This window comes from Streptomyces vastus (genome assembly GCF_039532825.1).
GTDB lineage: Bacteria > Actinomycetota > Actinomycetes > Streptomycetales > Streptomycetaceae > Streptomyces > Streptomyces vastus.
This window is the reverse complement of the sequence record NZ_BAAASJ010000020.1, coordinates 1-55,987: the sequence shown is the minus strand read 5'-3', so window position 1 is coordinate 55,987 and position 55,987 is coordinate 1. Positions and strand designations below refer to the sequence as shown.

53 protein-coding genes and 2 pseudogenes (2 of these 55 running past the window's edge) are annotated in these 55,987 nt (G+C 69.2%); 30 read left to right on the top strand and 25 right to left on the bottom strand.

The features are described 5' to 3' along the window. Nucleotides 1-24, top strand: partial view of a hypothetical protein gene (locus ABD357_RS08445; protein WP_344388697.1) — the 3' portion only. 618 nt of this gene lie to the left of the window's left edge; only the last 24 of its 642 coding nucleotides appear in the window; its start codon lies off the left edge, out of view; the stop codon is at nt 22-24. Here ABD357_RS08445 and ABD357_RS08440 read toward each other — a convergent pair. The 3 genes in view from ABD357_RS08440 to ABD357_RS08430 are tightly spaced (at most 20 nt apart) and all read right to left on the bottom strand, a layout consistent with a single transcriptional unit that may run on beyond the window. Further along, a protein-coding gene (locus ABD357_RS08440; protein WP_344388695.1) for a cob(I)yrinic acid a,c-diamide adenosyltransferase crosses the window boundary here: on the bottom strand, nt 1-522 show its 5' portion. Its footprint begins 51 nt before the window's first position; 522 of the gene's 573 nt are visible here — the first part of the coding sequence; it begins with the start codon at nt 520-522; its stop codon lies off the left edge, out of view. The genes ABD357_RS08445 and ABD357_RS08440 overlap by 75 nt on opposite strands. A gap of 13 nt (nt 523-535) precedes the next feature. Beyond that, nucleotides 536-1,285, bottom strand: a complete 750-nt coding sequence (locus tag ABD357_RS08435) for an ABC transporter permease (protein ID WP_344388694.1) — start codon at nt 1,283-1,285, stop codon at nt 536-538. 20 nt (nt 1,286-1,305) lie between these two features. Then, complete coding sequence (locus tag ABD357_RS08430) at nt 1,306-2,088, bottom strand: ABC transporter ATP-binding protein (protein ID WP_344388693.1); 783 nt, start codon at nt 2,086-2,088, stop codon at nt 1,306-1,308. A 96-nt stretch (nt 2,089-2,184) separates the two neighbouring features. On the opposite strand from ABD357_RS08430, the gene ABD357_RS08425 reads away from it, so the two are divergent. From ABD357_RS08425 to ABD357_RS08410, 4 genes are all read left to right on the top strand, one after another. After that, complete coding sequence (locus ABD357_RS08425; RefSeq protein ID WP_344388692.1) at nt 2,185-2,826, top strand: TetR/AcrR family transcriptional regulator; 642 nt, start codon at nt 2,185-2,187, stop codon at nt 2,824-2,826. A gap of 135 nt (nt 2,827-2,961) precedes the next feature. Further along, nucleotides 2,962-3,810, top strand: coding sequence for a 3-hydroxyacyl-CoA dehydrogenase family protein (locus ABD357_RS08420; protein ID WP_344388691.1), 849 nt, complete (start codon nt 2,962-2,964; stop codon nt 3,808-3,810). A 166-nt stretch (nt 3,811-3,976) separates the two neighbouring features. Next, nucleotides 3,977-4,300 carry an STAS domain-containing protein gene (locus ABD357_RS08415; protein ID WP_165340644.1) on the top strand — a complete coding sequence of 108 codons (324 nt, stop codon included), beginning with the start codon at nt 3,977-3,979 and terminating at the stop codon, nt 4,298-4,300. Between the two features lie 295 nt (nt 4,301-4,595). Next, complete coding sequence (locus ABD357_RS08410) at nt 4,596-7,175, top strand: ATP-binding protein (protein WP_344388690.1); 2,580 nt, start codon at nt 4,596-4,598, stop codon at nt 7,173-7,175. Between the two features lie 107 nt (nt 7,176-7,282). Here the strand turns inward: ABD357_RS08410 and nucS are convergent, their stop codons facing one another. Then, nucleotides 7,283-7,954, bottom strand: coding sequence for an endonuclease NucS (gene nucS, locus ABD357_RS08405; RefSeq protein ID WP_344388689.1), 672 nt, complete (start codon nt 7,952-7,954; stop codon nt 7,283-7,285). Nucleotides 7,955-8,234: 280 nt separating this feature from the next. Here nucS and ABD357_RS08400 point away from each other — a divergent pair, with 280 nt between their 5' ends. Continuing rightward, nucleotides 8,235-8,627 carry an SCO5389 family protein gene (locus tag ABD357_RS08400; protein ID WP_165340641.1) on the top strand — a complete coding sequence of 131 codons (393 nt, stop codon included), beginning with the start codon at nt 8,235-8,237 and terminating at the stop codon, nt 8,625-8,627. A 139-nt stretch (nt 8,628-8,766) separates the two neighbouring features. Here ABD357_RS08400 and ABD357_RS08395 read toward each other — a convergent pair whose 3' ends face one another. After that, the gene (locus ABD357_RS08395) at nt 8,767-9,795 is read right to left on the bottom strand and encodes an LLM class flavin-dependent oxidoreductase (protein ID WP_344388687.1); all 1,029 of its coding nucleotides are present in this window, start codon (nt 9,793-9,795) and stop codon (nt 8,767-8,769) included. Nucleotides 9,796-10,033: 238 nt separating this feature from the next. Between ABD357_RS08395 and ABD357_RS08390 the strand changes: the two genes are divergently transcribed. After that, a complete protein-coding gene (locus tag ABD357_RS08390; protein WP_344388818.1) occupies nt 10,034-10,363 on the top strand; it encodes an ATP/GTP-binding protein in 330 nt (109 codons plus the stop codon). Between the two features lie 46 nt (nt 10,364-10,409). On the opposite strand, the gene ABD357_RS08385 is transcribed toward ABD357_RS08390, so the two are convergent. The 5 genes from ABD357_RS08385 to mce all read right to left on the bottom strand — a co-directional run bounded on the left by ABD357_RS08385 (nt 10,410) and on the right by mce (nt 18,339). Next, complete coding sequence (locus ABD357_RS08385) at nt 10,410-11,273, bottom strand: ABC transporter permease subunit (protein WP_344388686.1); 864 nt, start codon at nt 11,271-11,273, stop codon at nt 10,410-10,412. Further along, complete coding sequence (locus ABD357_RS08380) at nt 11,270-12,460, bottom strand: ABC transporter ATP-binding protein (RefSeq protein ID WP_344388684.1); 1,191 nt, start codon at nt 12,458-12,460, stop codon at nt 11,270-11,272. The genes ABD357_RS08385 and ABD357_RS08380 overlap by 4 nt, the downstream gene beginning before the upstream one ends. 235 nt (nt 12,461-12,695) lie before the next feature. Then, a complete protein-coding gene (locus ABD357_RS08375) occupies nt 12,696-13,631 on the bottom strand; it encodes a coiled-coil domain-containing protein (RefSeq protein ID WP_344388683.1) in 936 nt (311 codons plus the stop codon). 184 nt (nt 13,632-13,815) lie between these two features. Then, the gene (gene scy, locus ABD357_RS08370) at nt 13,816-17,577 is read right to left on the bottom strand and encodes a polarized growth protein Scy (protein WP_344388681.1); all 3,762 of its coding nucleotides are present in this window, start codon (nt 17,575-17,577) and stop codon (nt 13,816-13,818) included. Between the two features lie 297 nt (nt 17,578-17,874). Continuing rightward, nucleotides 17,875-18,339 (bottom strand): methylmalonyl-CoA epimerase, encoded by a 465-nt coding sequence (mce, locus tag ABD357_RS08365; protein ID WP_344388678.1) that lies wholly within the window; start codon nt 18,337-18,339, stop codon nt 17,875-17,877. A gap of 146 nt (nt 18,340-18,485) precedes the next feature. Between mce and ABD357_RS08360 the strand changes: the two genes are divergently transcribed. From ABD357_RS08360 to ABD357_RS08350, 3 genes are all read left to right on the top strand, one after another. After that, complete coding sequence (locus ABD357_RS08360) at nt 18,486-19,688, top strand: acetyl-CoA C-acetyltransferase (protein WP_344388677.1); 1,203 nt, start codon at nt 18,486-18,488, stop codon at nt 19,686-19,688. Nucleotides 19,689-19,733: 45 nt separating this feature from the next. Continuing rightward, on the top strand, nt 19,734-20,690 hold the full coding sequence (gene meaB, locus ABD357_RS08355; protein ID WP_344388675.1) for a methylmalonyl Co-A mutase-associated GTPase MeaB: 957 nt from the start codon (nt 19,734-19,736) through the stop codon (nt 20,688-20,690). 139 nt (nt 20,691-20,829) lie between these two features. Next, nucleotides 20,830-21,510, top strand: coding sequence for a DUF4389 domain-containing protein (locus tag ABD357_RS08350; RefSeq protein WP_344388674.1), 681 nt, complete (start codon nt 20,830-20,832; stop codon nt 21,508-21,510). 41 nt (nt 21,511-21,551) lie between these two features. Here ABD357_RS08350 and ABD357_RS08345 read toward each other — a convergent pair whose 3' ends face one another. Both ABD357_RS08345 and ABD357_RS08340 read right to left on the bottom strand, forming a co-directional pair. After that, on the bottom strand, nt 21,552-21,845 hold the full coding sequence (locus ABD357_RS08345; RefSeq protein WP_344388673.1) for an MTH1187 family thiamine-binding protein: 294 nt from the start codon (nt 21,843-21,845) through the stop codon (nt 21,552-21,554). Beyond that, nucleotides 21,842-22,186 (bottom strand): DUF3817 domain-containing protein, encoded by a 345-nt coding sequence (locus tag ABD357_RS08340; RefSeq protein ID WP_344388672.1) that lies wholly within the window; start codon nt 22,184-22,186, stop codon nt 21,842-21,844. The genes ABD357_RS08345 and ABD357_RS08340 overlap by 4 nt, the downstream gene beginning before the upstream one ends. Nucleotides 22,187-22,430: 244 nt before the next feature. Here ABD357_RS08340 and ABD357_RS08335 point away from each other — a divergent pair, with 244 nt between their 5' ends. From ABD357_RS08335 to ABD357_RS08320, 4 genes are all read left to right on the top strand, one after another. Further along, on the top strand, nt 22,431-23,063 hold the full coding sequence (locus tag ABD357_RS08335; protein ID WP_344388817.1) for an AIM24 family protein: 633 nt from the start codon (nt 22,431-22,433) through the stop codon (nt 23,061-23,063). Then, complete coding sequence (locus ABD357_RS08330; protein ID WP_344388670.1) at nt 23,063-23,713, top strand: AIM24 family protein; 651 nt, start codon at nt 23,063-23,065, stop codon at nt 23,711-23,713. Before ABD357_RS08335 ends, ABD357_RS08330 begins: the two co-directional genes overlap by 1 nt. Next, nucleotides 23,710-24,501 (top strand): AIM24 family protein, encoded by a 792-nt coding sequence (locus tag ABD357_RS08325; RefSeq protein WP_344388669.1) that lies wholly within the window; start codon nt 23,710-23,712, stop codon nt 24,499-24,501. The genes ABD357_RS08330 and ABD357_RS08325 overlap by 4 nt, the downstream gene beginning before the upstream one ends. A gap of 99 nt (nt 24,502-24,600) precedes the next feature. Continuing rightward, nucleotides 24,601-25,083, top strand: coding sequence for a MarR family winged helix-turn-helix transcriptional regulator (locus ABD357_RS08320; protein ID WP_344388668.1), 483 nt, complete (start codon nt 24,601-24,603; stop codon nt 25,081-25,083). Nucleotides 25,084-25,186: 103 nt separating this feature from the next. Here the strand turns inward: ABD357_RS08320 and ABD357_RS08315 are convergent, their stop codons facing one another. Together ABD357_RS08315 and ABD357_RS08310 are read right to left on the bottom strand one after the other, a co-directional pair. Further along, entirely contained in the window at nt 25,187-26,650 is a 1,464-nt protein-coding gene (locus ABD357_RS08315; protein WP_344388667.1) for a sensor histidine kinase, read from the bottom strand. Further along, on the bottom strand, nt 26,647-27,312 hold the full coding sequence (locus ABD357_RS08310) for a response regulator transcription factor (protein WP_344388665.1): 666 nt from the start codon (nt 27,310-27,312) through the stop codon (nt 26,647-26,649). Before ABD357_RS08310 ends, ABD357_RS08315 begins: the two co-directional genes overlap by 4 nt. A gap of 126 nt (nt 27,313-27,438) precedes the next feature. Between ABD357_RS08310 and ABD357_RS08305 the strand changes: the two genes are divergently transcribed. Beyond that, the gene (locus ABD357_RS08305) at nt 27,439-28,182 is read left to right on the top strand and encodes a PepSY domain-containing protein (protein ID WP_344388663.1); all 744 of its coding nucleotides are present in this window, start codon (nt 27,439-27,441) and stop codon (nt 28,180-28,182) included. 32 nt (nt 28,183-28,214) lie between these two features. Here ABD357_RS08305 and ABD357_RS08300 read toward each other — a convergent pair whose 3' ends face one another. Together ABD357_RS08300 and ABD357_RS08295 are read right to left on the bottom strand one after the other, a co-directional pair. After that, nucleotides 28,215-29,441 carry an MFS transporter gene (locus ABD357_RS08300; protein ID WP_344388662.1) on the bottom strand — a complete coding sequence of 409 codons (1,227 nt, stop codon included), beginning with the start codon at nt 29,439-29,441 and terminating at the stop codon, nt 28,215-28,217. A gap of 279 nt (nt 29,442-29,720) precedes the next feature. After that, a pseudogene (locus ABD357_RS08295) lies at nt 29,721-29,861 on the bottom strand (ArsR/SmtB family transcription factor); the annotation flags it as partial. A 9-nt stretch (nt 29,862-29,870) separates the two neighbouring features. On the opposite strand from ABD357_RS08295, the gene ABD357_RS08290 reads away from it, so the two are divergent. From ABD357_RS08290 to ABD357_RS08260, 7 genes and pseudogenes are all read left to right on the top strand, one after another. Beyond that, a complete protein-coding gene (locus ABD357_RS08290; protein WP_344388824.1) occupies nt 29,871-30,188 on the top strand; it encodes a hypothetical protein in 318 nt (105 codons plus the stop codon). Nucleotides 30,189-30,277: 89 nt separating this feature from the next. Next, on the top strand, nt 30,278-30,787 hold the full coding sequence (locus tag ABD357_RS08285; protein WP_344388660.1) for a MarR family winged helix-turn-helix transcriptional regulator: 510 nt from the start codon (nt 30,278-30,280) through the stop codon (nt 30,785-30,787). Between the two features lie 65 nt (nt 30,788-30,852). Next, nucleotides 30,853-31,191, top strand: a complete 339-nt coding sequence (locus ABD357_RS08280; RefSeq protein ID WP_344388658.1) for a DUF3817 domain-containing protein — start codon at nt 30,853-30,855, stop codon at nt 31,189-31,191. Nucleotides 31,192-31,286: 95 nt separating this feature from the next. Continuing rightward, complete coding sequence (gene icmA, locus ABD357_RS08275) at nt 31,287-32,987, top strand: coenzyme B12-dependent isobutyryl-CoA mutase large subunit (protein ID WP_344388656.1); 1,701 nt, start codon at nt 31,287-31,289, stop codon at nt 32,985-32,987. Nucleotides 32,988-33,756: 769 nt separating this feature from the next. Next, entirely contained in the window at nt 33,757-38,451 is a 4,695-nt protein-coding gene (locus ABD357_RS08270) for a ricin-type beta-trefoil lectin domain protein (protein ID WP_425584774.1), read from the top strand. A gap of 10 nt (nt 38,452-38,461) precedes the next feature. Next, a complete protein-coding gene (locus ABD357_RS08265) occupies nt 38,462-39,142 on the top strand; it encodes a hypothetical protein (protein ID WP_344388654.1) in 681 nt (226 codons plus the stop codon). Between the two features lie 185 nt (nt 39,143-39,327). Beyond that, a pseudogene (locus ABD357_RS08260) lies at nt 39,328-39,447 on the top strand (type I pantothenate kinase); the annotation flags it as partial. Here the strand turns inward: ABD357_RS08260 and ABD357_RS08255 are convergent. Both ABD357_RS08255 and ABD357_RS08250 read right to left on the bottom strand, forming a co-directional pair. Beyond that, nucleotides 39,443-39,652 carry a DUF397 domain-containing protein gene (locus tag ABD357_RS08255; protein WP_344388653.1) on the bottom strand — a complete coding sequence of 70 codons (210 nt, stop codon included), beginning with the start codon at nt 39,650-39,652 and terminating at the stop codon, nt 39,443-39,445. The pseudogene ABD357_RS08260 and the gene ABD357_RS08255 overlap by 5 nt on opposite strands. Nucleotides 39,653-39,663: 11 nt before the next feature. Continuing rightward, on the bottom strand, nt 39,664-40,545 hold the full coding sequence (locus tag ABD357_RS08250; protein ID WP_344388651.1) for a helix-turn-helix domain-containing protein: 882 nt from the start codon (nt 40,543-40,545) through the stop codon (nt 39,664-39,666). Nucleotides 40,546-40,688: 143 nt separating this feature from the next. Between ABD357_RS08250 and ABD357_RS08245 the strand changes: the two genes are divergently transcribed. Then, on the top strand, nt 40,689-41,090 hold the full coding sequence (locus tag ABD357_RS08245; protein ID WP_344388650.1) for an ATP-binding protein: 402 nt from the start codon (nt 40,689-40,691) through the stop codon (nt 41,088-41,090). A 19-nt stretch (nt 41,091-41,109) separates the two neighbouring features. On the opposite strand, the gene ABD357_RS08240 is transcribed toward ABD357_RS08245, so the two are convergent. Further along, on the bottom strand, nt 41,110-41,739 hold the full coding sequence (locus ABD357_RS08240) for a TetR/AcrR family transcriptional regulator (RefSeq protein ID WP_344388648.1): 630 nt from the start codon (nt 41,737-41,739) through the stop codon (nt 41,110-41,112). A gap of 250 nt (nt 41,740-41,989) precedes the next feature. Between ABD357_RS08240 and ABD357_RS08235 the strand changes: the two genes are divergently transcribed. The 4 genes from ABD357_RS08235 (at nt 41,990) to ABD357_RS08220 (ending at nt 46,323) form a co-directional block, all read left to right on the top strand. Beyond that, a complete protein-coding gene (locus tag ABD357_RS08235) occupies nt 41,990-42,973 on the top strand; it encodes a tetratricopeptide repeat protein (RefSeq protein WP_344388647.1) in 984 nt (327 codons plus the stop codon). A 631-nt stretch (nt 42,974-43,604) separates the two neighbouring features. After that, on the top strand, nt 43,605-44,237 hold the full coding sequence (locus ABD357_RS08230) for a DUF6230 family protein (RefSeq protein ID WP_344388645.1): 633 nt from the start codon (nt 43,605-43,607) through the stop codon (nt 44,235-44,237). A 204-nt stretch (nt 44,238-44,441) separates the two neighbouring features. Next, a complete protein-coding gene (locus ABD357_RS08225) occupies nt 44,442-44,978 on the top strand; it encodes a DUF6114 domain-containing protein (protein WP_344388644.1) in 537 nt (178 codons plus the stop codon). 91 nt (nt 44,979-45,069) lie between these two features. Further along, on the top strand, nt 45,070-46,323 hold the full coding sequence (locus tag ABD357_RS08220; RefSeq protein ID WP_344388815.1) for a hypothetical protein: 1,254 nt from the start codon (nt 45,070-45,072) through the stop codon (nt 46,321-46,323). Between the two features lie 305 nt (nt 46,324-46,628). On the opposite strand, the gene pyk is transcribed toward ABD357_RS08220, so the two are convergent. The 3 genes from pyk to pta all read right to left on the bottom strand — a co-directional run bounded on the left by pyk (nt 46,629) and on the right by pta (nt 51,483). After that, nucleotides 46,629-48,047 carry a pyruvate kinase gene (pyk, locus tag ABD357_RS08215; RefSeq protein WP_344388643.1) on the bottom strand — a complete coding sequence of 473 codons (1,419 nt, stop codon included), beginning with the start codon at nt 48,045-48,047 and terminating at the stop codon, nt 46,629-46,631. A gap of 107 nt (nt 48,048-48,154) precedes the next feature. Then, entirely contained in the window at nt 48,155-49,363 is a 1,209-nt protein-coding gene (locus ABD357_RS08210; protein WP_344388642.1) for an acetate kinase, read from the bottom strand. Next, the gene (gene pta / locus ABD357_RS08205) at nt 49,360-51,483 is read right to left on the bottom strand and encodes a phosphate acetyltransferase (RefSeq protein ID WP_344388641.1); all 2,124 of its coding nucleotides are present in this window, start codon (nt 51,481-51,483) and stop codon (nt 49,360-49,362) included. Before pta ends, ABD357_RS08210 begins: the two co-directional genes overlap by 4 nt. 257 nt (nt 51,484-51,740) lie before the next feature. Between pta and ABD357_RS08200 the strand changes: the two genes are divergently transcribed. Continuing rightward, complete coding sequence (locus tag ABD357_RS08200) at nt 51,741-52,766, top strand: ATP-dependent 6-phosphofructokinase (protein WP_344388639.1); 1,026 nt, start codon at nt 51,741-51,743, stop codon at nt 52,764-52,766. A gap of 67 nt (nt 52,767-52,833) precedes the next feature. Here ABD357_RS08200 and ABD357_RS08195 read toward each other — a convergent pair whose 3' ends face one another. Then, nucleotides 52,834-53,460 (bottom strand): helix-turn-helix domain-containing protein, encoded by a 627-nt coding sequence (locus ABD357_RS08195; RefSeq protein WP_344388637.1) that lies wholly within the window; start codon nt 53,458-53,460, stop codon nt 52,834-52,836. A gap of 296 nt (nt 53,461-53,756) precedes the next feature. Between ABD357_RS08195 and ABD357_RS08190 the strand changes: the two genes are divergently transcribed. Continuing rightward, nucleotides 53,757-54,191, top strand: a complete 435-nt coding sequence (locus ABD357_RS08190; RefSeq protein WP_344388635.1) for a PPOX class F420-dependent oxidoreductase — start codon at nt 53,757-53,759, stop codon at nt 54,189-54,191. Between the two features lie 22 nt (nt 54,192-54,213). On the opposite strand, the gene ABD357_RS08185 is transcribed toward ABD357_RS08190, so the two are convergent. Further along, nucleotides 54,214-54,405 (bottom strand): hypothetical protein, encoded by a 192-nt coding sequence (locus tag ABD357_RS08185; protein ID WP_344388634.1) that lies wholly within the window; start codon nt 54,403-54,405, stop codon nt 54,214-54,216. An 8-nt stretch (nt 54,406-54,413) separates the two neighbouring features. Continuing rightward, nucleotides 54,414-55,265, bottom strand: coding sequence for a helix-turn-helix domain-containing protein (locus ABD357_RS08180; RefSeq protein WP_344388632.1), 852 nt, complete (start codon nt 55,263-55,265; stop codon nt 54,414-54,416). Between the two features lie 277 nt (nt 55,266-55,542). Here ABD357_RS08180 and ABD357_RS08175 point away from each other — a divergent pair. Then, nucleotides 55,543-55,987, top strand: a 445-nt coding sequence (locus tag ABD357_RS08175) for an ATP-binding protein (RefSeq protein ID WP_344388630.1), incomplete at its 3' end; no start/stop codon positions are given.

The following is a 55,987-nucleotide window of genomic DNA, read 5'->3' as shown; positions in this document are numbered from 1 at the left end:
CGTTCGCGCAAGGATGAACAGTAGGTCCGACAGCCGGTTCAGATAGGTCGCCGTGAGCGGATTCATCACCTCACCGTGGACCTCCAGCGCCGCCCACGTCGACCGTTCCGCCCGCCGCACGACCGTGCACGCCTGGTGCAGCAGTGCCGCGCCGGGCGTGCCGCCGGGGAGGATGAAGGATCGGAGCTTCTCCAACCGCTCGTTGAACCGGTCGCAGTCCGCCTCCAGCTTGTCGATGTAGAACTGCTCGACGCGCAGGGGCGGGAACTCCGGCTTCTCGACGACCGGTGTCGACAGATCGGCGCCCACGTCGAAGAGATCGTTCTGCACACGCGTGAGGACCTTGACGATCTCCTCGTCCAGCCCTCCGAGAGCGATCGCCGTACCGATCACCGCGTTCGCCTCGTTGGTGTCGGCGTACGCCGCGATCCGTGGATCGGTCTTGGCGACCCGGCTCATGTCGCCGAGGGCGGTGGTGCCCTGGTCGCCGGTCCTGGTGTAGATGCGCGTCAGATTGACCATGTGACCAGCGTAGTTACGCTCCGGCCTTCCGGAACACTCGTGTGCCCACTGTCACGGCGATCCCCGCGAGGCCGAGGGCCACGATCACGCCGTACAGCATCGTGGAGGTCGCGTACGAGCCGACGTATGCCTCCCGCATCGCGTCGACCAGATAGCGCACCGGCATGAAGCGCGAGAGCACGTCCAGCCAGCCGGGCGCCAGGGCCATCGGCAGCATCAGACCGGACAGCAGCATGGACGGCATCGCGATCGCGTTGACGGCAGGACCGAACTCCTGCGGGGTCCGCACCGTCATCGCGAACGCGCACGAGAGCGCGGCGAGCGACACGGAGAGCAGCGCCACGAAGCCGAAGCCGATGAGGACGCCGACGAGCGGTGCGCGCAGGCCCGTCGCCAGCGCCGTGACCACCAGCAGCACGGACTGGAAGACGAAGAGCAGGGCGTCGCGCAGTACCCGTCCGAGCAGCAGGGCCAGTCGGCTGACCGGGGTCACCCGCATCCGCTCGATCACTCCGGTCTGCTTCTCGATGATGATCGAGAATCCGCTGAAGGAAGCGCCGAACAGGCCGAGTTGAAGCAACAGCCCGGGGACCAGCACCTGCCATGACGAGCCTTGCGAGCCCAGGGGCAGGTCGGTGAGCAGCGGTCCGAAGAAGAGCAGGTAGAGCAGCGGCATGAGGATGCCGAAAAGCATCTGGAACCTGGAGCGCAGGGTCTGGCGGGCATAGCGGCCGAAGACCAGCGCGGTGTCGTGGGCGAGCAAGGATGACTCCTGTAGGGCGACTAGACGGCGACGGGGGTGGTGTCCTGGGGCGGGGCGCTGCGGCCGGTGATGGCGAGGAACGTGTCCTGGAGCGTCGCGTCGATCGAGCCGCCGTACTTGAGCTTCAGCTCGCTCGGCGTGCCCTCGGCCGCCACCGTTCCCTTGTCGACGATCACCAGGCGGTCGGCGAGCGCGTCCGCCTCGTCGAGGTAGTGCGTGGTCAGGAAGACCGTCGTGCCGTACTCGTCGCGCAGCCGCCGCACCAGGTCCCACAGATCGGCGCGGCTGCCGGGATCGAGGCCGGTCGTCGGTTCGTCGAGGAAGAGCACCTCGGGCCGGTGCATCAGGCCCATCGCGATGTCAAGCCGACGCCGCTGGCCGCCGGAGAGCGCCGCGCACTTGCGGTCCAGGAACTCGGTCAGGTCCAAATCCCGGGCCAACTCCTCGGCGCGAGTGATCGCCTGAGCCTTCGTCAGGCGGTACAGGCGTCCCTGGGTGACCAGTTCCTCGTGTACGGAGACGGTCGGGTCGACACCTCCGGACTGGGCGACATAGCCGATCTTCTCGCGTACGCGGCCGGGTTCGCGGAGCAGGTCGCAACCGGCGACCGTGGCTGCGCCCCCGGTGGGCGCGAGCAGCGTGGTGAGCATCCGGAGCGTGGTGGTCTTGCCCGCGCCGTTGGGTCCGAGAAGGCCGACGATCTCGCCCGGCTGGACGGTGACGTCAATGCCCCGCACCGCCTCTACCGGGCCCTGTTTCGTGTGGAAGGTCCGGGCCAGCCCGGCCGTACTGATGATTGCCATGCGCCAAGAAAAACAGAGCCACTGAATTTTTGCAACGTCACCAAAATTATTGTGACCCCAAGTTTGCGCCAACCGCAGCAAAGCTACGATGGGGCCATGACGGAGGGGCTCAGGGAGCGGAAGAAGCGGCAGACCCGGCAGCACATCTCGGACATCGCCACCAGGCTGTTCGTCGAGCGGGGCTTCGTGACGGTGACCATCGCCGAAGTCGCCGACGCCGCCGACGTCTCCGTCAACACCGTGTACAACTACTTCCCGGCCAAGGAGGACCTCTTCCTCGACCGCAGCAAGGGCATCGTCGGCCGGCTCTCGCGGTACGTACGGGCCCGGGACGAGGGCGAGTCGGCCGCCGCCGCCGTACTGCGCGAACTGCGCGAGGAGGTCGAGGCCGTCTCGCCCAAGGTGGGTCTCATGGAGGGCTACGGCGACTTCCTTCGCGTCATCCATGAGGCGGACGCGCTCAAGGCCCGGCTGTGGCTCGTTCAGCAAGAGGCGTTGGAGCACCTCGGACAGGCCCTCAGGGAGGAGACGGACGCGCCCCCCGGCGACCCGCTGCCCACTCTGGTGGCCGGGCAGATCAGCTGGGTCCAGTCCACACTCATGGCCATGATCGGCCGTGAGATGGTCGCGGGCCGGGCGCCCGCCGACGTGTCCCGCGAAGCCCTCGCCCTCCTGGACGACATGGAGGACCTTTTGAGCGAGAAGGTCCTCAACTACGCCGTACGAGCACCTGAATGACCCCTGCCGGTGTGATGTCCGTCCTATGAGACGTGACGCGCATTACTAACCAGTCACACGGCCCTTCACGAGCGCTAAGGTCCGCCGGAGAGGCAGATATAAGCAGCGTGTTAAGCGGGTTAGGGGAGTCGGACTGTGGCACGGAAGCTTGCCGTCATCGGAGCCGGACTCATGGGTTCCGGTATTGCCCAGGTGTCCGCACAGGCCGGCTGGGACGTCGTCCTACGGGATGTCACCGATGAGGCGCTGACCCGTGGCACGGACGGCATCAAGGCCTCGTACGAGAAGTTCGTGAGCAAGGGGAAGCTGGACGCCGGCGCGGCCGAAGAGGCCTTGGGGCGCATCACCACCACCACCGACCTCGACGCGGTCGCGGACGCCGACATCGTCGTCGAGGCCGTGTTCGAGAAGCTGGACGTCAAGCACGAGATCTTCCGTTCGCTCGACAAGCTGGTGAGGGACGAGGCCGTCCTCGCGTCCAACACCTCCGCCATCCCGATCACCAAGATCGCGGCGGCCACCGAGCGCCCGGAGCGGGTCGTCGGCGTCCACTTCTTCTCGCCGGTCCCGATGATGCAGCTGTGCGAGCTGGTGCGGGGTTACAAGACGAGTGACGAAACGCTCGCCGCCGCACGGGAGTTCGCGGAGTCGGTCGGCAAGACCTGCATCGTCGTCAACCGCGACGTGGCCGGCTTTGTCACTACGCGGCTCATCTCGGCGCTCGTAGTCGAGGCGGCGAAGCTGTACGAGTCGGGCGTGGCCAGCGCCGAGGACATCGACGTCGCCTGCAAGCTGGGCTTCGGTCATGCGATGGGGCCTCTGGCCACCGCCGACCTGACGGGCGTGGACATCCTGCTGCACGCCACGAGCAACATCTACACGGAGACGCAGGACGAGAAGTTCGCGCCTCCGGAACTGATGCGCCGGATGGTCGACGCCGGTGACATCGGGCGCAAGAGCGGGCAGGGCTTTTACACCTACTGACCTTCTGTCGTTCCGGTACAGCGATCACCCTTCGGGGTGGTTTCGGTATCGGTTCGCTTACAGACGGCAACTTCTGCCCCGGTACGGCAGTCAGTCCTGGCACAAACACAGGACACGGAAGAGCACGAAAGACGCTGAACACGAAACGCACTCTCGGGGAGCGCATATGCACATCAGGGGCGACCACGCCGAGCTGGCCGTCGGGGGCCGCCTCGACGTCGTCAGCGCGGCGGACGCCCGTACGGTCCTGCACTCGGCCGTCGACGACGGAGCCGGCGACCTGGTGCTCGACCTGTCAGAGCTGGACTCCTGGGACGCCACCGGACTCGGTGTCATCATGGGGGCCCACCGGCGGGCGGGGAGGTGTGGCCGGAGGCTTGTGCTGCGCGGCGTTCCGCCGCAGATGCAACGCCTGTTGGTGGCGACCCGGCTGCACCGGATCCTGGCGATCGAGGGCGGCATCGGAGTCGAGTCGCTGCCCCGGGTGTGAGAGCCGGACCGTCGCCTCCCGAAGGAACGTACCGCCGCTCACTCAAGAACCGGCTTTCTCAAGGAACCGGACCGCCGTCTCCTGCATGAAAAGCACAGCAAACACAATCCTCATGAAGCTGTGACGTCGAGGACGGCGTTGTACCCCGTCTGTTCGTAGATACTGTGCGGAGGTTTAGGGTTCGGCTGCCCGCTAACCTCACAAACCCGTGAGCGGGCACCGGACCAGAAGCGACAGCGCAGTGTGCAACAGGCCGGGGGGCTCGGCACACAACGCTTTTGGGGGGCTTGGACCTATGGACACGACGAACAACCGAGGACCCGACGAGTACGGCCGTGACGACGACGCCAGGACGCCTCGACAGCGCCCGCCGCGCGATCCGCTCACCCAGGCCCTGGGCCCGGGCAACGGCCAGCCACCGGCACTGGCGCGCACCGTACAGCTGGTGTCCGGCGACTTCCTGCTCACCGTCAATCCCGTCGACGGCAGCGAGATAGAGCTCTGCCCGCCTGGCGAGCGGCCGGACAGACCGGTGAAGTTCACACCCGCCGAGCGCGCCGAGCTGGCGCGTGCCGCGCGGCCGCCCGTACCACCGGGGCCGTCGCTGCCCAGGATGCCGCTCCTGGAACGCGAGGAGGAGCGTGAGCGGCTCGTACGCCTGCTGGCGCGCGGGCGCTCCGTACGGCTCACCGGCCCGTCGGGAGCGGGCCGTACGGCGCTCCTGGACGCCGTCGCCGACGACTGCGCGGACCTCGCGCCCGACGGCGTCGTACGCCTCAGCGGCTACCGCCGCACGGTGGCCGATCTGCTGCACGACCTCTTCGCGGCCGTCTACAGCGCATCGCTGTACCGGCCGAAACCGGACGAACTCCTCGCGCTCGTCCGGGAGATCGGCGCGGTCGTCGTCCTCGACGACATCGAGTTCGGCGGCGGTTCGCTCGACGAGCTGCTCGACGCGACGCCCGAGTGCGCCTTCCTGATCTCCGCGACGCCCGAGGTCGCCGCACCGTCCGCCGACTCACTCCTCGAAGAGGTGTTCCTCGGCGGCCTCGGCCGGGCCGGCGGGCTCGAACTGATCGAGCGTGCCGTGGGCCGCGTACTGACCGAGGACGAGGCGAACTGGGCGGGCGACCTCTGGTTCGAGTCCGAGGGACTGCCGCTGCGCTTCGTGCAGGCCGGAGCCCTGCTGCGGCAGCGCGACCAGCTTCGCGCCGACCCGAACGCCTTCGACGAGTTCGGCTACTACGAGGACGCGCCCGTGGACGCGCCCTTCGACGCCGAGGACCTCCAGGACGTACCGCTGCCCTCGCTCGCCGACGGCGCCGCGCCCGCCGCGTTGCTCGCCTCCCGGCTCAGCGACTCGGCGCGGGCCACGCTGCGGATCGCCGTCGCGCTGGGCGGCGAGGTGCCGCACCAGGCGCATCTGCCCGCGCTGGTCGGGAACACGCACGCGGACGCCGCGCTCGCCGAGCTGGTCGGCTGCGCGCTCGTCACGCCGGTCGGCTCGCACTACCGGCTCGCGGCGGGCGTCCACACCCAGCTGGTGACCGTCGGGTACGCCTCCGACGCGGAGGACCGGGCGCATACCGCCGCCCAGCACTACGCCTGGTGGGCCGGACATCCTTCGGTCACCCCGGAGCGCGTCGCCGCCGAGGCGGACGCCGTGCTCGCGGCGCTCACCGCCCTCGTGTCGATCGCCGAGCCGCCGGTGGAGGGCGAGGAGGAGAGCGTCGCCGTACAGCTGGCCCGCGCGGTCGCGCCCGCGTTCGCCGGGGGCCTGGACTGGGGTTCCTGGGAGCGCACGCTGCGGGCCGGCGCCGAGGTGGCCAGGGTCGTCGGTGATGTCTCCGAACAGGCCTACTTCCACCATGAGTTGGGGATACTCGCGCTCTGTGGCGGACAGTACGACCGGGCGCGTGCCGAGCTGGAGACCTCCATCGGGCTGCGCGGCGCCGTCGCGGACAAGCGCGGTACCGTCGCCGGCCGCCGCGCCCTCGCGCTCGTCGACGACCGCACCGGTGGCACGCCGGCGGCAGGGTTCGGAGCGACCGCCGGCGAAGAGGTGTCCGACGCGCAGTACGAGGAGTCGGCGTCGCCCCCCGGTGGCGTACCGGCCACGTTCGCGTCGGTGGCGCCGCCCACCCCGCCTCAGCTCGCGACGGTGGTCACGCGCCGGACCGGACCTCCGGCGTCGCACAGGCCCAGCGGCGTCAAGCGGCTGGTGCACGGCACCCGGCGCAATCTGGTGGCCGCGAGCGCGGGCGCGCTCCTCGTCGCCGTGCTGGGCACGGTGGTGACGCTCGGCGCGACCTCGAACCCCGACGACAATGCCCCCTCGGAGAGGGTCGGCGTCAACCCGTCGGCCATTCCGGGCGAGAACGGCGGCGGGCTCGGCGCGGACCAGCCCGTGAAGGACGACTCGGACGCCTCCGACTCCACGAGCCGTCCGACGGAGCCGGACCCGGGTGAGGACGGGATCGTGGGGACCGCGGACGATCCGACGCCGACACCGAGCAAGGAGCCGTCGGACGACGACCCGACCGGGACGAAGGATCCGACCGACCCGACCAAGTCCCCGACGAAGCCGCCCACGAGCAAGCCGCCGGCCGACGACCCGACTCGTCCGCCCACCGATGATCCGACTCGTCCGCCGACCGACGATCCGACCCGTCCGCCGACCGACGATCCGACGGATCCGCCGACCGACGACCCGACCGATCCGCCCACCGTCGACCCGCCGGACGACCCCACGCCGCCGGCCAACTCCAGCTCGGCCAGCGGCCCGGCGCCGGAAGTGCCCAGCACACCGGCGTCCACCCCGGCCGAGACCACCGCGAGCACTCCGGCGGACGGCGACGAGCCGACGGTGATCTGACGACGGTGATCTGACAGCCGCGTACGCCACGGCAGTTGTACGTCACGGCAGAGGGCCGGGCCCGCTTCGAGCGGACCCGGCCCTCTGCCGTCGTAACCCTGCTCCTGTCAGAACAGCCGCAGCTTGTCGTCCTCGATGCCCCGCAGCGCGTCGTAGTCGAGGACCGTGCAGCCGATGCCGCGGTCGGTCGCGAGGACGCGGGCCTGCGGCTTGATCTCCTGGGCCGCGAAGATGCCGCGTACCGGTGCGAGATGCGGGTCGCGGTTCAACAGCTCCAGATAGCGCGTGAGTTGCTCCACGCCGTCGATTTCGCCGCGTCGCTTGATTTCCACGGCGACGGTCTGTCCCTCGGCGTCCCGGCACAGGATGTCGACCGGGCCGATGGCCGTCATGTACTCGCGGCGGATCAGCGAATAGCCCTCGCCGAGGGTCTCGATGCGGTCGGCGAGCAGTTCCTGGAGGTGCGCTTCCACGCCATCCTTGATCAGGCCTGGGTCCACGCCCAGTTCGTGCGAGGAGTCGTGGAGGACCTCCTCCATCGTGATGATGAGCTTCTCACCCGCCTTGTTGGTGACGGTCCAGACGCCCTTGTCGTCCCCGGACCCCTCTTTCAACGTGCAAGGCGGAGACATCCAGTTGAGGGGCTTGTAGGCCCGGTCGTCCGCATGGATCGAGACGCTGCCGTCCGCCTTCACCAGGACCAGGCGGGGTGCCGACGGGAGATGAGCGGTGAGCCGGCCGGCGTAGTCGACGGAGCAGCGGGCAATGACGAGACGCATGGTCCGCAACGCTACTCGACGGGTGGTGCTGGACGCGATTCGCCCATCGTCAACGCCTCTTGCCTGTGGCACATGCTGTTCGAAAGTGGCCGGTTGTGTGCGCATTGGTGCCGTGCTGTGTTCCACATGTCCTGGTGCGATCAAGAACAGTTGCCTACCGTATGAACGGGAGGTCGCGGTGCGCGTACGCAGCGTGTCCGTTGTCGGCGTGTCCGTTCTCGTGGTCTCCCTCCCTGTCCGTCAACCCCCTCTGTCGGGAGGGGGTGCGAGAGGAGAACCCATGTCGCTGGACGTCTCACCGGCCCTACTCGAACAGGCCGAGCGAGGCGAGGTCGACGAAGCGGAATTCGTCGACTGCGTCCGGACTTCCCTGCCTTACGCATGGGAGATGATCAGCTCCCTGGTGGCCCAACTGAAGGTGGACGGCGGAAACTTCGCCGACAACCAGACGCCGCCGCCGGACGAGCAGGCACGGGGCCAGTTGCTGCGAGCGCTCGCGAGTGACGCGATACGCGGCGCTCTGCAGCGGCACTTCGGAGTGCGGCTGGCCTTCCAGAACTGCCATCGGGTGGCGGTGTTCCCGCTGGACGCGTCGGTTGATGACACGCTGGCCCGCTTCACCTCGGTGCGCAGTCAACTGCTGAACCAGTCACCGGAGTTCCGGGACTGCTGAGGCAGCGATGCCGCAGGCTTTGCCGCCCCGTACGCGGGAGGTGCAATTGCACGGGGCGGCAAGCTCCCCGCGAGGCGGGCGCGTTGAGAGCGGCCGCCGACGCCGATGCCGGCGACCGGGGCACACCAGCAGCCGCCGCTCACCGCAGCCGTGGCAGCACCTCCGCCCCCAGCCGCCGTACGTTCTCCTCCGTCGCCGCCAGGTCACCCGAGCCCTCCACCAGGAGCGCGAAGCGGGTGATGCCCGTACGCTCCGAGGTCGCCGCCAGCCGGTCGGCGCACAGCCGGGGTGTGCCCACCGGGTGCAGACCGCAGAGCAGTTCGGTGTACGCCAGCGGGTCCCGCATCGCGCGGGCGCGGCCGTCCACCGTCACATGGGCCTCAAGACCCTGCTTCAGCCAGCCCGGCATCGCCTTGACGAGCGTCTCGACCGCGTCGGCTCGGCGGTCCGCGATCTGCGCGATGCCGGCCGAGACATGGGCCGCGCCCGCGATCTCCTCGGGGGAGCGGCCCGCAGCCCTGGCGTGCGTACGCCACAGCGCGACCATCTCCGCCTTCTCCTCGTCGCCGACATGCATCCCCAGCAGCATCGACAGACCACGCTCAGCGGCCAGCCGGACGCTCGCCGGGGATGTGCAGGCGACGACGACCTCCGGACCCTCGGCGCCCGTCAGGTCCTCCGACGGCCTTGGTACGACCGGGACTTCACGGAAGCTGAAGCGCTCGCCCGCACTCGAGACGGAGGGTTCGCGCAGCCAGCGCACCAGCAGATCGAGTGATTCCGGGAACCCCTTCTCATACGCCTCGAGACCCGATCCGAAGACCTCCAGATCGACCCATGGGCCACCGCGCCCCACGCCGAGCATGAAGCGTCCGCCGGACGTCACATGCAGCAGCGCGGCCTGCTCGCCGAGCGCCACGGGGTGCGCGTTGGGCAGCACGCTGACCGCCGTGCCGACGCGGATACGGCGGGTGCGGCCGAGCAGCAGCGCGGCGAGCGTGACGGCCGACGGACACGTCCCGTACGGCACGAAGTGGTGCTCGGCCAGCCAGACCGCGTCCAGCCCCGCCTCATCGGCGACCTCCGCCGACCGCACCGCGCGGTGCAGTGCCTCCCCCTGGCCCTGTCCCGGGAACTGGGCCGCCAGTACAAAACTTCCTATGCGCATCGCACTCCTGTCCTCCTTGGCGCCGAGGCGGCTCCCCCACTCGCATAACCGTCTGACACGTGCCAAAGACACGGCTTGGCGGGGAGATTGGCGGATTGTCTGCAGAATGGGCCGGTCGCGCCGGAGGAAAGAGCCGGTCACGCCGGAGTCTGTGGGGGCCTTGTGGTACGTCTACCCATGGCTGCGCCGCGTAGGCTGGATGCGGCCCGTGCTCCCTGTATAGCCCGTGAGGTGTCCTGTGTCCCCGCGCCGCAATCGTCCCAAGGGCGCGCCCAGCGCGCCCGCGGACCAGAGCGACCGGTCCAGCCGCTACGGCGGCTGGCAGACCTCGGAGAGCTGGCAGGGTGAGGCGTGGAGCGTACGCCACGTGGCGGGCGCGAGTGCCGAGGGCAAGACCTACCGCTGCCCGGGCTGCGCGCAGTTGATCCCTTCGGCGGTCCCGCACGTGGTGGCCTGGCCGGAGCACGCGGGCGTGGACGACCGCCGCCACTGGCACAAGGCCTGCTGGAACGCGAAGGACCGCCGCACCACTCGGGTGCAGCGGTCCCGTAACGCGCCACGTTTCTAAGGCACCTTGGGCACGTTGGGCCCCTCGGGCCATTTGCCGATACGACTCACACGTCGCGCTTCTCCAGCAGGAGGTAGGTACCGGCGAACGCGACGGCCGTCAGGCCCAGCATGATCCACAGCGGGTCCCAGCCGGACGGGCCGGCAGAGCCGAGCTCCGCGCTGTAGAAGACACCGAGCTGGCTCGGGATCGAGTAGTTCAGGAGGAACTCCTGCACGTCCCTCAGCGCCTCCGCGAACATGAAGATCGCGATGACCAGCGGTGCGAGGAACACGCCGAGCATGATGGTGATCCCGCCCGCCGAGTGCCGGATCAGCGAACCCATCAGCAGGGACAGCAGCCCGAACAGCGCGAGGAAGAGGCTGACGCCGACCGTCGCTTTGAACCACTCCCCACCGGTCGGGTCCGCGGCGTTGTTGTCACTGAGGATCGCCACCTGAAGGAAGGCGACGAGCGCGGTGGCCACGAGGGTGACCGTGAAGGCGAGCACGAAGAACACGATCGCCTTCGCGGCCAGCACCCGGCCGCGGCTCGGGCACGCGGTCATCGTGGTCCGGATCATCCCCGTGCCGTACTCGGAGGCGGTGGTCAGCACGCCGAGCGTGATGATGCAGACGCTGCCGAGCATCACCCCGAACAGGCCGAGGTTCAGCGGGGACTCGCCCTCCAGGTTCATGTCCGCGGAGGCGGCGATGATGGCGAAGAGCAGGCCGAGACCTATCACCAGGAGGACGAAGACGCCCAGGGTCCATATCGTCGAGCGGACAGACTTGATCTTCGTCCACTCCGAGGCGATCGCGTGCCCCAGGTGCGTACGTGTGATGGGAATCGGCGAGGTGTACGAAGGGCCGGGCGCCGGCTGCCAGTCGGGCGCGGCCTGCTGCTGCATCTGCGGCTGGGGCGTACTCATCGGGCGTCCTCGGGCTTGGTCATGTCAGGAGCGGCGGGCTGCGCGGGAGCGGCCTGGGCGTACGGATTGGGCTCGCCGGGGCCGCCGGGCGCGGCCGGCGCCCCGTACGGGCCCGCGGGCTGTCCCTGCGGCATCGCGAACGGCTGGCCGCCCTGCTGGGGCGGCGGCGGGGCGTACCAGCCCGGCTGGCCCTGACCGGGCACCGGCATCTGCACTGGCGGCGGCATGGCGCCCGGCGGCAGCTGCTGCTGGAGGCCCGCGCGCTCGTCAGTGGTCGAGCGGTAGTCGACGGCGCCCTGCGTCATCCGCATGTACGCCTCCTCCAGCGAGGCCTGGTGCGGCGAGAGCTCCCACAGGCGTACGTCGGCGTCGTGCGCGAGGTCGCTGATGCGGGGCAGCGGCAGGCCGGTCACCCGCAGCGCACCGTCCTGCTCGGGCATCACCTGGCCGCCCGCCTCGGTCAGCGCCGCCGTCAGCTTCTCGCGCTGCTGCGGCTCGGCATGGGGCGTCCGTACGCGTGCGAAGTCCGCGGAGTTGGCGGAGATGAACTCCTTGATGCTCATGTCGGCGAGCAACTGGCCTCGGCCGATCACGATGAGCTGGTCGGCGGTCAGCGCCATCTCGCTCATCAGGTGCGAGGACACGAAGACCGTACGGCCTTCTGCCGCAAGGGATTTCATGAGGTTGCGCACCCACAGGATGCCTTCGGGGTCGAGGCCGTTGACCGGCTCGTCGAAGAGCAGCACCTGAGGGTCGCCGAGCAGGGCGGCGGCGATCCCGAGGCGCTGGCCCATGCCGAGCGAGAAGCCCTTGGAGCGCTTCTTCGCCACGTCCTGGAGGCCCACGACACCGAGCACCTCGTCCACGCGGCGGGCCGGGATACCGGACAGCTGCGCCAGGCACAGCAGGTGGTTACGCGCGTGCCGGCCGCCGTGCACGGCCTTGGCGTCGAGCAGCGCGCCGACTTGGCGGGGGGCGTTGGGCAGCCTCCGGTAGGGATAGCCGCCGATCGTCACCTGCCCCGCGGTGGGGTTGTCCAGGCCGAGGATCATCCGCATCGTGGTCGACTTGCCCGAGCCGTTGGGCCCGAGAAAGCCGGTGACGGCACCTGGCCTCACCTGGAAGGAAAGGTTGTACACGGCCGTCTTCGCGCCATAGCGCTTAGTCAGGCCGACTGCCTCGATCATTCTCCGCACCCATCGACAGGTCAGTGACGTCGGGACGCATGCCCCCGTAAGGGTTAGGAGGATAACGGCCGGCTGACGGTTCCCACCAAGTCTGGGTAAAACACAAGCCCCCTGCACGTGAATGCAGGGGGCGAGTGAAGCGCCCCTTCAGGGGCGCGGGCCTGTGTCAATCTGCGGCTCCGCCGCGCGGGCGCGACCAGCGACGGCGGACCCGCAGACCACCCACAAACCGAACTTACCGAGACTGCTGGGCCGGAACCCCGCGAGAGATCGGCTCGTCCTGCTCCGGCGCGCCCGCGGCAGCGACAGCCGCACCGGTGAGCGTCGCGAGCATCTCGCGAACGTTCGTCAGCTGAGCGTTGATCGAGTCGCGGCGGTTCGTGAGAGCCGCCAGCTCGCGCTCGGATTCCGACCGGATCCGGTCCGCCTTGGCGTTCGCGTCGGCCACGATGTCCTCGGCCTGCCGCTGAGCCGTCTCGACCGTCTGACGGGCCCGGCGCTCCGCGTCCGTACGCAGCTTCTCCGCCTCCAGGCGCAGCTGCTCCGCGCGGTGCTCGATCTCCGCGAGGCGCTTCTCGGCCTTGGCCTGACGCGAGGCCAGGTCGCGCTCGGACTGCTCGCGGCGCTTGGCGAGGTTCGTCTCGAAGTCGGCGGCGGCCTGGGCGGCCTTGGCGCGGGTCTCCTCGAAGAGGGCGTCCGCCTCCTCGCGCTTGGACGCCGCGTCCTTCTGCGCCTCGGCGCGCAGCTGCGAGGCGTCGCTCTTGGCCTTCTCTACGATCCGGACGCCTTCGTCCTCTGCCTTGGCCTTGCGGTCGGCAGAGAACGCCTCGGCGTCGTTGCGCACCTGCTGGGCGGCGGACTCGGCGAGCTCGCGGTGCTGCTCGGCCGCGCGACGGGCCTCCTCGCGCAGATCCTTCGCCTCCTCCTCGGCGAGGCGGAGGATCTTCTCGACGCGCGCGCCGAGACCCGCGTACGACGGCTCGGCGTCGTTCACCTGGGCCTGGGCGTTCTGCGTCTCGAGGTGGAGTTCCTCGATGCGCTTTTCCAGGGCGGTGATACGGGCCAGAGCGCTGTCACGGTCGGAGACGAGCTTCGAGATGCGTTCGTCCACCTGAGCGCGGTCGTACCCACGCCGCACAAGCTCGAAGCCGTAGGGGGAAGTGTCGCTCATGGGGTTCCTGTCGAATGAGACCGGTGAGGTGATAGGTGGAATCCTAGGGGTCAAGGCGGCGCGTCATCGAGCAGAAGCCAGACTTGGTATGGAGAATGACGCCCTTTTTGATGGCTAACGGCCGGACCGCTTCCAGGACACGGGGCCGAGGCCCCTCGAGCGAGTATGAAATCGGCCGTTTTGGCTAGCTTTCCGAGGACTTGCCACCCGAACGGGTCGCACCGGCCGCCGCGCCCGCCTTGACGCCCGAGTCCTTGCCGCTCGCCGGGGCCTCGAAGGACTCCAACGCCTCAAGGACGTCTTGGACACGGGAGATCTCCGCGTTGATGTCCTCGCGGCGGCGGACCAGCACCTCGAGCTCGCGCTTGCCCTCCTCGACCATGCGCTTCGCATCGCGCTCGGCGTCGGAACGGATCTGCTCGGCCTCGGCGATGAGCGCGGACTTCTTCTGCTCGGCCTCCTTGAGAAGGCCCTCGGCCTTGCGCACGGCGGCGATACGGACCTTGCCCGCCTCGGAGTTGGCCTCCGAGACCATGTCCTTGGCCTTCGCCTCCGCCTCCTTCAGCTGGTCCTCGGCGGCCTTCACCAGCGCGTCGCACCGCTCGCCGGCCGACCGCATCGCCTCGGCGGACTCACGGCGGGCCCGCTCGTGCAGCTCCTCGATCTCGCCGGTGATCCGGTCGCGCAGCTCCTCCGCGCGCTCCCGGATCGCGGTGGCGTCCCGGCGCGCGCCGACCAGCAACTCGTCCGCGTCCGTACGGGCCCGCTCCACATACGAATTGCCCTCGACGGTCGCCTCGGAGACCAGCCGCTCCGCTTCGTTGCGCGCCGCGCCCACCATCGTGTCGGCTTGCGTCTCGGCGTCCGCCGTCGTCTTCTGCGCGGACCGCCGGGCCTCCGACGTCAGCTTCTCCGCCTCGGCCGACGACTCCCGGATGAGCTTGTCGACCTGCTCGGCCGCTTCGGAACGCCGCTTGTTGGCCTCCTTGCGGGCCTCGTCCAGGGTGCGGTCGGCCTCCTCGCGCGCCTGGGCCCTGACCCGCTCGGCCTCCGCCTCCGTCTCGGCCTTGAGTCGCTGCGCCTCGGAACGCACCCGCTCGGCGTGCTGCTGCGCGGAGCCGACCGTCTCGGAGGCCTCTGCGCGCAGCCGCTCGGCGTCGCTCGTCGCGTCCGAGATCAGCTTCTCGGCCTTCGCCACGGACTGGGCGCGAACGCGCTCGGCCTCCGTGTTCGTCTCCGAGCTGAGCCGCTCCGCCTCGGAGCGCGCCTCGCTGATGAGGTTGTCCGCCTGCGTCGCCGCGTCCGAGCGGAGCCGGTTGGCGTCCTCCCGGGCCTCCGAGCGGAGCCGGTCGGACTCGGCGATCGCCTCCGAAACCGTGCGCTCCGCAAGGGACTTGGCGGCCTCCGCCTCCTCCCGAGCCTCCCGCTTGAGACGGTTGCCGTCCTCGGCGGCCCGCTCCCGCTCCGCGTAGGCGTCGGCGCGGACCCGGTCTGCCTCCTCCTGTGCCTCCGTGCGCGTACGCTCCGCCGCGTGCTCGGCGGCGCTGCGCAGGCCCGCGATCTCGTCCTGCGCCTGCTCGTGCAGCCCGGCCACGGCGTCCCGTACCTGCTGCGCGGTCTGCTCGGCGGCCGACACCATCTCCGTGGCGCGCCGGTCGGCCTCCTCGACCAGGCGCATGGCCTCGGCCTGGGCCTCCTCCACGCGGTTGCGCGCCGAGGCCAGCAGCTCCTCGCTCTGCTCGCGGGCCCGCTCCCGCTCCTGGTCGGCCTCCTCGCGCGCGGTCCCGAGGATCTGCTCGGCCTCGCGGCGGCGCCGGGTGGCCTCCTCCTGGGCGACGGCCAGCGTCTCGGCGCCCTCGGCCGCCAGTCGCTCGGCGGCGGCCTGCGCCTCCGCCCGGACCCGGTTGGCCGATTCCTGGGCCTCCGACTTCATCCGCTCGGCCTCGGCGGAGGCCTCCGAACGCAGTCGTACGGCGATGGCCTCGCCCTCGGCCCGCGAGGCGGAGGCATCGGAGGCGGCCTCATTGCGCAGCCGCTCGGCCTCCGCCTCGGCCTGCGCCTGGATCGTACGAAGCCGCTCGGCGGACTCCGCGCGCAGCCGGTCCGACTCCTCGACGGCCTCGCGGCGGATCCGCTCCGCCTCGGCGCGGGCGTCGGTCAGGGCCTCCTCGGCGGCGGCCAGACGCGCCTCCACCTCCGTGTGGAGCCGGGTCAGCTCCTCGGCGGCCTCGGCCTGCCGGGCGGCGACGGCGCGCTCGGTCTCCTCGCGCAGTTCCAGCGCGGCCCGCTCCGCCTCCTCCTTGATGGTCTCGGAGAGCTCGACGGCCTCCGCGCGATTGCGCTCGGCCTCGTCGCGGGTGCGCTGCAGGGTTTCCTCGGCCTGGCGGCGCAGCGTCGTGGCGCGCTCGATGGCCTCCGTGCGCAGCCGCTGGCTCTCCGTCGTCGCGTTCGAGCGCAACTCGTCGGCGTCGGCCCTCGCCTTGGCGAGCAGTTCCTCGGCGGTCTTGGCCGCCTCCTCGATCTGCTGGACGGCCTCACGCCGGGCCTCGGCGCGGATCCGCTCGCCCTCGCCGACCGCGTCGGCCCGCAGGCTCTCGGCCTCGCCGCGCAGCCGGCGCGCCTCCTCCTGCAGCTCGACCGTCTTGGCGCGGTACTCCTTGGTGTCGTCCTTCGCCGCGCCCTTGAGCTCCTCGGCGATGTCGTGCGCCTCGGCCCGCAGCCGGTCCGCCTCGGCCTCCGCCTCGCGGCGGATCCGCTCGGCCTCCTCGGTCGCCGCCTTGGTCGTCTGCTTGGCTTCCTCCGACGCCTTGTTCAGGACGTCCTCGGCCGTACGGGCGGCAGAGGACAGCTGCGAGGCGGTCTCCTCCGCGGTCGCGCTACGGGCCGTCTCGGCGGCCTCCGCGAGGATCTTCTCCGCCTCCAGGCGGGCGTCGGCGATGACCTGCTCGGCGTCCGCCTTGGTGGTCTCCGCCTCTTTGGTGGCCTCGCTGACCAGCCGGGCGACCTGCTCCTTCGCCGTACGCGTGCGCTGCTCGTTGGCGGACTCGGCACTGGACAGGGCCTTGGCCGCGGCCTCTTTCGCCTCCGCGAGGACCTTGTCGGCCTCGGCCTGCGCCTCGCGAAGTTTGGACTCGGCCTCCGCCATGCGCTGCTCGGCGGCCCGGCTCAGCTCGGTGGCCTGACGGCGGGCCGACTCCGACTCGTTCGTCGTGGAGCTGCGCAGCTGCTCGGCGTGGTCGGTTGCCTCCTGCGCCTGCGTGGACGCGGCGTTCAGCAGCCGCTCGGCGTCCGTACGGGCCCGGCGCAGCAGCGCCTCGGCCTCCGCGCGGGCGGCCTCGGCATCGGCTTCCAGGCGCTGCCGTGCCTCCGCGGAGATACGTTCGGCCTCGGCGCGGGCGGCGGCCAGGGCCTGCTCGGCCTCGGCACGGGACTCGTCCAGGAGCCGGCGGGCCTGCTGCTCACTGCGGGCGCGCAGCTGCTCGGCCCAGGCGACGTTGTCGTTGACGTGTGACTCGACGGTCTGCCGGCGCTCGGCCAGTTCCTGGTCGAGCTTCTGGCGCCGGGCCACCGCCTCGGCGTGCAGCTCGGACTGGAGGCGGGCGGCCTGCTCGGCGTGCTCCTGGAGGATCCGCTGCGTCTGCGCGCGGGCCTGGCTCAGCTCCCGCTCCGCGTCCATGCGCAGCTGGTCGGCCTGGATCTGCGCGTTGCGCAGCATCTGCTCGGCCTGGTAGCCGATGTCGGCGCTGTCGAAGGCAGGACGGGACGCGAGATTGCGGCGCGCCTCGTGCAACTTGGCGCGCAGCACCTCGACCTGATAGCCGAGGTCCTCGGCGTGCTGGACGGCCTTCTCCCGCTCGGTCTTCAGCCGTTCCATCTCGGCCTCGAACCGAGAGAGGTGGTCGACGTCAGCCGCCGGCTCTCGCTCCTGGCGTTCGTAGCCCCGCACTGCGCGGTCCCATCCGTCCCCTGGTCGCAAGTCTCTCCAAACGAGCTCCGTCCATCCGCCGAACGGGGCCCCCGGGGAATGGTGTCAGATCAACGGCGGAGCATGGGCTGCTGCCCCGACGCTCGTCCCCCGAAACCCGGACCCCGGCCCGCGGCCGCCCTCACGGAGCGACGACCGCACCCAACCCTACCGGGCCCGATCGGCCCAGGTGCCTGGCCAACCGGCTTTTCCGGCCGGGGGTCCGGGGTCCGAGGCACAGCGGCCGACGGAAAGTCCCCAGACCATGCAGTACGGACTTCAGTGCCCGGTCGACTCAACGGCCGCCTCACCAGTGGACTCGGCGGGCGCGGAGGTCACCAGTTCCGTCAGTACGCCGTGGCAGTCCTTGGGGTGCAGGAAAGTGATGCGCGACCCCATCGACCCCCTGCGCGGCTCCTCATAGAGCACGCGTACTCCCTTGTCCTTGATGTCGGCCGCCTCCGCGTCGACGTCCGCCGTGCCGAAAGCGATGTGATGCACGCCCTCGCCGTTCTTGGCCAGCCATTTCGCGACGGTGGAGTCCTCGCGGGTCGGCTCCAGGAGCTGGAGGTAGGAGGCGCCGCCGTCGGACGTCTCGTTGATCTTGAGCATGGCCTCGCGTACGCCCTGCTCTTCGTTGACCTCGGAGTGGAAGACCTCGAAGCCGTACGTGGCACGGTAGAACTCGACGGTCTTGTCCAGGTCGAAACAGGCGATCCCGATGTGGTCGATTCGCGTCAGCATGGTGTTAGTGCAGCGCGCCCCACGCGGTTACGCAACGTGCGCGCGATCACACGCCCCGCCGGATGACGGTTCGGCTACCGCTCAGTACATTTTAGTAAACCCTCGTTCACTCCTCAGCTGTGCAAGCTGGAAGGGGATCGCTCCTCATGACTGGAACGAACAGCACCACCTCCGTGATCGTCGCGGGCGCCCGCACCCCGATGGGACGGCTGCTCGGCTCCCTGAAGTCCTTCTCGGGAGCCGACCTCGGTGGATTCGCGATCAAGGCCGCCCTGGACCGTGCGGGGATCAGCGGCGACCAGGTGCAATACGTGATCATGGGCCAGGTTCTGCAGGCCGGGGCGGGGCAGATCCCGGCGCGCCAGGCCGCGGTCAAGGCCGGCATCCCGATGAACGTCCCGGCGCTCACCGTGAACAAGGTCTGCCTCTCGGGCCTGGACGCGATCGCGCTCGCGGACCAGCTGATCCGGGCCGGTGAGTTCGACGTGATCGTGGCCGGCGGCCAGGAGTCCATGACGAACGCGCCGCATCTGCTGCCGAAGTCCCGCGAGGGCTTCAAGTACGGCGCGATCGAGATGCTCGACGCGATGGCGTACGACGGTCTGACGGACGCCTTCGAGAACATCGCCATGGGCGAGTCGACCGAAAAGCACAACACCCGCCTGGGCATCGCCCGTCCGGAGCAGGACGAGATCGCCGCCCTGTCGCACCAGCGGGCCGCCGCCGCCCAGAAGAACGGCGTCTTCGACGCCGAGATCACCCCCGTCGAGATTCCGCAGCGCAAGGGCGACCCCGTCGTCTTCAGCAAGGACGAGGGCATCCGCGGCGAGACGACCGCCGAGTCGCTCGGCAAGCTGCGCCCGGCGTTCACCAAGGACGGGACGATCACGGCCGGTTCGGCCTCGCAGATCTCCGACGGCGCGGCGGCCGTGGTCGTCATGAGCAAGGCCAAGGCGCAGGAGCTGGGCCTCGAGTGGCTCGCGGAGATCGGCGCCCACGGGAACGTGGCCGGTCCCGACAACTCCCTCCAGTCCCAGCCCTCGAACGCCATCCAGCACGCCCTCAAGAAGGACGGCCTGGAGGTCTCGGACCTCGACCTCATCGAGATCAACGAGGCCTTCGCGGCGGTAGCGGTCCAGTCAATGAAGGACCTGGGGGTGTCCACGGAAAAGGTGAATGTCAACGGCGGCGCGATCGCCCTCGGCCACCCGATCGGCATGTCCGGCGCCCGTCTCGTACTCCACCTCGCCCTGGAACTGAAGCGGCGGGGCGGCGGCGTGGGCGCGGCGGCGCTGTGCGGCGGTGGGGGTCAGGGTGACGCGCTGATCGTGCGGGTACCCAAGGGCTGAACGGCCTTTTAGTCCTTACTCGGTATGGATCGGATCGGAGCTGTGATGCAGGACGTCCCCACGCTGGTGGCCCAGGCCAGGGAAGGCCGGCCGCGGGCCGTGGCCCGGCTGATTTCCCTGGTGGAGGGGGCGTCCGAGCAGCTCCGCGAGGTCATGGCGGCCCTGGCACCGCTCGCCGGGAACGCGTATGTCGTCGGGCTCACGGGGTCGCCGGGCGTGGGCAAGTCCACGTCCACGTCCGCGCTCGTGACCGCGTACCGGCGGCAGGGCAAGCGGGTCGGCGTCCTCGCCGTCGACCCGTCCTCCCCGTTCTCCGGCGGCGCGCTGCTCGGCGACCGCGTACGGATGTCGGAGCACGCCTCCGACTCCGGCGTCTACATCCGCTCCATGGCCACCCGCGGCCACCTCGGCGGACTCGCCTGGGCGGCGCCCCAGGCGATCCGGGTACTGGACGCGGCGGGCTGCGACGTGATCCTGGTCGAGACGGTGGGCGTGGGCCAGTCGGAGGTCGAGATAGCGTCCGAGGCCGATACGTCGGTGGTGCTTCTGGCCCCCGGGATGGGCGACGGAATCCAGGCGGCGAAGGCCGGGATCCTGGAGATCGGTGACGTATACGTCGTGAACAAGGCCGACCGCGACGGCGCGGACGCCACGGCGCGCGAACTGAACCACATGCTCGGCCTGGGCGAGTCCCGTGCCCCCGGCGACTGGCGCCCTCCGATCGTCAAGACGGTCGCCGCGCGGGGGGAGGGCATCGACGAGGTCGTCGAGGCCCTGGAGAAGCACCGCGCGTGGATGGAGGAGCGCGGCGTCCTCGCCGAACGCCGCCTGGCCCGCGCGGCACACGAGGTCGAGGCGATCGCGGTCACGGCACTGCGGGAGCGGATCGGGGATCTGCACGGCGACCGCCGCCTGGGCGCTCTCGCCGAGCGGATCGTGGCGGGGCAGCTCGACCCGTACCGGGCGGCGGACGAGCTGGTGGCGGGGATTACGGAGGGCTGAGGGGCAGGGGGAGGGATTTCGCCCCCGGCTGCTCATGCCCCGGGCGGCGTCCACGAGTCGCGGCCCTCCGCGCTGCGTGCGAGCCTGAGTTCCTGATGGTGATCATCTCGGCCGGGGGGACCGGAAGGAGCTGCGCCACGTGATCCCTGCCCCCGTGTCGCCTGTCCGTCTCGAAGCGTCTCTCGATCCCCGGCTGTCCAGATGGCTGTGGCTGGTGAAGTGGCTCCTCGCCATCCCGCACTACATCGTGCTGGTCTTCCTGTGGCTGGCGTTCCTGCTGGTGACCATCGTCGCGTTCTTCGCCATCCTGTTCACCGCCCGGTACCCGCGAGCCCTCTTCGACTTCAACGTCGGCGTACTGCGCTGGAACTGGCGTGTGACCTATTACGCCCACACGGCACTCGGCACCGACCGGTACCCGCCGTTCACTCTCGCGGACGTACCCGACTATCCGGCCCATTTCGACGTCGTCTACCCCGAGCGGCTCTCCCGCGGTCTGGTCCTGGTGAAGTGGTGGCTGCTGGTGATCCCGCAGTACATCGTCGTCGGGTTCTTCGCCGGGGGCTGGGGCTCGGGAGAGGACGGCTGGCGGGGCGGTGGCCTGATGCCGTTCCTCTCCCTGGTCGCGGTGGTCATCCTTGCGTTCACCGCCCGCTACCCGGGGCACCTCTTCGACTTCCTGATCGGCATGGCCCGCTGGGTTGCCCGGGTGACGGCCTATGCCGCGTTGATGACCGACGAGTACCCGCCGTTCCGGCTCGACATGGGCGGGCAGTACCCGGCCGCGGCCAAGATCCCGGCGGCCGGCTCGGAGAAGTGACCGCCTGGCACGGATCTGTCTGTGGGCCGGACAGGAGTCCCTCAGGCGGACAGGTGCCGCTCCACCGTCTCCACCTTCGACGTGAGGCCGTCCGTCACGCCGGGGCGAATGTCCGCCTTGAGGACGAGGGAGACGCGCGGTGCACGTTCCTCGACCACCGCGACGGCGCGCCTGACGACGTCCATCACCTCGTCCCACTCGCCCTCGACGGACGTGAACATCGCGTCGGTGCGGTTCGGCAGCCCCGACTCGCGTACGACCCGCACGGCGTCGGCGACGTACTCCCCGACGTCCTCGCCGACGCCCAGCGGCGTCACGGAGAAGGCGACGATCATGCGTTGACGATCCCTTCCTTGCGGGCGCGCGACGCGATGACCGCGTTCTCGGCCTCGCGCCTGAGCTTGCGCTCGGCGAAGAAGCCGCCGGCCGGGAGGACGGAGAGGACGAAGTACAGGGCCGCCGTCTTCACGGACCACTTCGTGCGGTTCCACGCGTCGGCCCAGAAGAGCACGTACAGGATGAAGAGGACGCCGTGGATCATGCCCATCACGGGCACCGCGTTGAAGTCCGTGGTCCGCTTCAGCACCGAGCAGACGAGCAGCAGCAGGAACGAGATCGCCTCGGGGGCGGAGACCAGACGGAGGCGGCGGAGGGCGGAGGCGGTCTTGATGTCCACGAGTCACCTTCGAGGGCAGATGTGGGGTCAGAGGGGCAGAGCTTTGTGAACGTACGCACAAGCGGCCCCCATTGTGGCATCCGACCCTGACGCCGACCGGCGTGGGGTGCCGAACCGCGTTCAGGTTTTCGACCACGGGATCCGCACACGTCCCCCAGCGGTGCGATCAGGGTGCGCTCAGGGTCGGATCATCCCGGAGGATCTGTCACCGGCCGCGCCCGGCGGCTACCTTCACACCGTGGCAATGTTCCGACTCCAGGGCAGCAAGGTGCTGGCCGTCGACATGACCGGCGACGCCGTGAAGGCGAAGAACGGCTCGATGGTGGCGTACGACGGACAGATGGACTTCAAGAAGCTGAGTGGCGGCGGGGAGGGGGTACGCGGGATGGTGACCCGGCGCCTCACCGGCGAGCAGATGACGCTGATGGAGGTGAAGGGGCACGGGACCTGCTGGTTCGCGGACCGGGCCAGTGAGATCAACCTCGTCGGCCTCCAGGGCGACAAGCTCTTCGTCGAGTCGAGCAATCTGCTCGCGACGGACTCCGGGCTGCGCACGGGCACGTCTTTCACGGGCATGCGCGGCGCTTCGCAGGGCAACGGCCTGTTCACGACGACCATCGAGGGCCACGGCCAGGCCGCGATCATGTCCGACGGGCCTGCGGTGGTGCTGCGGGTGAGCTCGCAGTACCCGCTCACGGTCGACCCGGGGGCGTACATCGCGCACCAGGGCAATCTGCGGCAGTCGTTCCAGTCGGGTGTGACGTTCCGCACGTTCATGGGCGAGGGCGGCGGCGAGGCCTTCCAGATCCGCTTCGAGGGCGACGGGCTCGTGTACGTACAGCCCAGCGAGCGCAACACGATCGGAGGGGAAGTCTGATGCCCTTCCGCGAGGTCAACTCGAAGATGATCGAGGCCACGGTCGCGCCGGGGCAGCGGCTGTTCAGCCAGCGCGGCGCGATGCTCGCCTACAAGGGCGAGGTCTCCTTCACCCCGAACATCCAGGGCGGCCAGGGCGGGGTCATGTCGATGATCGGCCGCCGGGTCGCGAACGAGGCGACGCCGCTGATGACCGTGGAGGGCTCCGGCACGGTCCTGTTCGGGCACGGCGGCCACCACATCGAGGTGATCAACCTCACGGGCGACACCTTGTTCGTGGAGGCGGACCGGCTGCTGGCCTTCGACGGGACGCTGGAGCAGGGCACGATGTTCATGGGCTCGCAGGGCGGGGTCATGGGCATGGTGCGCGGGCAGGTCACCGGGCAGGGGCTGTTCACGACGACCCTGAAGGGGCACGGCGCGGTGGCCGTCATGGCGCACGGCGGGATCATCGAGGTGCCGATCACTCCGCAGCGCCCCGTCCACGTCGACCCGCAGGCGTATGTGGCGCATCACGGCGACGTACGCAACAAGCTGTCGACCGCGCTCGGCTGGCGCGACATGGTCGGCCGCGGCTCGGGCGAGGCGTTCCAACTGGAGCTGAGCGGCAACGGCGCGGTGTTCGTCCAGGCCTCGGAGGAGAAGCTGTGACCGCCTACCCGGGGACGGGCCCCGTGATCCACGACCCGATGACGCTGCCGTCCGACGACAACATCAACAACTACACCTTCTGCGTGGAGCTCAAGGGGAGCGAGTGGTTCCTGCAGAAGGGCAAGATGATCGCCTACTACGGCTCGATGGAGTTCAACGGCATAGGGCACGGCCGCCTCGACCGTCTGGTGCGTACGTCGTTCCATTCGCCGTTGCACGCGAGCGACTGGGTCGTGGCCTCCGGCTCGGGCAAGATGCTGCTCGCCGACCGGGCCTTCGACGTGAATTCGTACGATCTGGACGAGGGCAACCTGACCATTCGCTCAGGCAACCTCCTAGCTTTTCAGCCAACTCTCGCGCTCAAACAGTCGATCGTGCCGGGCTTTCTGACGCTCATCGGGACGGGCAAGTTCGTGGCCGCCTCGAACGGTCCGGTGGTGTTCATGGAGCCGCCGATCCGGGTCGATCCGCAGGCTCTGGTCGGCTGGGCCGACTGCCCCTCGCCGTGCCATCACTACGACCACGGGTACATGACGGGCCTGATGGGCGGTCTACGTGCGCTGACGGGCGTGGGCGGGGCCTCCGGAGAGGAGCACCAGTTCGAGTTCGTGGGCGCCGGCACGGTGTTGTTGCAGTCCAGCGAGACGCTGATGGCCGAGCAGAGCGCGGGGCTGACTCCGAACGAGCCGGGTGTGCCCGGTGGCGGCGGGGCGCCCGGTGGGCAGCCGTCCGGATCACCGCGCCTTCCCGGACAGCTGGGGGACCTCCAGCGTCGCTTCGGGCTGTGAGCGGTAGTCTGCGGAGTGTGACATCGAACGCGTGCGCACCGTCACAACAACAAAAACCCTCAAAAGTTCGCCATTCAACATCTTAGGTAGAATCCATTCATGGAGACCGAGACGGCCACGCCCTGGCTGACCGATGCGGAGCAGTGCGCCTGGCGCACCCACTTGGAGGTCAACAGACTGTTGACGTACCAGCTCGAAAGGGACCTCCAGCCGTTCGGCCTGACAATGAACGACTACGAGATCCTGGTGAACCTCTCGGAGTCGGAGGGCCTGCGGATGCGGATGAGTGATCTCGCGTCCGCCACCCTCCAGTCCAAGAGCCGCCTCTCGCACCAGATCACCCGTATGGAGAACGCGGACCTGGTGCGGCGGGAGAACTGCGAGTCCGACCGCCGTGGGCTGTACGCCGTGCTCACGGACCACGGCATGGCCACGATGAAGAAGGTCGCGCCTCATCATGTGGCGTCTGTGCGGCGGCACTTCATCGACCTCATCCCGGCGGAGGAACTGGAAGCCCTCCACAAGTCCCTGACGCCGATCGCGGGACATCTGCGGGGGCAGCGGGGGCGCTCCGTCGGGTGAGGTGGATTTGAGCTGCGGGTCCGTTGCGGCTGGTCGCGCCCGTGCGGCGGAGCCGCAAATCGATACAGCCCCGCGCCCCTTGAAGGACGGCCTGCGGCCTCCTTCAAGGGGCGCGGGCCGCATCCGCTTCGCCGAGCGGCAGGCGGAGTTCGAACCGGGCTCCGCCTGTCGGTGCCTCGTGGACGGTGAGTGATCCGCCGTGCCGTACGGCGACGTCGCGGGCGATGGCGAGGCCGAGACCGGCTCCGCCGTCGTCACGGGCGCGGGCCTCGTCGAGGCGTACGAAGCGTTCGAAGACCCGCTCGCGTTCGGCGGCGGGCACGCCCTTGCCGTCGTCGGCGACCGCCAGCACTGCCTGCCCGCCCTCGCGCCGCACGGTCACCGTGACCGACGAGCGCGTGTGCCGCTGGGCGTTGTCCAGCAGGTTGCCCAGGACCCGCGCCAACTGTCCGCGGGAACCTGTCACTTGGACGGGCTCTGCGTCGACGGTCACGGCGGTACGGTCACCGCTGCGCTGGGACGCCTCCTCGCAGACGAACGCCGCCAGGTCGAACCGCGCGTCCGTGGGCCGCTCGCCGGCGTCCAGCCGGGCGAGCAGCAACAGGTCGGCGGCCAGCCGTTGCAGTCGTACGGTGTCCTCGACCGCCCCCTCCACATCGAGCAACTCCGGGTGCGCGACGCCCACTTCGAGCTGAGTGCGCAGGGACGCGATGGGGCTGCGCAGCTCGTGCGAGGCGTCCGCGACGAACCTCCGCTGCCGCTCCACGGAGGTCTCCAGCGCGGCGAGCGTCTCATTGGTCGTACGCGCGAGGCGTGCGACCTCGTCGTGCGTGTCCGGTACGGGGACGCGCCGTGAGAGGTCCTCGGAGTGGGTGATGGCATCCATCTCGCCGCGGATGCCCTCGACCGGACGCAGGGCCCGCCGGGTGACGAGATAGGTCACGCCGCTCACCGTCAGCAGCAGTATCGGCAGACCGATCAGCATGGTCGTCAACGCCGTGTCGACGGCGCTCTCTTCGGCGTGCAGCGGGGCTCCCGCGTACACGGTGTACGTGACGTCCTCGGGCGTGGTCGCCTCGACCGCGACGAACCGGTAGTCCTCGGTGTCCCCGTCCACCGTGGCGCTGCCCGACCCCTTCGGGACGCCCTCGGAGATCTCCCCGACCGCGGGATCGTGATCGTCCTCGTCCTGATCGTCGTCCCCGTCCTCGCCCGCACCGGAACCGCCGGTGCCGGAACCGCCTTGTGGACGTACGGCCTCGACTCCCGTACCGGTGACCTGCTCCAGGTCCTCGCTGACCGCGACCAGCCGGCCACCCTTCTCAACGATCTGCACCGGCCGGTCGTCGTCCGCGTCCGGCATCTCCACCTTCGTGTACGGGATGTCGGCGGCGAGCTCCGAGGCGACCTGCCGGGCCGCGCTGTCCGCCTGCGCGTCCGTCTGGTCGATGAGGTTGGAGCGCAGGGACAGAAGTACGGCCGCCCCCGCCGCGACCAGCGCGACGGCGACCACGAGAGTCGCCGCGAGCGTGGCCCTGGCCCGTACGGATCCCAGGACGCGCCTCATCTCGCCTCCAGGCGGTAACCGGCGCCGCGTACGGTCCGGATCAGCGAGGCGCCGAGCTTGCGGCGCAGGGTGCTGATGTACACCTCGACGATGTTGGGGTCGCCCTCGTAGGCGAAGTCCCAGACGTGCTCCAGGATCTCCGCCTTGGAGACGACTTCGCCGGCCCGCACCACGAGCTGCTCGAGGACCGAGAACTCCTTTGCGGTGAGGGCGATTTCTTCCTCCTCGCCTCGGAGAACGCGCCGCGCGGCGGTGTCGACCCTGAACTCACCGATCACGTGCACGGGCGACGCGCCCGTGGATCCCCGCCGACGGAGCAGCGCCTTCACGCGGGCCACCAGGACGACGTACGAGAACGGCTTGGTGAGGTAGTCGTCGGCTCCCGTGTCGAGGCCCTCCGCCTCGTCGTACTCGCCGTCCTTGGCGGTGAGCATGAGGATGGGCACGTCGTGACCGGCGGCGCGCAGGGCGGCACACACCCGGTACCCGTTCATGCCGGGCAGCATGATGTCGAGGATGACGAGGTCGTACGAGCCCTCGCCGGCCTGGTGCAGGCCCTGTCGGCCGTCGTGGACGACGTCCACGGCGAAGCCCTCGGCCGTCAGGCCCTTGGCGAGGGAAAGGGCCAGCCGCTTTTCGTCTTCCACGATCAACAGGCGCATGGGGTCCAGCTTCGCAGGGCGAACCTGAAGTGGTCTTCAGGGTGCTTCAGCTTCGCTTCAGCGTGCTTCCGCCAGATTGGTTCACGTCGAAACACGGCGTAGCAGACCAACTCGGGAGGAAACCCCATGAAGCGCAACATCGTCATCGCCGGCATCGCTGCCGCGGCCCTCGTCGGAGGCGGTACGGCGACGGCGCTCGCGGTCACGAGCGACGACGGGTCGGGGGCGACGCAGCCGTCGAGTGTGCGGCCGGCCGGCGACAGCCGTGACGATGACGCCGACGACAAGGACGACGCCAACGACAAGGACGACGCCCGCGACGACGCCCGTGACAACGGCGGCAGCCAGGCCGACGACAGCCGGACCTCGGACGACGCCGCACAAGGCACGTCCGGCAAGGTCACGGCGGCCGAGGCCATCGGGGCCGCCCTCCGCAACACGCCGGGCACCGCGGTCTCGGCCGGGCTGGACGACGAGGACGACGGCGGCCCGGTGGTCTGGGACGTCGACGTCCTTACCAAGGGCAGCACTTGGCACAGCATCCAGATAGACCCGGCCACCGGCAAGGTCCTCGGCTCGCACGTCGAGCACGAGGACGGCGACGACACCGCGCAGGTCCGGGCGGTGCTGAAGGTTGCGTCCGTTTCGGCCGAGGAGGCCGCGAAGGCCGCCGCCGCGGAGGGCACCGTCACGTCGGTCGACCTGGACGAGGACGGCAAGTCCAAGTCCTGGGAGGCCGAGACACGCGCCTCGGGCGGCGCGGAGCGCGAGTGGAACGTCGACCTGAAGACGGCCCAGGTCACGGCGGACAAGTCCGCCGACCAGGACTCCGCCGACGGTGACCCGAACGACGACGGCTCGGACGGCTGAGTCAGCTGACTCCACTGACTCGGCGTCTGACGTCAGCGGATGATTTCCGCAGCCTCCTCGGTGTGCACCGCCGGGGAGGCCTTGCCGTGCCAGGACGCGAGCGCCGCGACCAGTGCGGCGCCGCCGGACGCGGCGAAGCACAGGGTGAGCGGCAGCCGTCCGACCAGCAGTCCCACCGCGGCGGCACCAGCCGAGGAGCCCGCGTTCACGGCGGTGTTGACCCACGCCCCGGCCTGGGTGCGGAATCCGGGCGGCGCGGCCTCGTCGGCGAGCAGGTAGGACGTGGTCAGCGCCGGTGCGACGAACAGCCCCGCGACGGCCATGGCGGCGGAGAGTGTCAAGAGGCCCGGTGCCCAACCGGCCGCGCCCAGGGGGAGGGCCAGGCCGACCGCCAGCAGCGGAAGCCGAACGCGGGCGGACACACGCCAGTTGACGGTGCCGTTCAGGAGTCCGCCCACCGCACTGCCCGCCGACAGGGCGGCGAGCACCCAGGCGACGGTGTCATCCCCGTGATGCCGCTGCTCGGCGAAGGCCAGCACCAGGAGCTCGACGGCGCCCAGCGCGAGCCCCACTCCTCCGGCGACAACGACGGGTTGCAGCAGCCCCTGCCAACCCCGCAACCGCAGGCGCACACGCGAGGCCCGTACGGCCACGCCCCGCACGGCCGGAGACGTGGCGAAGCCCAGGGTCCCGGCCCCCACCAACGCGGCACTCACGGCGACCCCCGCCGCGGGAGGCGCGAACCCGACCACCAGCCCCACGAGCAGCGGCCCGGTCACGAACGTCAGCTCCTCGGCAACCCCGTCGAGGCTGTACGCGCGCTGCAACAGCCGCCGGTCGGCGATGAGTTCGCCCCATACGGCACGCATGGCGGCTCCGAGCGGCGGCGTACAGGTCCCGGCGGCAACAGCGACCACCGTCAGCAGCACGGGCGGGGCACCCGGCCGCCAGCTCATCGCGGCCAGCACGCCGAGCAGTCCCGCGTACAGCGCGGCCATGGGCAGCAGCGCCCGGCGCGGGCCGTGCCGGTCGACCAGGGCCGCCCGCAGGGGCGTCAGAAACACACTGGCGGCGCCGAAGAGCGCCATCACGGTGCCGGCCACGGCGTACGACCCGGTGGTCCGGCTCACCGCCAGCATCAAGGCCAGTGAGACCATCCCGTACGAGAGCCGGCCGACGACGGCAGCGGTGAAGGTGCGCTTGGCATAGGGCATGCGCAGAACCGCGGCATAGGAAGGCCGCGTTGAAGACGCAGACATGCGAAGAGTTCCTCAAGGAGAGGGCGCCGAGACGGGCGCCCGGGCAAACAGGGACGCCTGATCGCCGCGACGGCGGCGTCGATACGCTGCCGATCGCGGGCCGGGGCGGGCCCTATGCCAAGAGGAGGAACACGCGGTCAAGGTAACAGCGGCGGATTCAGCCTGTCCGGCGTTTTGAGGACGAGGCCGCAACGCCGATACGGCCGCGCGGGCTGTGCCGACGACGCCGCGGCGCTGCCTGCCTTTCCCCTTCCGTGGGCAGCCCTCACGGTGGGTTCATCAGGTGCCACCCGACGCCAGGGCCATGCCCAGCGGAGTGCGCTCGTACAGCACCTGGTGCCCGTACCGCCGCGAGACGAGCAGGCCCGCGGCCCGCAGCGCCGACAGGTGTGCGGACACGGAGGAGGGCGCGAGGCCGAGGACCGGATCGTGCTGCCTCTCGCGGGAGGCACCCTGCTGCCCTTCCTGGTCTTCCCGCTCCACCCGGGCCTCGGCTGGATCCTGCTCGCGCTGCTCCTCGCCGGGGCGGCGGGCGCGTACACCCTCGGTCTCGACCGCTGGTTCGTCGACGCCGTTCCCGAGGAACTGCGCGGGCGGGCCATGACCGTGCACACGGCCGGCCTCATGACGATCCAGGGCCTGGGGATGGCGCTGGCCGGGGCCGCCGCAGAGTTCTGGCCGGTGAGCACGGTGGTGGGCTCGGTCGGAGTTTTCGGGACCGTCTGCTGCGTTCTCCTGGTGCTGTAGGTGCGGCGTACGGGACGTACGACGGGAGTCGGGGACCGATCCGCGAGACGGGGCTGACCACGATATGACCGGCCGGTAGGGTCTTTGCCGTGCCGAAGCCGCTCAGTCTTCCTTTCGATCCCATCGCCCGCGCCGACGAACTCTGGAAGCAGCGCTGGGGGTCCGTGCCGTCCATGGCCGCGATCACCTCGATCATGCGCGCGCACCAGATCCTGCTGGCCGAGGTCGACGCGGTCGTCAAGCCGTACGGGCTGACGTTCGCGCGCTACGAGGCACTCGTGCTGCTCAACTTCTCCAAAGCCGGCGAACTGCCGATGTCCAAGATCGGCGAGCGGCTCATGGTGCACCCGACGTCGGTGACGAACACCGTCGACCGGCTGGTCAGGTCGGGCCTGGTGGACAAGCGGCCCAATCCCAACGACGGGCGTGGCACGCTCGCCTCCATCACCGACAAGGGCCGCGAGGTCGTCGAGGCGGCCACGCGCGACCTGATGGCGATGGACTTCGGGCTCGGGGTGTACGACGCGGAGGAGTGCGCCGAGATCTTCGCGATGCTGCGGCCTCTGCGTATCGCCGCGCACGACTTCGAGGAAGGGTAGGGCCGGGGCGTACGGGTCCGGGGGCGCCCGAAGATCGTACGAAACCGCCGGTTACGCTCGTACGCATGAAAAAGAGCGTGCTGACCCGCTACCGCGTCATGGCCTACGTCACCGGTGTGCTGCTGGTCCTGCTGGTTGTCGGGATGGTCGGCAAGTACGTGCTCGACGTGGACGGCGCCGCGGACTTCACGCGCGTGGTCAGCATCGCGCACGGCTGGCTGTACGTCGTCTACCTGGTGTTCGCCTTCGACATGGGCTCCAAGGCGAAGTGGCCGGTGCCCAAGCTGCTGTGGGTGCTGCTCGCGGGGACGGTGCCGACGGCCGCGTTCTTTGTGGAGCGCAAGGTCACGCACGAGCTGGAGGCCAAGGTCGTGGACGATCCGGCCGCCGTGGCCAAGGCCTGAACATTCACACCGAGACCTGAGCCACCACCGCCATGGAGCAGTCCGTGGCGGTTTGCCGTCGACATTTACTTGGACGTCCTAGTAAATTCGAAGGTATGGACGCTGACGCCATCGAAGAGGGCCGCCGACGCTGGCAGGCCCGGTACGACGCTTCGCGCAAGCGTGAGGCCGACTTCACGACGTTTTCCGGCGATCCCGTGGAGCCGGTGTACGGGCCACGGCCCGGAGACACGTACGAGGGGTTCGAGCGGATCGGCTGGCCGGGGGAGTATCCCTACACGCGGGGGCTCTATGCGACCGGCTACCGAGGGCGGACGTGGACCATCCGGCAGTTCGCCGGCTTCGGGAACGCCGAGCAGACCAACGAGCGCTACAAGTCGATCCTCGGCAACGGCGGAGGCGGCCTGTCCGTGGCCTTCGACATGCCCACGCTCATGGGGCGCGACTCCGACGATCCGCGCTCGCTCGGTGAGGTCGGGCACTGCGGGGTCGCGATCGACTCCGCCGTGGACATGGAGGTCCTGTTCAAGGACATCCCGCTGGGTGACGTCACGACGTCGATGACGATCAGCGGGCCGGCTGTTCCCGTCTTCTGCATGTATCTGGTGGCCGCCGAGCGCCAGGGCGTCGACCCGGCCGTACTGAACGGCACGCTCCAGACGGACATCTTCAAGGAGTACATCGCGCAGAAGGAGTGGCTCTTCCAGCCCGAGCCGCATCTGCGTCTCATCGGCGACCTGATGGAGCACTGCGCGTCGAAGATCCCCGCGTACAAGCCGCTGTCCGTCTCCGGCTACCACATCCGCGAGGCCGGCTCGACGGCCGCGCAGGAGCTGGCGTACACGCTGGCGGACGGCTTCGGTTACGTCGAGCTGGGGCTCAGCCGTGGGTTGGACGTGGATGTATTCGCGCCGGGGCTGTCCTTCTTCTTCGACGCACATGTGGATTTCTTCGAGGAGATCGCCAAGTTCCGGGCGGCGCGGCGGATTTGGGCGCGGTGGATGCGGGATGTGTACGGCGCGACGTCCGAGAAGGCGCAGTGGCTGCGTTTCCACACGCAGACCGCCGGTGTCTCGCTGACGGCGCAGCAGCCGTACAACAACGTGGTGCGTACGGCGGTCGAAGCGCTGGCTGCCGTGCTGGGTGGGACCAACTCGCTGCACACCAACGCGCTCGACGAGACGCTGGCGCTGCCCTCCGAGCAGGCGGCCGAGATCGCGCTGCGTACGCAGCAGGTGCTGATGGAGGAGACCGGGGTCGCCAACGTGGCGGATCCGCTGGGCGGTTCGTGGTTCGTGGAGCAGCTGACCGACCGGATCGAGGCGGACGCCGAGGAGATCTTCGACCAGATCAGGGAGCGGGGGCTCAGGGCCCACCCGGACGGGCAGCACCCCATCGGGCCCATCACCTCCGGGATTCTGCGGGGTATCGAGGACGGCTGGTTCACCGGGGAGATCGCCGAGTCCGCCTTCCAGTACCAGCAGGCTCTGGAGAAGGGGGACAAGCGGGTGGTGGGCGTGAACGTCCACCATGGCTCCGTGACCGGTGACCTGGAGATTCTGCGAGTCAGTCACGAGGTGGAGCGGGAGCAGGTGCGGGTGCTCGCCGATCGCCGGTCGGGCCGGGACGAGGCAGTCGTACGGAGCGCCCTGGACGCGATGCTCACCGCCGCGCGGGACGGCTCGAACATGATCGAGCCGATGCTGGAGGCGGTGCGGGCGGAGGCGACGCTGGGGGAGATCTGCGATGCTCTGCGGGACGAGTGGGGGGTGTATACGGAGCCGGCGGGGTTCTAGCGTCGCGACGCTGTCGTCCGCTGAGGCGGTGAGGGGATGTTGCTCCCCTCACCGCCTTTTCGTGCGCCGACTTGCTGTGTGCCCTACTGCGTGATCCGGGCCGCTTGACTGGATTCGGCCAATCTTCTGTGGGGCGGGGCTCGAAACCCTCCTCGTCTTCACGGGTTGCACACAAGTGATCCGCAGTGTGAACACGTAGATTGCACATGATGGGATGTGAGGGACTGTCAGGGCAATTTCACGCCACGTCGCCCAGGCCCCGAAGTCGCTCTTGCCCTGTCCTGGTTACCCGCGGGTATGGTGATCGCCGCGTCCGGCGGAGCTTGACCTCTTCGCCGCCGCACAGACCAATCAGCTACCGGGGGAACATCGTCTTTGCGGGGGCTCATCGTCATGCCGTCATTCCAGCTGCCCAGGCACGCTCGACCGAGCTTGCACGCTCCGCAGCCTGCCTGACGTCTCCGGTTCGTACGGACTTCTGACCCCTCACGGCGCTTCCACGTCCTCGGACGGGCACCCCCGCCTGCCCTCCTCATGAAGAACGGATGCTCTTTTGCGTTCCAGACCAGGGTTCGCCGTGCCCTCCAGGCGAAGAACCAGACACTTGGCGCGACTTGTTCCGCAGGTGCTCGCGCTCGCAGTGCTGGCCACGGTCGTCGGCCAGCCGGACGGGTCCGGCGACCGTACCGTCAACGCCAGCCCGGTGGCCGACAGTTACGACGGCTTCGACGCCAAGTCCGCCGAGCAGCTGAGGCAGGACCAGTGCCTGATGGCCGACGTGCTGCGCATGGGCGGCCCGACCATGTTCAGCACCGCGCAGGACGCGCTCAACCAGACGCCGGACAAGCTGCACACAGCGGCCAACCGTGAGCGCTGGACCGACACCCCGCTGGCGAAGGCGTTCGATACGGACAAGGCCGCCGCCGACAAGGAGGGGACGGCGCTCAATGCGTACGTCGATAAGTGGAAGAAGCCGCTGGATGGCCTGAGCACCCCGGACGGATTCACCGAGACCGGCTTCCACTGGCCCCCGGGAACCACCGGGACGGGCCCGAGCTTCTTCAGCCAGACCGGGCTGAGCCAGTGGATCTGGGACCGGTTCTGGAAGGACGAGGGCGATTTCTACGAGGACCCGACGCCGAAGGCCGACGACGCCACGGTCAAGGCCGTCAAGGACCTCGGAACCCCGCTTTACGCCAATGATCCCGACCCGTCGCTCCCTGGTTCTCAGCGGCAGCAGGCGTATGCCGAACACCGGGCGTGGGACGGCCTGGTGAACTGGTCACTGGAGCCGACGGGCGCGGACAACGCCCGTATCTTCCTCTCTTCCGGCGGCTTCCCGCGCACCGCGCCCGAGCCGGGCAGTGTCGAACACCGCATCGCCGTCGAGGACCTGAAGTCCCGGTTCGCCTCCTGCGCCTGGCGGGGCCCGGTCGACCCGAACAAGGTCCTCGGCAAGGAGGTCACCGACGCGTCCGCCGAGTGGCAGCGGGAGATCTCCGCGCAGGCCCCCCAGCGCAACCAGATCCTCAACGCCAACGTCGGCGCCACCAAGGCCCTCGCCACCGGCTCCAAGGCGCTGGGCGAGATGCTGGGCCAGTCGTGGGTCGCCGACCGGCTGGCCCGCTGGCAGGACTACTGGTCCGCCGGCGGCCCCGGCTGGATCGGCGACAGCCCGATGGTCATTCACGCGCACGGCGCACCCGACAAGTGCCTCGAAGTGGGCGGAGGCAAGAAGGACAGCGGCACCCCGGTGCAGATCTATACCTGCAACGGCGGCGCGGGGCAGAAGTGGCAGATCAGAGGCAAAGCGCTGGTCAACGTCAACTCCGGGAAGTGCCTGGACATCAAGAGCTCCGGCACCGCGAACGGCACGGCGTTGCAGATCTGGACGTGCAACAACACCGCCGCCCAGAAGTGGCAGTACAACACCCGCGCGACCACGCGCCTGTACAACCCGGGCACCGGCAACTGCCTGGACCTCGCGACGTACGCCAACAGCCGTGACGCGCGGATGTGGGACTGCAAGGGCACCAACCCGCAGAAGTTCGACATCACGCCGTCCGGTCACAACGGCACCGACGACGTGGACTACCCGACGAAGGCGCAGTTCGCCAAGGCAAAGAAGGGCGTCACCGACGCCCAGGCAGCGGCGAAGAAGCAGCTCGACCTGCTCAAGGCCCAGACCACCGCCGCGAAGACGGCCGCCACGAACACGGACACCGCCGCGCAGGCCGCCTACGCGATCGCCGACAAGGCCGGTGCTCCCCGGGGCCGCGGTCTGCTCGTCGGACAGCAGAAGGCCCAGGTGACGAAGGCGTCCGCCGCCGCTCTGGAGGCCATGTCGAAGGCCGGTGACACCGCCTACGCGGCCACCCGCGCCTCCGCCGGGGACAGCGCCACCATCGCCGCCCGCGCCGTGACGCAGGCCGCCGCGTCCAAGGCGGCGTTCCGTACGGCCGCCGCCAACGAGGCCAGGACGCAGGCGAAGGCCGCCGCCGACGCGGCCGCCGTACAGGCGCAGAACGCCAAGACCGCCCGCGACACAGCCAAAACCAAGCTCGCCGAGACGCAGAAGGCCGAGGCGGACGCCAAGGCGGCCGCCGCCGTGGCACACGCCAAGCGGCTGTCGGCGGAGAAGGAGGAGCAGACCGCGAAGGCGGAGAAGGAACTCGCCGCGCAGAAACAGGCCGAGGCCGCCCAGCACAAGAACAACGCAGAGGGCTACGCCAAGACAGCCAACGAGGCAAAGGGCAAGGCGGAGGCCGCCGAGACCACCGCACGCGAGAAGCGCCAGGACGCGGAAGCCGCGCGGGATCGGGCCAAGGGCAAGCGGGACGACGCCTGGGACGCCGAGAGCAAGGCGAACGCGGCGCGTGCCAAGTCCGACGCCAAGGACGCCTACGCTGCGGCCCACGAGTCTGCCGACGACGCGAAGGAATCGCGGGCGGCGGCGGACGAGGCGGACCGGCACGCCGACGACGCGGAGGCGGCCGCCAGGTCCGCCCGCTCCGAGGCGGACGCGGCGACGAAGGCGGCGGCCGACGCGGACGCGGCGGCGACGCGCGCGGAAGCGGCGGCCAAACGGGCTCGTTCCGACGCGAATGACGCCAAGGCGGCCAAGCTGAAGGCCGACGCCGCGGTGCGAACGGCGACGAGCACGGCAGCCGACGCGATCAAAGCCTCCCAGGAAGCCGCCTCGGCGGCCCGTACGGCGGACAAACTCGCCGACGACGCCGAGAAGGATGCAGCCAACGCGAAGAAGCATGCTGACGCATCCAAGGCCGAGGCCGCCAAGGCGGTCGCGGGAGCAGCGGACGCCGCAGGTCACTCGTACATCACCGCCCAAGCGGCCGAGGACGCCGGCAACTCGGCGCGGCAGGTCGCCGCTCCGGCGAACGACGCGATCCAGCTCGGCTCCCCGTACGTCACCACCGACTCCGCGGCCGGACTCGTCGTCCTGACCGGGCAGTCGTCGAAGACGATCGCCGAGCAGCAGAAGGCCGTCGCGGAGGCGCATGCCGCCAACGCCCAGAGGAACGCCTCGCAGGCGCAGAGTCTCGCGAACGCGGCGACCGGTGACGCCAAGGCCGCGTACACGCGGGCGGCTGAGGCTGCCGGCTTCGCGGCCGCCGCCCGTAAGTCGGCGAAGGAGGCGCTCGGTTACGCCGCCGAGGCCGCGAGCTACGCGGCGGAAGCCCAGAAGTCGCTGGCCCGCACCATTGAGCACGGCCGAAAGGCCACGGAGGACGCGGCGGCAGCCGACAGGGCGGCCGGCCGCGCCGAGGGTTACGCCAGGGACGCCCGCGCCTCCGCCGACCAGGCGGCCCTGGACGCCGAGGCCGCCCGCACGGCGGCATCCGAGGCCGAACAGGCGGCGAAGGACGCCCGCGCGGCGGCCACCCGCGCCGCCGAGGAAGCCACGGCGGCCGAGGCGGCGGCGAAGGACGCGCAGAAGTACGCGGAGTCGGCGCAGCAGGCTGCGGAGTCCGCGGAGCGCAAGGCTGCCAACCAGCAGGTCGCCACAGGTGCGGGCACGGGCGTCGGCGGTACGTGGTACGTCGTCGACGAGGGCAGCATCGAGATCACAGACGCCAAGCAGCACAACCCCTGTGTGATCACGGTCGGCTTCGAGGGCTGCACGACCACGTTCACGGTCACCTTCAGCGCGGTGGTCGACTTCTTCCTCTGCACCAACCCCGACGCGACGGCCAGCGCCAGCGGCTGCCCGCGGGCGGACACGCTGCTCATCGAGAGCAAGCGCATCCCAGGTCTGAAGAAGGACGTAACCCGGTACTTCTCCAAGCTGGAACTCATCCAGCAGACCCTCACCTACAAGCTCATCAAGGCGGTTCTGGTCCAGGACTTCGTCGACTGCTGGCACGGCAGCGCCAGCGGCTGCGCCTGGGCGCTGAGCAACTTCATCCCCGGCAAGGCGTTGGGCAAGGTCTTCGACGGGATCCGGGCTCTGGACGCAGCTATGAAGACCGGCGTCGGGGTCCGTGATGCGTTCCATGCCCTCAAGGCCCTCGACCTGGACCCCGGGACCCTCGCCAAGCTCAACGCCATCATCAACGCCCACGAAGATCTGTACACCGCCTGCAAGGTGAACAGCTTCCCTGGTGCCACCAAGGTGCTGATGGCGGACGGCTCACACCGTCCCATCAGCCAGGTGGGCGTGGGGGACCTCGTCAAGGCCACGGATCCGGCTTCCGGCCAGTTGCGGGCCCGGCAGGTCACCGACACCTTCCAGCACGACACCCAGCGGCTGGTGGACATTGCCGTTGCCGACGGGGGGAGGCTGGAGAGCACCGCCGGCCACAAGTTCTACGTGGTGGACCGCGGGTGGACGCTGGTCTCCGACCTGCGCGTCGGCGACCGCCTGCGCACCCCGGAGGGCTCCTTCCGCGAGGTGACCGCCCTAAACGACCGCTCGGGCATGCCTCCGCGCAAGGTCTATGACCTCACGGTCGACGACCTGCACACGTTCTTCGTGCTGGCGGGCGCCACTCCGGTCCTTGTCCACAACTGCAAGGTGGCGTTGGGGTGGCAGAGAGATGGGAAGCTCGACGAGTGGGCCAGGTTGCCCGAGAACAAGTTCCACACCTTCTCCAACGTGTCCCCGAGGGACTTCGCCCAGATCGCGGAAAAGGCCATCGCCGACCCGAACGTGACGCTGCACATCAACATGACGGGATTGAACGAACATGGAGGCTTCATACGGGCTGCCCAGCGCGGCCTCACGGCCGGTGAGGCCGGACGTGCCACGGACTACGAGATGTCCATGATCGCGAGAGCTCTCGCCAACGGTCAACGCCCGTGGGACTCGATCAAGTTCTACTCCCCGTCGGGTCCGGATGGAGCCATGCGACTGGATCCCGCGACAGCTATGCCGGATCTCTCAGTGCTGAAAGGAGACCTTGGCCCCGTGAAAGGTTCGATCATCGGATACTGCCACTGCTGAGGAATCGCACATGGATACCCATCGGAAAGACCTGTACCCGGACGTGACCGCTGCGGGCGGCCTTGTATCGGCGATGAAAGAGGCCGCGAAGCTGCGCGGAGGCGAAATCTGGCCAGCGCCCTCGACCACCGACGCCATCATTATCGATACGGCAAGGGGTCTCGTGTCGGTCGTTCCCGCGACCGAGGAGCGTCTGTTCCGGGTGCGTGTCCTCATTCCCGGGTTCACCTGGGAGAGTCCAGGGTTCTCCTGGGAGATCGGCTCGACTGACGATCTTGGATTGCTCGTGGAGGCGGTCGCCGCCTGGCGGGAAGGTATGCCGCTCGACGAGTTGGCGGCGAGATTCGAGTTCCTGGAGCTCGATGAATTCGCCAGGGCACTCGAAAGGGGAGAGCCCACCTCTTTGCAGTGGTCCGATCTCCTGTCGTCCGACTTCCACCGGAGACAATGGAACCTTCTGCGTCGCCTCCATGCGGATGAGGTACTGCGGAATATGTTCCCAACGATCACGCACGGTGCCGTCCGCCTGTGTGTGGATCTGTTCGACGGAGCGAGCCGTCAGGTCCTGGTTCATGACCTGGACGGAGAGCGTTATGAGGTCATTCGCCCCGGGGTGCCCGGGGCCGACTGGGTCGAGGTGCCGACCGGTGATCTGATCACCTACCTTCGAGCTGCCTTGAACCAACAGTGATCTCGACAGACCGATGAAGTCGAAACCCCGCCAGGTAATCATCCCTGGCGGGGTTTCTTCGTGTCACCCTCGCCTTCGGCCTGCACGAGGCGGCCAGGGGTACCTCGATCGACCGATGGGCCACGATTTCAGGGCCTTGGGCAACTACCTGGCCGAGTGGCGCGGCAAGTCTCCGTCGGCAACGGTCGTACGACCGCAGCGCGTTCATCCGTTTCGTCGCGGGCATCAAGGCGGGCAAGGACGAGGTGACCGCCCCCGTCTCCTCTTACCTGATCTACAACATCGTCCCCGGTCAGAAGCTCACCGGCGTACCCGGCCGGAGTCGGCGGGTCCACCGGACTTGAGGTTCCGTATGAGGCGGTCGAGGAGGGCGCGGGTGGTGGTGATGACCTCGTCGGGAGTGTCGCTTTCGCGTAGGCGGACGGTGCCGTCGGGGGCGGCGGCGAGGTAGAGGCAGCTGTTGCTCTCGTCACCACTGAACGAGGACTTCTGCCAGATGAGTTGGCGCACTGCGGGCCTCTCTACAGGTCGTACAGGAGATGTTGGATCAGCATCAGAGAGCCTGGTGCCGCCGACGTCTCGGGCGCGGCTGAGGGGGTGATTGGAGGAAGTGCGGATTCCTTCAACTGGTCGAAGAGCACACGGTATTGGGACAGGTGGTCCTGCGTGTCACGGTAGATCGGCTCGTTCGGATGTTCCAGTACGACCGTGGCCAGTTCCTCGACTCGCGGTTGCACGTACAGGAACGGGCTGGTGACACCCGGGAAGGTGCGAGCGCGGAACGGAAAGATCTGGATCGTCACATTCGGCAGTCTCGCCAGTTCGATGAGGTGTAGCAGTTGTCCGTGAGTGACGCTGGGGCTGCTGTAGTGCATGCGCAAGGCGGCCTCGTGAATCACCGCGTGCACGGCAGGGGCGTTCTCACCTGTGACAAGCCTCTGGCGTGCCAGCCTGAAGGCGATGGCGTCTTCGGTGGTGGCGTGTTTGGGCCGCATGTCCCCGAACAGCGCCCGGATGTACTCCTCGGTCTGGAACAAACCGGGGACGAGCAGCGGGTCGTACAAGCAGAGGCCGACTGCGCCGGCCTCCAGTTCCGCGAGGTTGAGCGCGTACTGGGTGACTCTGCCCTGGTAGGCGCTCCACCAGCCCTTGCCGCTGGACTCGGACATGGTGACCAAGGCTTCAAGGTATGGGGCAGAAATGTCCCCGTAGTACTCGCACAGCTTGCGCATCCGATCGGTGGCGATGGCTGTTCGGCCAGCCTCGATCTTGCTCAGGAAGGGTGCCTTCATGCCTGCCGCCGCAGCGGCATCGTTCGTGGTGATGCCGCGGTCCTCGCGCATCTTGCGTAGCTCGGCCGCAACGCGCCGTTGCCGTTCGCTGATCCTGGTCCGTAGCGCCAAGGTTGCGTTCCTCTCCGGAAGTTGACCGTCACCCGTTCGGGGGAGTAGGTGGAAAAACTGGCCCATCATGTCTACCGTCAGTATCGCAATCAACACAGGCTGTGTGCATCCGAGTTGCGCATCTTCCCTAGGACGGAGGCCTCATGAACAACGAGGACGACTGGGAGTACAGCATCAACCTCCCGCACAACCCCCTCGCCGTCGGTGTCGCGCGCGGCGCCCTGCGGCTGATCCTCCGTGCGCACGGACTGGGTGAACTTCTGGTGACGGCCGAGCTGTTGGCCTCCGAGCTGGTCACCAACGCGCATGTGCACGCCCCCGGACCGTCCTGCCTGCGCGTGAAGCGCTCGGAGAAGTGGCTGCGACTCTCGGTGTGGGACACCAGTAGTGAGCCGCCCAGGCTTCCACGTCCGTGTGGCGTGGACCGTGAAGAGGGGCGCGGGATGGGGATCGTGGAAGAGCTGGCCGACCGATGGGGGCATTACTCCCTTGGGGCGCCTGTCCTGCGAGGAAAGCTGGTCTGGTGCGAGCTGGGTGGTGGGTGACCGTGGATGAGCACGTGCGTCAGGCCGTTGCCGACGCGGTCAGGCCCTTCAGCAGGAGCATGGTGAAGCTCTGGGCCCAGTCCGTGTCGACGGGCTCTGCACTCACCAGGGCCCGGTGCACCACCGCGCCCGCGATCACGTCGTAGATGAGGTCCGCGGTGCGAGCCGCGGCTTCGGGGTCGTTCTCTTCCGGCAGCTCCCCGCGCTGCTGGGCGCGTGCGCGTCCCTCCAGGACGAGGAGTTTCTGTCGCTCGACGATCGACGACCGGATGCGGTCGCGCAGTGCGTCGTCGCGGATCGACTCCGCGACCACCGCCATCAGGCCGCTCTTCGCCTCGGGGCGGGCCAGGATTGCCGCGAACTGGAGGACTACGCCCTCGATGTCGGCGGCAAGGCTGCCGCGGTCGGGGATTTCCAGTTCGTCGAAGAGGGCCGCCACCGCATCCACGACCAGTTCGTTCTTGCCCGCCCAGCGGCGGTAGAGGGTCGTCTTGGCGACGCCCGCGCGCGTCGCCACATCGCCGAGCGTCAGCTTGGACCAGCCCAGTTCGACCAGCGCCGCCCGCGTCGCCGCCAGGATCGCCACGTCCGCGGTGACGCTGCGGGGGCGGCCTCCTGTGGCGCGTGGGGCGGAAGTGCGGCTCTGCATCCGTTGACCATAGCGGGCGGTTCCTGTGACTCGGTGAGGGGAAGCAAGGTGAGGGAGATCACCGGGACGTGGTTCCGCGAGGGTTCGCGCTCCAGTTACGCTACGGCTCGTAGCGAAAGCCTGCGTACGAGCGACGACCACAGCGACGACCACGCGGCGCCGGGTGGGGACCCGGCGTCGGACGCCACGCGGCAGGCCCGGCTTTCACCGTGCTTTTCCGGTACGTACGCGAAGGGGGGAAGATGAACTCATGCAGCCACGGAACATGTCCATGAGCGGAGTCGTCGACCTCGCCGCGGTGAAGGCGGCCCAGGAGGCCAAGGCGAAGGCGGAGCAGGCGCGCGCCGAAGCGGCGAAGCAGGGCGGGGGAGGTGCTGTCTCCACCGCCAGCCTTGTCATTGACGTAGACGAGGCGGGGTTTGAGCGTGATGTCCTGCAGCGCTCCACCGAGGTGCCGGTCGTCATCGACTTCTGGGCCGAGTGGTGCGAGCCGTGCAAGCAGCTGAGCCCGCTCCTGGAGCGGCTCGCCGCCGAGTACAACGGCCGCTTCGTCCTCGCCAAGATCGACGTCGACGCCAATCAGATGCTGATGCAGCAGTTCGGGATCCAGGGGATCCCGGCCGTCTTCGCGGTGGTGGCCGGCCAGGCCCTGCCGCTCTTCCAGGGCGCCGCCCCCGAGTCGCAGATCCGGGGCACCCTGGACCAGCTCATCCAGGTCGCCGAGCAGCGCTTCGGTCTGACCGGCCTCACGGTCGACTCGGACGCCGAGGCCGGGCCCGGCCCCGAGGCCGAGGCGGCTCCCGCGGTGCCGGCCGGTCCGTACGACGCGCTGCTCGAGGCCGCCGTACAGGCTCTTGACGCGGGGGACTTGGGCGGTGCGGTGCAGGCGTACAAGAACGTGCTGAGTGACGACCCGGGCAATACGGAGGCCAAACTCGGCCTTGCCCAGGCCGAGTTGCTCCAGCGCGTGCAGAACGCCGATGCGCAGCAGGTACGCAAGGATGCCGCCGAGAAGCCGGGCGACGTACGGGCTCAAATTGCCGCCGCGGACCTGGATCTGGTGGGTGGTCATGTCGAGGACGCGTTCGGACGGCTCGTCGACACCGTGGCGCGTACAGCCGGTGACGACCGGGATGCCGCGCGTATGCGGCTGTTGGAGCTGTTCGAGGTGGTCGGCAGTGACGATCCGCGAGTGACCGCTGCACGCAGAGCACTGGCCCGCGCCCTGTTCTGACCGGTGCCTAAACCACCCGGGTAACCACTGTGACGCCTGTTGCCTGAGTGAGAGATTTGTCGACTGAGCGACCCTGCGGCCGTGCTTTACCAAATCTTGGTAAACGCGGCCGCTGTTACTTGGAGTAAGAGGCGGGCGTTGATCTGTCGGATTCCGTCCAAAGATCAATGGTTTTGTTACTCACCCCGGAGGCACCCTGCGTCGTCGGTCGATACCGGCGGGTCGTTGTTCGGTTATCCGGCCGTTACTAGCCAGTAACGAACCCCCTTGCGGCAGCGGCGCGAATGCACCACGATCGTCGACGCTCGGTCCATTCCCGCACCCCGACAGCCAATCGGGTGAACGGGTTTCCTGGGTCCCCACCGAGTAGGAGCGGCGGCAGTGGCGCCACTCCTTGGACAGGGGGGTCTTTGCTTTCGAGCAGAGCCTGTCCGGCAGGTTGTGCGTGAAGTGTTCAGGCGCGACCAGTGGTTGTCGCTCGGGGGTGATCGCTTGTGTTGGGGCGCCCTTCGCGCCTCTGAGTACGGGCGCTCTCCTTCCCGAGGACGTAGCACTTCTCCCATCCCTGCCCGACTGAGCCGCCGACCGGGGGCCGTCAGGGCCGGAGATGTACGTCCGAGAAGGAGGAAATATGGAGTCCCAGGTGCGTGGCGGGACCAGATGGAAGCGGTTCGCTGTGGTCATGGTGCCCAGCGTGGCCGCGACGGCCGCGATAGGCATGGCCCTGGCCAACAGCGCTCTCGCCGCGTCGTTCAGCGTGTCGGGCCAGTCGTTCAAGGTGACGACCAAAGAGCTCAAGGGCACGGGCTTTTCGCAGTACGGCGCCATCGACTCGGGGTACACCCTCGATGGCAAGAAGACGTCGCACCCCGTCGCGGTCTCGGCGTTCAAGCAGGCGACGATCAAGGAGCTGTGCCAGTCCGTCGTCACGCCGAACATCCCGGTGCTCGGCAATGTCAGCCTCATCCTCAAGGCCGGTGGCGGTAAGACGCCGGTCGAGGCGGAGAACCTGTACATCGACGTCGCCGACCTGAAGGCCGATGCCGAGTTCCGCAACATCGACATCGGTGTGGCCGCCGGAGACGCCAACAAGGGTCCCGGCATTGCCAAGGGCGACAAGGCGAACCCGTTCGGATTCGCTCAGCAGGCCGACTCGGTCCTGCTGAAGGACGTGGAGCAGACGGCGTGGGCGACCACTGCCGGAACCTTCAAGCTGAGCGGGCTGACGATGAAGCTGTCCGCGGGCGTCAAGGAGTGCTACTAGGCGCTCCGTGACGGGTGGGGGGAGTTCCGCTTCCCCGCCCGTCACACCTCCTTCTCGTCTTTGAAGTCCGTCTGCAGGTCTGTCGGATGTCGTCATTCATGTCCGTCCGGCGTCACCCGGTCCGTACACTCGCCACCCCCCCCACACCACGCACGCCCCAGCTTTCATCTCTCACAGCAACGCCGTTCCAGGGAGCTGTTTTCCATGAGCGCCGACACTCCAGCCACGCGCAGCCAGTTCACCGATAGGCGGCTGCGGTTCCGCGCCTGGAGGGGCAGCCGGCCGTTCTGGGCCGGGCTGTTCATCCTGCTCGGCGGGATCCCGATCATGTATTTCCCGTACGCGAATCTCCAGATCGGTCACCTGACCCTGGCGATGGCCACCACAGCGGGTGCGGGTTCCCTGATCATCGGCGTGCTGCTGATCGTGCTCGGGATCAGCCTGTGGTTCCAGAAGCATGTACGCGTCTTCGCCGGTGTGGCAGCGATCCTGCTGGCGCTGGTGTCCATCCCGGTGTCCAACCTCGGCGGGTTCCTCATCGGCTTCCTGCTGGCGCTGTTCGGCGGCGCCATGGCGGTGTCCTGGGCACCCGGCGAGGAGCCTGCGGCGAAGTCGGTCAAGGCGGACCGTACGGACGAAGGAGGCGCCCCCGAAGCCATGGCGGCGGGCGGGGCGAGCGAGCCGAACGATCTGTCAGGAACGAGCCCGAGCAACGGGGCGAACGGGAGGCACAGTGCCTGAGGAGGTCCACCGCGTGGACTCGGGAGAGCCCCGGGCGAGAACCGGGCCGCGGCATGCAGCTCCCAAGAAGCCCTTGTTGACGAGGCTGCAGATGCCCGCGGGCAAGGCGGTAGCCATCGCCTCGATGCCGACCGCGATTCTCATGGGCATGGGCCTCACGCCGACGCTCGCCCGGGCCGACGACAAGCCGTCGGCGAAGAACCTGACGATCGACGAGTACAAGGAGTGCGTCGACGCGCTGGAGGAGGAGACCGAGGAGGGCAAGGACGCGTCGCCCTCGCCCTCCGCCTCGACGAGCGGCCCCGCGTCCGACGACAAGGAGGAGCAGGGCTCCTCGGGTGAGGACGCTTCGGGCGACAGCTCCGCGGACGACGGCTCGTCGGACGACGGCTCTTCGTCGGATTCAGGTTCCGACGACAGGCCCGAGCCGGCGCCGTCCCCCTCGGAGCCCGAGGCGCCCGCCGAGGAGGCCGAGCCGACCCCGTCGCCGTCCCCCTCGGAGTCCGAGTCGGAGAACCCGCTCGACCCGCTGGGCCTCGGCAAGGCGCTGGAGGACCTCTTCACGCCCGACGACAAGGAGACGGCGGAAGAGGAGGCGGCTGCCAGCCCGTCGCCCACCCCCTCCCCGTCGGCGAACGAGGACGAGGCCGACACGGCCGAGGACGCTGCCGGGGACGCCGCGGACAAGGCGACCGACACGGTCGAGGACGTCGCCAAGGACGTCACGGGCACGGCGGACGACGCGGCCGAGAAGGCCGAGGAGACCACCGAGGACACCGCGGAGAAGGCGGAGGAGGCAGCCGACGAGGCCACCGCGTCCCCGTCCCCCAGCCCGTCCGAGAGCTCCGCCACGGACCCGGAGAACTGCCCGGCCGCCACGGAGGACGAGGGCGGTCTCGAGCAGGGCATCCCGGCCCTGGCCGACGACCCCTGGCAGCTGGAGGCCAGCTCGCTGCTGCTCAAGGGCGCCGACTACCAAGGCATCGTCAAGGTGAAGACCGCCAACGGCACGGTCAAGGAGGTCCTGAAGTACGTGATCTCCGACGGTACCGACATCGGTGATCTGCACCAGACCGTCGACGACAAGGATGCCGGGGCGAAGCACCACGTGCAGGCGGCCAAGGGCTCGACGTCCACCATCCGTGACGGCAAGACGGTCATGTACACGGAGAGCATCTCCGGCAACCTGCTCGGTCTGATCCCGGTCACGTTCGACCCGAAGCACCCGCCGCCGCTGAACATCCCGCTGATCTACTTCACCAAGGTGAAGGTCGTGCAGGCCGCCCAGTTCGGCGGAACACTGACCGTCCCCGGCCTGCAGCAGTACAGCACGCCGCTCGGGTAGTCCCACGGGGCGCTCCGCTGGAGGTGCAGTCTGGAAGCTGCGGGCCGCCTGGGGCTGGTCGCTTCCCCACTCTCGGCTTCTCCCCCCGCTCGGCTTCTCCCCCACTCTCGGCTTCGCTCGAGCGGGGGGACCCCCATGAGCGGGGGGACCCCGATCGCGGCGGAGCCGCATATGTCACGGCCCCGCGCCCCTTACGGGGCGCTCCGGGAGCCGCACACACACTGAGGGCGCCCCCTGCGCGGCGGGGGGCGCCCTCAGTGGCGTACACGCATCGGATACGAGTCCGTAAGCGTGACCGGAGCGGATCAGCTGCCCAGGTGGTGCACTCGCACCATGTTCGTGGTGCCGGCCACGCCGGGAGGCGAACCGGCTGTGATGATCACCGTGTCGCCGTCGTTGAACTGACCCAGCCTGACCATCTCCTGGTCGACCAGGTCGACCATCGCGTCCGTGCTGTTCACGAACGGTACGACGTGGGGCTCGACGCCCCAGCTCAGCGTGAGCTGGTTGCGGGTGGACTCGTCCGTGGTGAACGCCAGGATCGGCTGGACCGCGCGATAGCGGCACAGTCGGCGGGCGGTGTCGCCGGACTGGGTGAAGGCCACCAGGCCCTTGCCGCCCAGGAAGTCCGCGATCTCACACGCGGCACGGGCCACCGAACCGCCTTGCGTACGCGGCTTCTTGCCCGGTACGAGCGGCTGCAGGCCCTTGGAGAGCAGTTCCTGCTCGGCGGCCTGGACGATCTTCGACATCGTCTTCACGGTCTCGATCGGGAAGGCGCCCACACTCGACTCGGCGGACAGCATGACCGCGTCCGCGCCGTCCAGGATCGCGTTGGCCACGTCGGAGGCCTCGGCGCGGGTGGGACGGGAGTTGGTGATCATCGACTCCATCATCTGGGTCGCGACGATCACCGGCTTGGCATTGCGGCGGCACAGCTCCACGAGGCGCTTCTGCACCATCGGGACCTTCTCGAGCGGGTACTCGACGGCCAGGTCGCCGCGGGCGACCATGACGCCGTCGAAGGCCGCCACGACGGCCTCCATGTTCTCCACCGCCTGCGGCTTCTCCACCTTGGCGATGACGGGGACCCGGCGGCCCTCCTCGTCCATGATCTTGTGTACGTCGTTCACGTCGTCGGCGTCGCGCACGAAGGACAGCGCCACCAGGTCGCAGCCCATGCGCAGCGCGAAGCGCAGATCCTCGACGTCCTTCTCGGACAGCGCGGGCACGTTCACGGCCGTGCCGGGCAGGTTGATGCCCTTGTGGTCCGAGATCACGCCGCCCTCGATGACGACCGTACGGACCCGGGGGCCCTCGACCTCGACGACCTTCAGCTCGACGTTGCCGTCATTGATCAGGACTTGGTGGCCCTTGGCGACGTCGCCCGGCAGACCCTTGTAGGTCGTGCCGCAGAGCGACTTGTCGCCCGGTACGTCCTCGGTGGTGATGGTGAACTCGTCACCGCGCTCCAGCTCGACAGGCCCCTCGGCGAAGGTCTCCAGCCGGATCTTCGGGCCCTGGAGGTCGGCCAGCACGCCGATCGCGCGGCCCGTCTCCTCGGCGGCGGCCCGGACACGGTCGTACCGCCCCTGGTGCTCGGCGTGCGAGCCGTGGCTGAAGTTGAAGCGGGCCACGTTCATACCGGCCTCGATGAGCGACACAAGCTGCTCATGGGAGTCGACGGCTGGGCCCAGAGTGCAGACGATTTTGGAACGGCGCATGGGGGGATCCTAACGGTTTGTTTCACTGCGGAATATTCCGTCTGGTGGAAGATACAAAGGGGCGGAATGCCGCTCAGTTGAGGGCTTCAGAACCGCCCACGGGAGCCTCAGAGGCTGCCCACAAGTGCGTACGTCTGGGTGGCGATCTCCAGTTCCTCGTCGGTCGGTACGACGGCCACCGCGACTCTCGCCCCCTCCGGCGAGACCAGCCGCGGCTCCTCGGACCGTACGGAGTTGCGCTCGGCGTCGACCGCCAGGCCCAGCCCCTCCAGGCCCGCGACCGCAGCTTCGCGCACCGGGGCCGCGTTCTCACCGACCCCCGCCGTGAAGGCGATCGCGTCCACCCGGCCGAGCACCGCGTAATAGGCGCCGATGTATTTCCGCAGGCGGTGGATATAGATGTCGAAGGCGAGCCGCGCCCGCTCGTCCCCTTCGTCGACGCGGCGACGAATCTCCCGCATGTCGTTGTCGCCGCACAGGCCGATCAGGCCGCTCTTCTTGTTCAGCAAAGTGTCGATCTCGTCCATGGACATTCCGCCAACACGCGCCAAATGAAAGATGACCGCCGGATCCAGGTCTCCGGACCGCGTACCCATCACCAGCCCCTCCAAAGGCGTCAGCCCCATGGATGTGTCCACGCACCTGCCCGCCCGGACAGCCGAGGCCGAGGCTCCGTTGCCCAGGTGCAGCACGATGACGTTCACCTCCTCGGGCGCCCTGCCGAGCAGCTTCGCGGTCGCGCGCGAGACATACGCGTGCGAGGTGCCGTGGAAGCCGTAGCGGCGGATGCGGTGCTCGTCGGCGGTCTCGACGTCGATCGCGTAGCGGGCCGCGGACTCCGGCATCGTCGTGTGGAACGCCGTGTCGAAGACGGCCACCTGCGGGAGGTCCGGGCGCAGCGCCTGTGCCGTACGAATGCCCGTCAGGTTGGCCGGGTTGTGCAGCGGCGCCACCGGGATCAGCCGCTCGATCTCCGCGAGGACCCGCTCGTCGATGACCGTCGGCTCGGTGAACTGCCTGCCGCCGTGCACGACCCGGTGACCGATCGCCGCCAACTCGGGGGAGTCCAGGCCGAGTCCGTCCTTGCCCAGCTCCTCGGCGACGGCCTTCAGGGCGGCCTCGTGGTCGGCGATCGGGCCGGTCTGTTCGCGTGCCTGGCCGCCGTTGGCCGGCGGAGTGTGCTTCAGGCGGGATGTCTCCTCGCCGATGCGTTCGACGAGGCCCACCGCGAGGCGGCTGCTGTCGCGCATGTCGAGCAGCTGGTACTTCACCGACGAGGAGCCGGAGTTGAGGACGAGGACGCGGGTGCCGGTCACAGGGCGGAAACCTTCGGGGTCGGAGCCGGGGGCGTGGGCGATGGGCTGGGAGTCTGGGCCTGGGCCTGGATCGCCGTGATGGCGACGGTGTTCACGATGTCCCCGACGAGCGCGCCGCGGGACAGGTCGTTGACCGGCTTGCGCAGGCCCTGCAGAACCGGGCCGACGGCGATCGCGCCGGCCGAACGCTGTACGGCCTTGTACGTGTTGTTGCCGGTGTTGAGGTCCGGGAAGATCAGCACGGACGCCTGACCGGCGACCTCGGACCCCGGCAGCTTGGTCGCCGCGACCGACGGCTCCACGGCGGCGTCGTACTGGATCGGGCCCTCGATCTTCAGATCGTCGCGGCTCGCGCGGACCAGCTCGGTGGCCCGGCGCACCTTGTCCACGTCCGCGCCCGAGCCGGACGTCCCGGTCGAGTACGAGAGCATCGCGATCCGCGGCTCGACACCGAACTGCCGCGCGGTGGCGGCCGACTGGACCGCGATGTCGGCCAACTGCTCGGCGTTCGGATCGGGATTGACCGCGCAGTCCCCGTACACCAGGACCTTGTCGGCCAGGCACATGAAGAAGACGGACGACACGATCGACGCATCAGGCTTGGTCTTGATGATCTCGAAGGCCGGGCGGATCGTCGCCGCCGTCGAGTGCACCGACCCCGACACCATGCCGTCGGCCAGGCCCTCCTCGACCATCAGGGTGCCGAAGTAGTTCACGTCCGAGACCACGTCGTACGCCAGCTCCACGGACACGCCCTTGTGGGCGCGCAGCGCGGCGTACTTCTCGGCGAAACGCTCGCGCAGCTCGGAGGTCGTCGGGTCGATGAGCTGTGCCTTGACGAGGTCGATGCCGAGGTCCGCGGCCTTCTTGCGGATCTGGTCCACCGGGCCGAGCAGCGTCAGCTCGCAGACACCGCGCCGCAGCAGCACCTCGGCGGCGTGCAGTACGCGCTCCTCGGTGCCCTCGGGCAGCACGACGCGACGCAGGTCCGAGCGGGCCTGCTCCAGGAGCTGGTGCTCGAACATCATCGGCGTGACGCGGTCACTGCTCGGTGCCGAGATCCGGCTGAGGAGGCCGCCGGTGTCGACGTACCGCTCGAAGAGGCCGAGGGCGGTCTCCGCCTTGCGGGGCGTCGCCGCGTTCAACTTGCCTTCCATGCCGAAGAGTTCGGCCGCCGTCGGGAAGCTGTTGCCGGCCACCGAGACGACCGGGGTGCCGGGGGCGAGCCGGGCGGCCAGCGTGAGGACGTCGTCGCCGGGGCGCTCGTCCAGGGTGAGCAGGACGCCCGCGATGGGCGGGGTGCCGGCGCTGTGCGCGGCGAGGGCGCCCACGACGAGGTCGGCGCGGTCGCCGGGGGTGACGACCAGGCAGCCGGGGGTCAGGGCGCCGAGGAAGTTCGGCAGCATCGCGCCGCCGAACACGAAGTTCAGCGCGTCGCGCGCGAGCCCCGAGTCGTCGCCGAGCAGGACCCGGCCGCCGAGTGCGTGGGTGATCTGGGCGACCGTAGGCGCGGCCAGCGCGGGCTCGTCCGGCAGTACGTAACAGGGCACCGGGAGGCGGGAGTCGAGGCCCGCGTGGATCTCCACGCGGGCCGGCGGGGCCACGCGGTTCACCACCATCGCGAGGACGTCACAGCCCAGATGGTCGTAGGCCCGGAACGCGTTGCGGGTCTCCGCCTGCACCGACTCCGCGGTCTGCTCGCGGCCGCCCACGACGGGGATGACCGAGGCACCGAACTCGTTCGCCAGCCGGGCGTTGAGGGACAGCTCGTCCGGGAACTGCGTGTCCGCGTAGTCGGTGCCCAGGACGAGGACCACGTCGTAGTCGCGCGCCACCCGGTGGAAGCGGTCCACCAGCTGCGAGACCAGCTCGTCGGTGCCCTGCTCGGCCTGGAGCGTGGACGCCTCGTGGTAGTCCATGCCGTAGACCGTCGCCGGGTCCTGTGCGAGCCGGTAGCGGGCCCGCAGCAGTTCGAAGAGGCGGTCGGGATCGTCATGGACCAGCGGGCGGAACACCCCCACCCGGTCGACCTGGCGGGTCAGGAGTTCCATCACTCCCAGCTCGACGACCTGGCGCCCGTCGCCCCGGTCGATCCCGGTCACGTACACGCTGCGCGTCACGTGTGCTCTCCGTTTCCTCACTGGTCAAAATCAGCCGCTATCGTGGGGGTCGTGCGTGCCCTCTTGACAATACCTCTGAGCATGGTTAGGGCACCCGTCCCATCGGGGCGCGAAATGGCTGTCGGGACCGGGTGGTCAAGAGGTGCTCAGACCCCCCGTGAAACAATCGGACCGGCTCACACGTACCGACAGCTCACGACAGTTCACAAGTACCGACAGCCCTTACGTACCAAGCAGCGAGCAGGAGAAACAGCACGATGCGTATCGGAGTTCTCACCGCAGGCGGCGACTGCCCGGGGCTGAACGCAGTGATCCGGTCGGTCGTGCACCGCGCCGTCGCTCACTACGGTGACGAGGTGATCGGCTTCGAGGACGGTTACGCGGGACTGCTCGACGGCCGCTACCGCACCCTCGACCTGGACGCGGTCAGCGGCATCCTCGCCCGCGGCGGCACCATCCTCGGCTCCTCCCGCCTCCAGCGCGACCGTCTGCGCGAGGCCTGCGAGGGGGCCGAGGACGAGATGCGCGAGTTCGGCATCGACGCGCTCATCCCGATCGGCGGCGAGGGCACGCTCACGGCCGCCCGGATGCTCTCGGACGTCGGCCTGCCGGTCGTCGGCGTACCGAAGACGATCGACAACGACATCTCGTCCACCGACCGCACCTTCGGCTTCGACACCGCGGTCGGCGTCGCCACCGAGGCGATGGACCGCCTCAAGACCACCGCCGAGTCGCACCAGCGCGTCATGGTCGTCGAGGTCATGGGCCGCCACGCCGGCTGGATCGCACTCGAGTCCGGCATGGCCGCCGGCGCCCACGGCATCTGCCTGCCCGAGCGGGCCTTCGACCCGGGCGACCTGGTCAAGATGGTCGAGGAGCGCTTCGCCCGCGGCAAGAAGTTCGCGGTGCTGTGCGTGGCCGAGGGCGCGCACCCCGCCGAGGGCACCATGGACTACGGCCACGGCGAGATCGACCAGTTCGGCCACGAGCGCTTCCAGGGCATCGGCACGGCACTCGCGTACGAACTGGAGCGGCGGCTCGGCAAGGAGGCCAAGCCGGTCATTCTCGGCCACGTCCAGCGCGGCGGCACCCCGACGGCGTACGACCGCGTGCTCGCCACCCGCTTCGGCTGGCATGCCGTCGAAGCCGCCCACCGGGGCGAGTTCGGGCGGATGACGGCGCTGCGGGGCACGGAGATCGAGATGGTGCCGCTCGCGGAGGCGGTCACGGAACTGAAGACGGTGCCGAAGGACCGGATGGACGAGGCGGAGTCGGTGTTCTAGGCCGGTGTTCCAGCCGGTCCTCCGGCTGCTTCATGGGTGGTTCTTATGGGTCACTGGGCCGTGGCTTTTACGGGGCGTGGCGCTGGACGGTGGACCAGAAGTGGTCGACGACCTGGTCCAGGTAGTCCCGGGCCGCGCCCGCTTCGACCGCGACTGTCCCATTGCCCCAGCTCAGGGTGGGTGCCATCTGGAGCTGGTACTCCGTGTACAGCGACTCGAGCACGTCCTCCACGAGCCGCCGGTCCAGCGGCAACAGCTTGCTGACGGGACGCACGTAAGCCTGCCAGCGCGTGGAGCACGCGTTGCGCAACAGCTCGGCGAGCTTCGGGCGGTGTCCGCGGACGGTGACGAGATCCGGCAGTGCGAGGCCGAGCACCTCGGCGAGGGCCGCGGACTGACGCTCGTTGCCGCGCCACTCGTTGTTCTCCTCCATCCGTAGGTAGACGGCGAGTTCGAGTCCGACGGCCCGTGCGACATCCTCTGCCGGTATACCGCGCGCGAGCCGGAACTCCCGCAAGGTCTCTGGCGCGCCGATGAGTTCGGCAGGCGAGCACCACAACACGCCTGCGAGCGCGACGAGTTCGGCATTGCCGGGCGCCGCGACGCCTCTCTCCCAGGCGGCGACGAGGTCGGGTGTCACATAGGGCAGTCCGTACGAGGTCCGCATCCCGTACGCGACATGTTCTGGTCCCATGCCGAGTGCGGTGCGGAGTCTGTGGGCGACAGGGGCGTTGAAGGGCGGAGTGGGCTCGGGGGGTGGCGACTGGTGCACGTGCACAAGGTAGGGGTGCGGCGCTGCGGTGACTACGGTCTGTTCGGCCAGGATTACGGATTGTCGGATTCTACCGTTTCGGATACCCGTCCGAACGCTTCCGATGCGTGTCCGAGGTGGCCGAAGATCACCTGGCGAGGGCTCGCTCCCGGCCACGAGGATGGCGCCGTACGTGCCCGCGTGAGCGGGCAGCGCGAGCGTGAAGGGGCGGCACCGGTATGAGCAGCATCGACGGCCACATTCGCGAGCGGCTCCTGGCGCCGAACTTCTGGCATCTGGCCACGGTCGGCCCGGACGGCACACCGCAGGTTTCGCCCATGTGGGCGGACATCGAGGATGAGTACGTCATGGTCAACACGTCGATCGGCCGCGTGAAGGTCGACAACCTGCGGCGCAATCCGAACGTTTCGCTGTCCCACCATGACGCCGAGAACCCCTACGACCGGGTGGAGATCCGGGGCCGGGTCGCACGTTTCGTCGAGGGCGAGACGGCTGAGCGGGCCATGGACCGGCTGGCGCAGAAGTACATCGGCGAGGACCGCTATCCGTGGCTGCTTCCCGGGGAGCAGCGGGTGATGTTGTTGATCGAGCCGACGCGGGTGCGGCATGTGGTGGGGGTGGAGAAGTTCCGTCCTGGGGTGCTGCCGGAGTGAGGGGCGAGGGGTAAGTGAGGGGCTACAGCAGGTGGTCGGCCTTTCCGGCCTTGATGTCCCGGATGAGGGTGCGGAGGGCTTCGCGGGTGTCGGTGAGGTAGTGGGCTTCTTGGCCAGCGATGGCTATGTAGGCGTTGCCGTCGGGATCGGTGCCTATGCGGAAGCAGTTGGCGCCTTCACCGCAGAAGGCGTCTTCCCAGGTGATGTCCGGCACGGGTTCTCCTAGAGGTCGTCGGCGAGGGTGCGGATGAAGTCGCGCGAGGCTTTCGAGGTGAGCGCGACGGCTTGGGTGGCGTCGAGTTGGGCCCGGTACTTGCGGAGCTGAGTCTCCGAGTCGATGAACTCCGGGCCGTGGGTGCTGTCTAGCTCCACGGTGTCGAGGCGGGGGACGGTGGACTCGGCGTAGACGACGGACTGTCCGGCACCGGGGAAGCCGCCCGCCTTGAACGGGATGACCCGTACGGTCACGGTGTCGCGCTCGGACATGCGCAGCAGGTGCTCCAGTTGCCGCCGTGCCACCGCCGGTCCGCCGAACTCCATACGGAGGGCGGCCTCGTGGAGGATCACGTCGAGGGCTGGGGGCTCCGGCCGGTCGAGCACCTGCTGCCGGTCGATCCGGTGGGCGACACGGGTCTCGACGTCGGCCGTTGGCAGGGGCGGGATCACGGCTTCGAAGACGGCTCGGGCGTGTTCCTCGGTCTGGAGCAGCCCTGGCAGGTGCACGGTGACGGCGATGCGCAGCCGCTTGGCGTGCCACTCCAGTTCGGCGATGTCCAGGAAGGCGTCCCGGAGTTGGCGCCGGTAGGCCTCCCACCATCCCTTGTCGCGCCCGGCGGCCATGGCGGCGAGGGCTTCGATGAGATCCCGGTCCGTGCAGCCGTAGTTGCTCGCGAGGGTGCGTACGCGTTCGGGGCTGATGCCGGAGCGGCCCGATTCCATGTTGGGGACGTTCGTGCGGGGGACGTTCAGCAGGCCGGCGGCGTGCTCCGTCGTCATCCCGGCCGCGAGGCGCATCCTGCGCAACTCCGCGCCGAGCCGCCGTTGGCGCTCCGTTGGTGTGCTCCTGGGCGGCATGTGCCCTCTCCTGTTCGGCCGTTGACTGGGTCAGTCTGCCGCCGGGGCGCGTGATCGGTCCACCGGGAACTTCCCTGAGTAGTAGTACACGTACTCCTCTCATGGTCTACAGTCGGTGACGAGTCGCTTACGGCCCGACATAGTCGGAAGCGCATCGCGCGAGCCTGCCCAGGTTCTCCTTCCCTGGGAGGGGTGGGCTCGCGTCAGGGAGACAAGCCACCGGTCGGGTCGAGACGTCAAGGTCCGTCAATTCACCGAGTTCTCAAGGGAGTTCCGTATGCCCGCAACAGCTGTTTCCGTCTGCCCCGTCCTCAACGACGTGTCGGTGGCAACCCCGTCACCGTCACCCGACACCCTCGCGTACAGCCTCACGCTTCCCGCCGATCTGACCAGCCCTCGCATCGCTCGGGCGACGACCAGGGCGGTCCTTCAGTTGCATCGGCTGGAGGACGTGACGGATGCGGCGGTGCAGGTGGTGGGTGAACTGGCCGCGTGTGCTTGCCGGTTCACGTCGGGGGCCGAGGTGTATCTGTCGCTGCGTTGTCGGGAGGAGGCGTTGCGGGTGATCTTCTACGACGGGCATCCACGGCATACGCATCCTCGGCTGGCGGCGGCTTGTGATGCGCGGAGGCGGGCGGCGTTGCGGGTGTTGGGGTGCGTGGTGCGGGCTTGTGAGGGGGAGTGGGGGTTCGGGGAGGCTCGGGAGCCTGGGGGTGGGACTC

Excerpts from the sequence above, each read along its gene's own strand:
- meaB (WP_344388675.1), top strand. The coding sequence starts at position 19,734 with ATGCAGGACGTCCCCACGCTGGTGGCCCAGGCCAGGGAAGGCCGGCCG.
- ABD357_RS08380 (WP_344388684.1), bottom strand. The coding sequence starts at position 12,460 with ATGATCGAGGCAGTCGGCCTGACTAAGCGCTATGGCGCGAAGACGGCC.
- ABD357_RS08430 (WP_344388693.1), bottom strand. The coding sequence starts at position 2,088 with ATGGCAATCATCAGTACGGCCGGGCTGGCCCGGACCTTCCACACGAAA.
- ABD357_RS08280 (WP_344388658.1), top strand. The coding sequence starts at position 30,853 with ATGAAAAAGAGCGTGCTGACCCGCTACCGCGTCATGGCCTACGTCACC.
- nucS (WP_344388689.1), bottom strand. The coding sequence starts at position 7,954 with ATGCGTCTCGTCATTGCCCGCTGCTCCGTCGACTACGCCGGCCGGCTC.
- ABD357_RS08330 (WP_344388670.1), top strand. The coding sequence starts at position 23,063 with ATGCCCTTCCGCGAGGTCAACTCGAAGATGATCGAGGCCACGGTCGCG.
- ABD357_RS08190 (WP_344388635.1), top strand. The coding sequence starts at position 53,757 with ATGAGCAGCATCGACGGCCACATTCGCGAGCGGCTCCTGGCGCCGAAC.
- ABD357_RS08235 (WP_344388647.1), top strand. The coding sequence starts at position 41,990 with ATGCAGCCACGGAACATGTCCATGAGCGGAGTCGTCGACCTCGCCGCG.
- ABD357_RS08200 (WP_344388639.1), top strand. The coding sequence starts at position 51,741 with ATGCGTATCGGAGTTCTCACCGCAGGCGGCGACTGCCCGGGGCTGAAC.
- pyk (WP_344388643.1), bottom strand. The coding sequence starts at position 48,047 with ATGCGCCGTTCCAAAATCGTCTGCACTCTGGGCCCAGCCGTCGACTCC.
- ABD357_RS08410 (WP_344388690.1), top strand. The coding sequence starts at position 4,596 with ATGGACACGACGAACAACCGAGGACCCGACGAGTACGGCCGTGACGAC.
- ABD357_RS08270 (WP_425584774.1), top strand. The coding sequence starts at position 33,757 with ATGGCCGACGTGCTGCGCATGGGCGGCCCGACCATGTTCAGCACCGCG.
- ABD357_RS08360 (WP_344388677.1), top strand. The coding sequence starts at position 18,486 with ATGACTGGAACGAACAGCACCACCTCCGTGATCGTCGCGGGCGCCCGC.
- ABD357_RS08180 (WP_344388632.1), bottom strand. The coding sequence starts at position 55,265 with ATGCCGCCCAGGAGCACACCAACGGAGCGCCAACGGCGGCTCGGCGCG.
- ABD357_RS08310 (WP_344388665.1), bottom strand. The coding sequence starts at position 27,312 with ATGCGCCTGTTGATCGTGGAAGACGAAAAGCGGCTGGCCCTTTCCCTC.
- ABD357_RS08300 (WP_344388662.1), bottom strand. The coding sequence starts at position 29,441 with ATGTCTGCGTCTTCAACGCGGCCTTCCTATGCCGCGGTTCTGCGCATG.
- icmA (WP_344388656.1), top strand. The coding sequence starts at position 31,287 with ATGGACGCTGACGCCATCGAAGAGGGCCGCCGACGCTGGCAGGCCCGG.
- ABD357_RS08375 (WP_344388683.1), bottom strand. The coding sequence starts at position 13,631 with ATGAGCGACACTTCCCCCTACGGCTTCGAGCTTGTGCGGCGTGGGTAC.
- ABD357_RS08320 (WP_344388668.1), top strand. The coding sequence starts at position 24,601 with ATGGAGACCGAGACGGCCACGCCCTGGCTGACCGATGCGGAGCAGTGC.
- mce (WP_344388678.1), bottom strand. The coding sequence starts at position 18,339 with ATGCTGACGCGAATCGACCACATCGGGATCGCCTGTTTCGACCTGGAC.
- ABD357_RS08335 (WP_344388817.1), top strand. The coding sequence starts at position 22,431 with ATGTTCCGACTCCAGGGCAGCAAGGTGCTGGCCGTCGACATGACCGGC.
- ABD357_RS08415 (WP_165340644.1), top strand. The coding sequence starts at position 3,977 with ATGCACATCAGGGGCGACCACGCCGAGCTGGCCGTCGGGGGCCGCCTC.
- ABD357_RS08395 (WP_344388687.1), bottom strand. The coding sequence starts at position 9,795 with ATGCGCATAGGAAGTTTTGTACTGGCGGCCCAGTTCCCGGGACAGGGC.
- ABD357_RS08265 (WP_344388654.1), top strand. The coding sequence starts at position 38,462 with ATGGATACCCATCGGAAAGACCTGTACCCGGACGTGACCGCTGCGGGC.
- ABD357_RS08225 (WP_344388644.1), top strand. The coding sequence starts at position 44,442 with ATGAGCGCCGACACTCCAGCCACGCGCAGCCAGTTCACCGATAGGCGG.
- ABD357_RS08245 (WP_344388650.1), top strand. The coding sequence starts at position 40,689 with ATGAACAACGAGGACGACTGGGAGTACAGCATCAACCTCCCGCACAAC.
- ABD357_RS08195 (WP_344388637.1), bottom strand. The coding sequence starts at position 53,460 with ATGGGACCAGAACATGTCGCGTACGGGATGCGGACCTCGTACGGACTG.
- ABD357_RS08400 (WP_165340641.1), top strand. The coding sequence starts at position 8,235 with ATGTCGCTGGACGTCTCACCGGCCCTACTCGAACAGGCCGAGCGAGGC.
- ABD357_RS08230 (WP_344388645.1), top strand. The coding sequence starts at position 43,605 with ATGGAGTCCCAGGTGCGTGGCGGGACCAGATGGAAGCGGTTCGCTGTG.
- ABD357_RS08385 (WP_344388686.1), bottom strand. The coding sequence starts at position 11,273 with ATGAGTACGCCCCAGCCGCAGATGCAGCAGCAGGCCGCGCCCGACTGG.
- ABD357_RS08220 (WP_344388815.1), top strand. The coding sequence starts at position 45,070 with ATGCCCGCGGGCAAGGCGGTAGCCATCGCCTCGATGCCGACCGCGATT.
- ABD357_RS08315 (WP_344388667.1), bottom strand. The coding sequence starts at position 26,650 with ATGAGGCGCGTCCTGGGATCCGTACGGGCCAGGGCCACGCTCGCGGCG.
- ABD357_RS08425 (WP_344388692.1), top strand. The coding sequence starts at position 2,185 with ATGACGGAGGGGCTCAGGGAGCGGAAGAAGCGGCAGACCCGGCAGCAC.
- ABD357_RS08305 (WP_344388663.1), top strand. The coding sequence starts at position 27,439 with ATGAAGCGCAACATCGTCATCGCCGGCATCGCTGCCGCGGCCCTCGTC.
- ABD357_RS08345 (WP_344388673.1), bottom strand. The coding sequence starts at position 21,845 with ATGATCGTCGCCTTCTCCGTGACGCCGCTGGGCGTCGGCGAGGACGTC.
- ABD357_RS08240 (WP_344388648.1), bottom strand. The coding sequence starts at position 41,739 with ATGCAGAGCCGCACTTCCGCCCCACGCGCCACAGGAGGCCGCCCCCGC.